This is a genomic window from Candidatus Planktophila sp., assembly GCF_044348745.1.
In the GTDB taxonomy this organism is placed as follows: Bacteria; Actinomycetota; Actinomycetes; order Nanopelagicales; family Nanopelagicaceae; genus Planktophila.
In genome coordinates this window covers 1-45520 of sequence record NZ_JBIKSG010000008.1, presented here as the reverse complement: position 1 = coordinate 45520, position 45520 = coordinate 1, and the positions used below count along the sequence as shown (strand labels likewise).

The following is a 45520-nucleotide window of genomic DNA, read 5'->3' as shown; positions in this document are numbered from 1 at the left end:
GGCTGATGGCTGATGCTTGTGAAATCACATCCCTTGATAACGCCCACCTGAACAACTGCCAAGTACTAGTAGCAGCAACAGGTGATGACAAGGCAAACCTTGTGACATCACTACTTGGTAAGACTGAATATGGCGTGCCTCGAGTTGTTGCCAGAATTAATCATCCAAAGAATGAATGGCTCTTTGATTCATCATGGGGCGTAGATGTTGCAGTGTCCACACCACGCATCATTTCCGCACTTGTTGAAGAGGCAGTAAGTGTGGGCGATGTTGTTCGCTTGTTCTCATTTAGAAAAGGCCAAGCAAACCTTGTCGAACTCACATTGCCAGATGGCTCAGCATGTATTGGAAAGACTGTGGAAGAGATTGAGCTGCCTGAAAACGCAGCAATTGCAGCCATAGTCAGAGATGGTCGTGTGATTACTGCAAAGGCACATGATGTTTTTGCTGCAGGAGATGAATTGCTCTTTGTTGCATCTGCTGACGCCGAGGCTCAGATTAAAGCCTGCTTTATCTCTTAATATACCTTTTGTGCAGGTGGTCCAGCCTTGATGACTAACCACGTTGCATATGCAGTTGCAAAGAATAATGGATATCCCATCGCTAAGTTAACCGTTCCCAGCAGATTGACGTTTCCGCTCCTGTAAATTGGATATTGAACCGCAATTCGCAGAAAGAACATCGCAACCCAAATCCAACTTGCTTTTATATACATTTTCTTCCGAGCAGGATTGTTGCGCCATGTGAGGTTTTCGCCCAACAAAGGACCAAGAACCAGACCAAGGATTGGCCAACCAACAAGATTTGCAATCAAATAAACTGTTCCGTAGCCCAGATTTGTAAGAAGTTTTGGGATGTAAAAATCTGATGCGTTTCCACTGCGATTCGCAAAATATGCGCAGATCAAGACTCCGATAACTCCAGAAACAGAATGCTGGATCGTATCTTTCATGATCAATCTGACTATTGCTAATGTAATCGAGAGTGAAAGAGCTGCCCAGATGGCGGTGTTGACTTCCTTTGTTAAGTTGAAAACAACCAAGAAAACAACCGCTGGCACACCCGAATCAATCAGGCCTTTTTTTCCGCCTAAAGCGTTAACAACTTTGTCACGGTCTTCAGCATGTTGACTCATGATTTACCCGTCGAACCAAAACCACCAGTCCCGCGTCCTGAACCTGGCAATTCTTGCACCTCAACAAACTCTGCACGTTCTACTTTTTGAATTACCAGCTGAGCGATTCGATCACCTTTGTGAAAAGTTATAGCTTCCTTAGAGTCATGGTTAATCATGATGCATTGCAGTTCGCCGCGATATCCAGCATCTACTGTTCCAGGGGCATTGACCATAGTTACACCGTGCTTGATTGCTAATCCAGATCTCGGGTGCACTAATGCAACATAACCATCTGGTAAGGCAATTGCGATACCTGTAGGAACCAAGGCCCGCTCCCCCGGCTGCAGGGTCACATCAACTCGAGTAACAAGGTCTGCGCCAGCATCGCCGCCCTTTGCATAGTTAGGCAGCGGAACTGAAGGGTCCAAACGGGTGATCAGTACCTGCACGTGGCTCATTGCTATGGATTTATCTCAAAAGTTGGGTCAACAAAAGCCATCAATTCTGGAGTCTTCGCCATTTGCTCTAAATACTCTTTAGGTGCGTTATTCATGAAGTGATCCATGGGAACAATTATATAAAGCGCTGCAGCCCTCACCGCTATTTCTCCATCTGGCGAATTAAGTCGACCAATAGCAGAGGTATAAACCTTGCGGTTTACCTGGCCAGTGATCTCTGCAGTGATGTGAAGGGTGCTACCCATTGGCACTGGCTTGATGAAATCTGTTTCTAAACGTCCAGTTACCGCAGGTGCCCGAAGCAACCACATTAATTTTCCAAGCGCTTCATCAAAGGCAAGAGACAAAAGTCCGCCATGAGCTAATCCCGGTGCGCCTTGATGATTTTCTGTGACTGTAAATTCGGCAGAGATATCCAAACCTTCACCTGAATATGCAACTAGGTGTAATCCAGTGGGATGCAATTCACCACAACCAAAGCAATGCCCAAAATGAGAAGGAATTTTTGAACCAGCAGCGGGTGCTTGCGGATGACGTTCTGGAAGAGGTGATCCCTCCGGAGCGGTTGTGCTTGGAATCCTAGCCATATCGCAAGGTTACAGCCTTCATATCCGATACGGTAACTCCCATGCGTTACCGCGAAGTGATACGTGCACCACTCTGGCTTTTGGCCATCATTTACTTCTTCATGCTCACTCTAGTAATTTCCATCTGGTCTGCCCTTGGAGACAACGCTGGGTTAATCGCACTTGCCGCAGTATCTGCCGCAATCGTTTGGCTCTACATTGCGACATCTTTGACTATCGAAGTTGATGAGCAAGAGCTTCGTGTTGGCAAGGCGCATATTCATTTAAGTTTTATAGACCAGTGCGTTGATTTAGATGCTCAAGCAATCCGATTAGCAAGAACCCGCGATGCAGATCCACAAGCTTTCCTTGCGATTAGATTTTGGGCATCTAAGGGAGTCAAGGTTGCAATTAATGACACCCGAGATAAAACGCCATACTGGCTCATTAGTAGTAATCGCGGAGCAGAGTTAATCAAAGCTTTAAAAAACTAAAGACCTAGATTTAGTTGCACTCTTTACAAACAGCTTTAGCACCTTCGCCTTTTGCTAGTTGAGTAATGTGATGGACCAAGAAGCAGCGTGAGCATGTGAACTCATCAACTTGCTTAGGAACAACACGGACAGCTAGCTCTTCGCCTGATAAATCTGCACCAGGTAACTCAAGATTTTCCGCAGCCTCTGCCTCATCAACATCGATCTGACCGGATTGAGCATCAACACGCTTGGCCTTGAGTTCTTCTAGAGACTCCTCATGAAGTTCCTCATCAGTTTTTCTGGGTGTGTCGTAATCTGTTGCCATTGCTCTCACCGCCTTTCAATATGTGCACGTAACTGCTTTCGGGCGCATCATGGCGCATTTAACTGGGTTATGTAGGTTATAACGCGCGGCGTGTCGGTGTTATTCCCCACTTATGCGGGATTTCTCGATTCTTTGAGCCAATCCCCCATTTACTCGGGCGTGAATTGCAGTTCCCCCTGGCAAATACTGCTCCGAAAAGATTTCACCACTTTCGTGAATTGCATGGACGAGATCTCCTCGATCATATGGAATCACAACATTAATCTCTACCGAGGGCCTAGGCAGGGAACTCTCGATTGCATGGAGTAGCCCCTCGATTCCAAATCCTGTGCGGACCGAGAATGCGTAACTATTCGGCTCTTTTCGCAATATCTCCATAATGACTTCAGGATCTGCAATATCAACCTTATTGATTGCGATGATTTCGGGAATATCTTTGCCACCGATTTCATCAATTACTAATCTAACCGCTCGAATTTGTTCAAATGGATCAGGATGTGAACCATCGACGACATGCACAATCAAATCAGATTCAGATACTTCTTCTAGCGTGGACTTGAAGGCATCAATCAACTGATGTGGAAGATGGCGAACAAAGCCAACGGTGTCACTTAAAGTGTAGACACGCCCATCGGCAGTTTCAGATTTACGCACAGTTGGATCTAAAGTGGCAAACAAAGCGTTCTCAACTAATACACCTGCATTTGTTAATTTGTTGAGTAATGAGGATTTGCCTGCATTTGTATATCCAGCAATTGCAACAGAGGGAATATTAAAGCGACGGCGCTCTTGTCGCTTTGTATCTCTGGAAACTTTCATTTCCGCAATCTCGCGTCGAAGTTTTGCCATCTTGTCACGGATGCGACGTCTATCTGTTTCAATCTTGGTTTCACCTGGTCCACGTCCACCAATACCCGCACCACCTGCTGCGCGACCACCCACCTGTCGGGACAGTGAATCTCCCCAACCACGAAGACGTGGCAACAAATATGCGATCTGAGCAAGTTCAACTTGCGCCTTACCTTCTTTGCTTTTTGCGTGCTGGGCGAAAATATCTAAGATCAAAGCCGTGCGATCAACAACCTTAACCTTCAACTTATCTTCTAGTTGGCGCAGTTGAGAAGGAGAAAGCTCTCCATCACAAACAACAGTGTCAGCACCTGTTGACTGAACAACTTGCTTTAGTTCTATGACTTTTCCTGAACCGATATAAGTGGCGGGATCTGGTTTATCTCGACGCTGAATGAGTCCTTCTAAAACTTCAGATCCAGCTGTCTCTGCTAATGCTTTTAGCTCTGCCAGTGAATTTTCAGCATCTTTGATCGTTCCTTCAGTCCACACGCCAACTAACACCACACGTTCTAGTTGTAGTTGACGATATTCAGCCTCAGAAATATCTTGGAGCTCTGTTGAGAAACCCTTAACTCGGCGAAGCGCATGGCGCTCTTCTAACTCTTGAGATTGATCGCCTAGATCATCTTCTTCGCTGGCATCATATTCGGCAGCGACTCGGGCGCTTTCGCGTAGTAATGACTCGAATTCGTCATCAAAATCCTTACTCAACCAAGAACCTCGAGATATCAACATCACGAATCAACACAGCTGGTCCAGTGAGGGTGGCATTTGAATGACCATCGATTGAAACTTCTAATCTGCCGCCAGGTGGTGTGATAATCCAGGTTGCGGGCAGCTTGGCATTTGTATGCAGTGTTGCAGCAAGTGCAACGGCGCAGGTGCCCGTTCCACATGATCGAGTTTCACCTGAACCACGTTCAAACACTCTCATTGCAATTGTGTTGCCTTCAAGAATCTTCACAAATTCAACGTTCACACCTTCTGGATATGAATCCAGGGGACGCACTACCGGTGCAATATCAAGAGCGCCCACCTCAGACATATCATCGACAAATACCACGGCGTGAGGATTGCCAACACTGATGTTATAGCCATTCCAAATGCGCCCATTTGTAGCTGCCGTAATTGCTTCGCCTTCATCGGTTACTTGCCCCATGTTGACTGAAATGTCATCTTTCAGTGGAACGCGCAAATGCTTGATCCCATCACGTGTGTTGATGGCAAAAATTCCTTCAGGCTGATGGCCTCTTTCAACGAGATATCTAGCCATTACCCGAATCCCATTACCGCACATTTCAGCGAGTGATCCATCGGAATTTCTATAATCCATGAACCATTTAGCATCCCGTTTAACAATGCGGATTAATCCATCCGCACCGATGCCGGTTTCGCGATTACATATCGCCGCAGTTTGAGCAGTCGTTATCGAATTCTCATCCGTTGGATCAAATACAAGGACGAAATCATTCTCTGTACCGTGGCCATATGTTGCAATCATTGTTGTTAGTTTATCGATTCGAGAATGCACTGGAGAGCATTTTGTGAGGGAGAGATCCAGGTAATGCGCTCATCGCGAGAGAACCACGTCTCTTGTCGCCGCGCGTATTGTCTTGTCGCCCGTTTGGTCTCTTCTTTTGCCTCTTCTTCAGTCACTTTTCCTTCAATCTGAGCAATTACTTGGGCATATCCCAGGGCACGTTGGGCGGTAACACCTTTAGTAATTCCTGCAACCATCAATTTTTCTACTTCAGCAACTAAGCCTTGTTCCCACATTCGATCCACACGATTTGAAATTCGCTCGGAAAGTAAATCCCTGTCCATTACCAGTCCGAATTGTTGAGCATGTGGGTAGCGAGAGCTCTCTTCTCGTGGCAAGTTTGCAGTAAATGGCTTCCCTGTAATCTTGATTACCTCAAGTGCGCGAATCACGCGACGTGAATTCGCCTTATCAATGGCAAGGGCAGCAGCAGGATCTAGTTTCTCTAATCTTTCAAAAAGTGGGCCAATACCTTGTGTGGCAAACTCCAGCTCTAATGCGGCGCGAACAACTGGATCAGTGTCCGGAAAATTGAGCTCATCCAAAATTGCCTTGATATAGAGGCCTGTCCCCCCAACAATGATGACATTCTTGCCACGACCATGTATTTCCGAAATCGCAGCCCTAGCATTTTCTTGATACCAAGCGACATTGGCATCTTGGGTGACATCTAATAGATCCATCAAATGATGGGTAACACCCTTGCGCTCTTCCATTGTGATTTTTGCAGTTCCAATATCCATGCCTTTATACAGTTGCATTGAATCAGCATTAATGATTTCTGCATCTATTTCATGAGCCAGAGTTACCGCTAAATCACTTTTGCCGGTGGCTGTTGCACCACAGATGACAATCAACTTCATCGCTTGACCGTTGGTATTCCCAGCATTGTTGTAGCAGGTCCAGGTTGTGCGATCCGTGCAGCATGAGCTTCTGCCCCTCGTGTCTGACGAACTGAGAGAGGGTCTCCAATTAAGTAGTGAGCTGATGCATCTGTGATTGTTACCGTTACCTCATCACCAGGGCGCGCAACAAACTTATTGTCAAAATGCACTAATCGGAAATCTTCGCTTCGACCCGTTAACCGTGACTGAGCTTCATCACGGCGACCTTCATAATCTCCCACCAAAATTTTATGCTGGCTACCAATAGATTCTTGATTAACTGACAACGAGATCGCCTGCTGGTGATTATGCAAGCGTGTATATCGATCTGCAACGACATCCGCTTCGATCTGGTCGGGCATAGTGGCAGCAGGTGTGCCAGGGCGCTTTGAATATTGATAAGTGTATGCGGCGGTAAATCGCGCAGTGGTGCAAAGATCTAATGTTGCTTGGAAATCCTCTTCCGTCTCACCTGGGAAGCCAACGATAATGTCAGTTGTTATTGCCGCATGCGGAATAGCGTTACGAACTCGATCTAAAATTCCTAAGTAGCGATCAGATCTGTATGAACGGCGCATCTGCTGCAAAACGCGATCTGATCCTGATTGAAGTGGCATATGCAGATGTGGCATCACATTTGGAGTCTGTGCCATTGCATCGATTACATCATCGGTGAAATCTCTAGGATGAGGAGACATGAAGCGAACTCGCTCCAACCCCTCTATCTGGCCGCATTCGCGCAATAAATTGGCAAAGGCGTGGCGGTCTCCAAAATCAACCCCGTATGCATTCACATTTTGTCCAAGCAGAGTTACTTCAATAACCCCTTGATCTACCAAGGTCTTCACTTCAGTCAAGATATCTGCTGCGGTGCGATCCTTTTCAATTCCACGTAGCGTGGGAACGATGCAAAATGTACAAGTGTTATTGCAGCCAACTGAAACTGATACCCATGATGAAAACGCAGAAAGGCGACGTGCTGGCAAGGTTGAAGGGAAATGTTCTAGAGCTTCTAAAATTTCGATCTGGGACTCTTCTTCAATGCGTGCGCGCTCGAGTAAGACTGGCAAAGAACCAACATTGTGAGTACCAAAAACAACATCAACATAAGGAGCTTTCTTGATAATCGTCGCCTGATCCTTTTGTGCAAGGCATCCACCAACAGCGATCTGCATATTGGGATTCAATTTTTTGATTGGAGCTAGGAAACTTAAATTTCCATACAATTTGTTGTCAGCATTTTCTCGCACCGCGCAGGTGTTAAAAACAACAATGTCTGCTTGTTCTCCCTGCACGACAGGTATATAGCCCGCCTCATCCAATAACCCTGCGATTCTCTCGGAGTCATGGACATTCATCTGACAGCCGTAGGTTTCGACTGTGTAGGTGCGGGTCATAGAGAAGAAATTGAATACTCTAAAGTCGAACGATCAACCACGAGCATTTGGTGGTTATCTAAATGATTCCAGTCAGTATTTCCCCAGCCAGTTGAAGCAACAATCATGTCACTGCCGCGCTTTGTAAAACGAAGTTCGTAATGATCCTCAGCGCTCCACTCGGACTTGTTTGCTTCATTGAACTCACAAACAGCAATCAAAGTATCCGGTGTTTGCACCATGATGTTCAGGGCGGTGTAGTCCGCGATGCTACGGATCATATTGACAATCGAACGGACGCCTTCTACTAATCCATGCTCATCAACTTGAGAGAGCAAGGCATAGAAGAAACGCTCACTATCAGTAGTGCCCTGAAGAAATCCTTTGTACTTATCTGCAATGAACTGTTCTGCCGTGTTTCCAGGTCGGATGGTGCCGTTGTGCATGAAAGTTGTAGTCCCATAAGTAAAGGGATGGTTGTTATCAATATTGACAGTTATTCCCTTTGAAGCAAGACGCAAGTGAAGAAGTGCCCCATCAGTTAGTACTTCAGAGCTCGCACGAGAGAGCGCCTCAGATTCACGAGCAGGAATTACATCTTTCAGAATCTCACCATCGTGGGCATAACCCCATCCATCTTTATGCTCTGATGACATAGCGACAAACTTGTCGAACTCAGTACCTACGACGTCGTAAAAACTTTTACGTTCCAGCGATGAAAAGGCTAGCAATCTGCACATGGTGGCAACTCTACTTCAAGCCTAGAGATTCTTCTTGGCACGCTCTTGTGCTTGTGCTGCGCGCCATTTTGCGATCTCACCATGATTGCCGCTGAGCAATATCGCTGGGACTTCTAGATCACGCCAGGTTGAAGGCTTTGTAAAGTTTGGATACTCCAAGTACCCCTCTTGGTTATGTGACTCCTCTACTAAGGATTCTGGGTTTCCAAGCACACCAGGAATCAGACGGGTAATCGCTTCAATCATCACAAGGGAGGCAACTTCACCACCACCTAGTACATAGTCACCGATCGAAACTTCATGCACGCGATAGTTCTTTGATTCATAATGTTGGCGTACTCGATCATCAATTCCTTCATATCGACCACATGCAAAAACTAAATGCTGTGAGTGTGAGAACTTTGTCGCCATAGGCTGATCAAAACGCTTTCCAGCCGGTGTCAGAATAATGAGATCTGTTTCTGGAGTCATTAGTGGATCTAGTGCAGCGCCCCAGATCTCAGGCAACATAACCATTCCTGCTCCCCCACCATAAGGAGTGTCATCAACGGTGTTGTGATTGTCCGTTGAAAAAGCACGCAGGTCATGAATTCCTACTTCAATCAAGCCCTGTTCTTGTGCTTTGCCTAGTAAGGAAAGTTGTAGGGGCGCAAAGTAATCAGGGAAAATTGTTACCGCATCAATTTTCATGCCATCTCCCCCGTAATTGTTGGTGGAATAACCACCACTTTCTTGTTGGAGATATCTACAGTTGGAACTAACTGATGCACAAAGGGAATGAGCTGCTCGCCCTGTACTGTTTTGATCGCAAGTAGATCTTGACCTGGCAAATTGATGACATCGGTAACCTCACCAAATACCTCACCAGATTCTAGAACTGCAGCGCAGCCTATTAACTGCATTACGTGATACTCATCATCCTCATTGGGTTCATTGATATCGACTTCGGCATAGAGCAATGTATTACGCAATTTTTCTATTCCGTTGCGATCAGAAATACCTTCAAAGCCCAACAGTAAAATGCCGTTATGAACACGACCAGAGATGATCTTTAATTCACCATTGGAATCTGTTTGTACAGAGGCACCAATGGCAAAGCGACGATCAGGTTCATCTGTTCGAACCTCTATCGTCGCTTCACCAAGAATTCCGTGAGCGCGACCAATTCGCCCCACGAGTAAGCGCATTGTTATCGAGCTTCGTCGGTCTCGATGAGATCGACGCGCACTGTGCGTCCTGCGAGCGCACTAACAACGGTACGAAGTGCCTTTGCTGTGCGACCATTTCGACCAATGACCTTGCCGATATCTTCAGGGTTAACTCGAACCTCTAAAGTTGTTCCGCGACGACCGCTCTTTTCAGAGACGACAACATCATCAGGATTATCGACGATTCCCTTGACCAAATGCTCTAGGGCTTCATCCATCATGGTTACTCTGCAGCCGCTTCTGCCGCTGGTGTTTCAACAACAGCCTCAGCTGGAGTCTCAACCACTGCTTCAACAGTCTCTTCAACAACCGCTTCAGCTGCTGGGGCTTCTTCAACAACAGGGTTTGCCTTAGCTGCAAGCTTCTCCTGTGCCTTCTTCTTCAATGTTGTTGCACCTTCTGCAGGTTCATTAGCAGCAGCCTTCATCGCTGCTTCGTAAGCAACAACCTTTGATGGCTTAGGTGCTGCAACGCGAAGAGTTCCTTCAGTTCCTGGAAGACCCTTGAACTTCTGCCAATCACCAGTCACCTTTAGCAAAGCCTCTACAGCTTCAGATGGCTGTGCACCAACGCCGAGCCAGTACAGAGCACGCTCTGAGTTGATCTCGATGATTGATGGATCTTGTCCTGGAACGTAGCGACCAATTTCTTCAATTGATAGACCATTACGTGCCTTGCGCGCATCTGTAACAACAACGCGGAAAAATGGTGTGCGGATTTTGCCCATGCGCATTAAACGAATTTTTGTAGCCAAGAAAGTTGTACTCCTGTAAATGTGTGTCATGCGTATCAATCGCAGCGGGGTGCGCGATCAATTCATATGACTATCGAATTGTGGATGTTGCTGGGGGTAGAGGGCCCCTTCAACAGGTTGCTAATTCTGCCATCCAAGGGGCCAGATGCGAAATCGAGGGTTACTAGCCCTGTTCTAACGCTCGCTTAGCTGGATTACCGGATTTGGACTTCTTCTTACTTATTGGCTTGCTTACCTTGGGCAAACCAGGCATCGCCATCCCAGGGGGCATTCCAGCAGGCATTCCACCGTTTCGGACCTGCTTCATCATCTTTTGTGCCGCAGTAAAGCGATCCACCAGATTGTTTACATCAGAGACCTTGCGGCCAGAACCCAGTGCGATGCGCGCACGGCGTGAGCCATTGAGAAGCTTTGGCTCTCGGCGCTCTGCAGGCGTCATGGATTGAACTATTGCTTTAGTCCGAACAATCTCACCCTCATCAAAATTTTCAATCTGCTTTTTCATCTGAGCAGCCCCGGGAAGCATTCCCAATAACTTAGACATGTTGCCCATCTTTGACATTGCCTGCAGTTGATCTAGAAAATCTTCTAAAGTGAAATCCTCACCGCTTGCAAACTTTGCTTCAAGCTTTGCAGATGTGTCTGTATCAAAGGCCTTCTTAGCCTGCTCTGCCAAAGTTGCAACATCACCCAAGCCCAAGATTCGAGAAGCCATGCGTTCTGGATAGAAGATATCGAACTCATGCAATTTCTCACCAGTTGATGCGAACATGATTGGACGCTTTGTCAGAGACGCAATAGATAGCGCTGCGCCGCCTCTGGCATCTCCATCTAGCTTAGTCAGTACAACTCCATCAAAACCAACACCATCTAGGAATGCTTGTGAAGTTCTAACAGCATCTTGACCCATCATGGCATCTACGACAAAAAGGATTTCATCTGGATTAACGGCATCCCGAATCTCAGATGCTTGTTTCATTAAATCTTCATCAACACCAAGTCGTCCTGCAGTATCGACAATAACCATGTTGTATAACTTTGATTTTGCAAACTCAATACCAGCTTTGGCCACTTTGACCGGATCACCTTGTCCGTTGCCAAGTTCAGGGGCAAAGACTGGAACATTGACAGATTCACCAACCACCTGCAACTGTGTAACAGCATTAGGGCGTTGCAGATCTGAAGCAACTAACAACGGTGTATTGCCTTGATCAGCATAAAACTTTGCGAGCTTTCCAGCCAAAGTAGTTTTACCAGCACCTTGTAAACCAGCAAGCATGATGACCGTTGGAGGATTCTTGGCAAAGCGCACTCTTCGCGCCTGTCCCCCAAGAATCTCAATCAGGCTCGCATTTACAATCTCAAAGATCGCATTTGCTTGGTTAGAGCCTGACTGCAATGTTGGCAAAGCATCCAAAGATTTTTGACGAATTTCAGCAATGAAATCATCAACAACAGAGAGTGCTACGTCAGATTCAAGAAGTGCTTGTCGAATCTCTAGACAGGTAGTTTCGATATCTGATGTAGAAATCTTGCCCTTTGAGCGAAGGGACGAGAATGCACCACCAAAGCGCGATGTCAGTGACTCAAACATAAGAACCGAAGAGTACTTCAACCCCTGTTAAATTGCTTCAGAGCCTCGTTCACCCGTGCGCACACGAATCACCTGGTCAATTGGAGATGTCCAAACCTTTCCATCACCAATAGATCCAGTTGAGGCTACCTTCACGATCACATCAACTATTGCCTCAGCATCACTGTCATTAACAAGCACCTCAAGGCGAACCTTTGGGATCAGGTCAACGGTGTATTCAGCTCCCCGATACACCTCTGTGTGCCCGCCTTGGCGACCAAATCCACTTGCTTCTGAAACAGTCATTCCTGTTATCCCTGCACTTTGCAGCGCATTCTTAACATCCTCTAATTTGAACGGCTTTATTATCGCGGTGATGAGTTTCATTCTTATGCCCCTCTCGAGAATTCATAGACACTGCCTTGGCTATTGTCTGATAACTCATATGCAGGCTCGGCATGTATTGCGATGTCGATACCTGTGAGCTCCTGATTTTCTGTGATTCTGAAACCAATTGTCAGATCCACAATTTTTCCAATTATCAAAGTTGCCACAAATGAATAGGCAAGCACCGCTGCTGCGCCCACAATTTGCTTCACAAGTTGCTCTGTTCCGCCCCCATTGAATAGGCCAACGTCCACGCCAACAAAGCCGATCATCACTGTTCCCACAATTCCACCTACAAGGTGCACCGCAACAACATCGAGTGAATCGTCATACCCCAACATGAATTTAAGACCTACTGAAAGTGCACACAGTCCGCCCGCAACTGCGCCTATCAAAAGCGCACCACTTGCACCGACAAAGGCACAAGCCGGAGTAATTGCAACAAGTCCTGCAACTACACCTGATGCCGCACCAAGACTTGTCGCATGTCCATCTCGAAGTTTTTCGACTAGCAGCCAGGCTAGGACAGCAGCTGTGGTAGCGCCAATCGTATTGAGCAGAGCTAAGCCAGCGGTTCCATTTGATGCAATCGCAGATCCAGCATTGAAACCAAACCAGCCAAACCATAGAAGCGCAGCGCCAAGCATTACCAAAGGCAAACTGTGTGGTCGCATTGGAACTTTTCCGAAGCCAACGCGTTTTCCAAGAATGAAAGCCAGTGCTAATCCGGCAGCACCTGCGTTGATGTGAACAGCAGTTCCGCCAGCAAAGTCGAGTGCTCCAAGATCGTTTGCAATCCAGCCACCAGTCTTTGCTACAAAGTCATCAAAAGCGAAAACCCAGTGTGCGACTGGGAAGTAAACAAGGGTTGCCCAGATTCCGGCAAAGACCATCCATGCACCAAATTTTGCACGATCTGCAATTGAACCCGAAATTAATGCAACTGTAATTGCGGCAAATATTCCCTGGAATGCGATAAAGACAGCAGCTGGGATAGTTCCTATCAGTGCTGTCGAGTTATCTAAACCTTTCAAGAATGTGAACTGGCCGATATCTCCGATTAGACCTTTATCATCAACAGAGTCTCCAAAGACCATTGAAAACCCAAAGGCAATCCACAGAACAAAAACAATTGCGAGAGCACCAAATGACATCATCATCATATTAAGTACGCTTTTTACGCGAACCATGCCACCGTAAAAGAGCGCAAGCCCCGGAATCATTAAAACAACTAAACCAGTACTAATTAACATCCAGGCTGTGTCGCCAGTATTTAAAACAGTCTCTTCCATAGTCGCATCTGCTTTCATAAAGATTAAAAAAGTTCTCGCCCTTGAGATGGCCAAACCTTCTAGCAGCGCAGTTACGAAATATCGCTCTTACGGTTTCAGGAGCGTGACAAAAACTCCTTTTTTGTTAAATCTGGGTTACGCCAACAGGCCCTTGATGTAGCTGTGAGCGTCAAAGAGGGCAAAATCTGACTCAGACTCGCCCGTACCAACCCACTTGATCGGAATCCCTAATTCAGCCTCAATGGCGAGTGCGACCCCACCTTTAGCGCTGCCATCTAGCTTTGTTAGAACTATGCCTGTGACTTCTACGCATTCAGTAAAAATCTTTGCTTGCTGTAAGCCATTTTGACCTGTCGTTGCATCAATAACTAGCAGAACCTCATTGATCGGTGAGACCTTTTCCACGACACGTTTAACCTTGCTCAGTTCTGCCATCAAATCATTCTTGTTGTGTAACCGGCCAGCCGTATCAATAATAAATATGTCACTTGCAGATTCATGTGCACTTTTTGCGCCATCAAATGCAACAGATGCCGGATCGCCATTATCTTTACCCGAAACAACTAACACTCCGATACGGCTTCCCCAGGTTTTTAACTGATCAACTGCAGCAGCGCGAAAGGTATCCCCCGCTGCAAGCACAACACTCTTTCCTTCATTCTTGTAATGAGAAGCAAGTTTTGCCACAGAGGTTGTCTTTCCTGTTCCATTAACCCCAACAACCATAATTGTCGTAGTGCCTGCAACTAACACAGGTTCATGGGAGTTTTTCGAAAGACTCCCCATCAATATCTCAGTCAAAGCCAACTCCGCGTTTTCACTCTTAACTTTCTTTGCTGCTTCGAGAAAGTTCTTAGTGAGGGTAGGGCCTAAATCAGAAGCTAAAAGTTCTTGCTCTAGCTCAGCCCAATCGGCAGATGAAAAGTCATTTGTGCCCTTTATCTTGGCGATGAACTTACTGAAAAGACCCATCGAACTAAACCTTAGCTAGCGTCAGATTCACGAAGGCGCTGAGAAATTACCTCGGTAACACCATCGCCACGCATTGTCACGCCATAGAGCGCATCAGCAATTTCCATTGTGCGCTTTTGGTGAGTAATGATGATCAACTGTGAACTCTCTCGAAGCTCTTCCAGAACCACAAGTAAGCGTCCAAGGTTGACATCATCAAGTGCTGCTTCAACTTCATCTAGAACATAGAAGGGGCTTGGACGTGCTTTAAAGATCGCAACTAACATGGCAACAGCCGTTAGAGACTTCTCTCCACCAGAGAGCAAAGAAAGGCGCTTAATACGCTTTCCAGGTGGGCGAGCTTCAACATCAACACCTGTCGTTAATGGATTATCTGGATCTGTAAGGATCAAGCGTCCATCGCCACCTGGGAACAAGCGAGCGAAAATATCTTCAAAGTGCTTTGCTGTTTCTGTATAGGCTTCCATAAAGATTGATTGAACTCGATCATCAACTTCTTTAATGATGTCTAGTAAATCCTTTTTGGTGTTCTTCAAATCTTCAAGTTGTTCAGCCAAGAACTTAAGACGCTCTTCAAGTGAGGTGAACTCCTCAAGTGCTAGCGGATTAATCTTGCCTAACAAGTTCAAAGAGCGCTCAGCTGATGCAAGGCGCTTTTCTTGCTGATCACGACGGTATGGGACTAATTCAGTTGCAACTATCTCACCATCATCAGTTTCGTGGAATGTTGGAACATCTTTGTCTGGGCCGTATTCATTGACCAATGTTGTTGTATCAATTCCAAACTCTTCAACTGTTTTTGTTTCAAGAGTTTCAATACGAAGTCTTTGTTCCGCGCGTGCGATCTCATCTTTATGAACACTAGTTGTCAACGCTTCAAGTTCAGAGGTCAATTGGCGTCCGCGAGTACGAACAGTCAATGTTTCACCTTCGCGCGCTGCACGAGACTCTTCTAGTCGTCCACGTTCTGCACCAGCTTTTGCAATTGAACGCTCGATATGAATGAGAACTTCATATGCCGCTTCTGCAACTGCCTGTGAGATAACAGCAGCACGTGCACGTGCACTGCGGCGAACTATCGCGCGCTCTGATGCATCACGCTCTGCTTGGGCTGATTGCTCAAGTGCTAATGCTCGAGCTCCTACTGAATTGACTCGTTCTTCAATAGTTCGAACAGCCAATCGTGCTTCAACTTCGGTGGTTCGAGATACTGATACTTGATTACGCAAATCTTCTGCATGTGAGTGATCCGGCTCTGCTACTTCACCACGCTGTTGCAATTGATTCTGTGCGATGACAATTTCGCCCTCATCGCGAGATTTAGCTGCAGAGGCCTGATTAATTGATGTATTGAGGCGCTCAACCTCTGCCATCGCAGATTTCATGTTTTGACCTGAAACCGCTAATTGTTCAGTCAGAGCTGCGATGCGAGCATCTGATTCATTGAGCTTAGAAAGTGCAAGATCAAAATCACTTTGACGTGAGGCAAGTTCAGTTGTTGCTGTTGAAATCTCAAACTTTAGTCGATCGCAGTTGTGGGTGACTTCCTGCAACTTGCTCTCAAGTCCATCAATCAGAGCTTTAATTTCTATGAGAGAAGATGAAGATTTTGAACCACCGCGGGCTCGGCTTCGAGAGATTACATCGCCCTCTCGCGTGACAACTGTTACCGATGGGTGTGATCGTAAAATTGCTTCAGCAGCGTTGGCATTATCTGCAACAACTGTTGAGGCAAGTAATGATGAAAGTAGATCGCCAATTGTGTTGGAACGAATATGGGCTGATAGCGCAGTCAATCCTGAAGGAACACCGCCTTGGTTGCTCTGCCCTGGTTCATAGATCAGCACATCTGCTTGCCCGAGATTTTCACTGCGCAAAGTTGTAAGCGCTGTAACAGCTGAAGATAGATCTTGTACTACAACGGCATCTGCAAGTGACCCAAGTGCCGCCGCTGCAGCAGATTCCCATCCGCTGTCTATCTCAATCAAACTAGCGATGCTTCCCAGAATAGAAACTCCACGTGAATCACGAAGCAGTGCCGAGGCCCCGTCGCGATTCTGTGAGGTCAATTTAATTGCTTCGAGCTTTGCCTCAATGGCATTGCGCTCACGATCTGCCCCACGCTCAGCATCTACTAATTCATTTACCTTAGATTTTGCGTTATCGAGTTCAGATTTAGTGCCTTCAAATAATGAGTCGAGCCCAAGTTCGCCAGAATCAGCACTAGCAATTTCTAATTCATATGAAGCATGTTCACGTTGTGCTTTATCGGCACGTTCCTGCGCATCGTCTCGAGATTTAGTGAGGCGTTCAATTTCTTCAGCAATTGCTTCAAGTCGTGCATGCAAAGACTTGATGTGACCCTCTTGTCGGGCAGTTCCCTCTCGAGCATCTGCAATAGCACGCATAGCCGCTGCAATTGTGTCCTCATCACTTTTTAACGCGGCTTCTGCTGCGATTAATTGTGATGATGCCTGCGCTAAGGCTTGCTGGGCAGAAACAACATTTGCACGAAGTTCACTCTCTTCAAGGCGTAATGCCGCTGCCTCTTTATCTAAACTCTCTGGATCCCGGCCAGAAGTTCGTGCCTCTTCTGCTTCTTCATTAAGGAAGCGTGAACGCTCTTGCGCAAGGCTTTGTGTGCCACGGAATTTTTCTCGCAAAGAGTTCAGGTTGTAATAGGTTTCTTGTGCAGCAACCAATAACGGTCCTTCATATGCTGCTTGTGCATCAAGTGCTTCTTCGCGACGTCGAACTGAGTCTAATTCGGTCTCAACTGCAGAACGTTTTTCGCGCAATGCGGTTTCATCAGCAACTTCTAGTTCAAGCGTTTTTGACATAGAGATAAAGTCATCGGCTAACAATCGAAGTTTCGCATCACGCAAATCAGCTTGAATCGTTGCTGCCTTCTTTGCTACTTCAGCCTGTTTGCCAAGTGGACGTAGTTGACGTCGTAGTTCAACTGTTAAATCTTGCACGCGAGCAAGATTTGCTTGCATTGAATCTAATTTGCGGAGCGCTTTCTCTTTACGCTTACGGTGCTTGAGTACACCGGCAGCTTCTTCAATAAATCCACGTCGCTCTTCAGGTGTTGCCATCAAGATTGCATCAAGCTGACCTTGCCCAACGATCACGTGCATTTCGCGACCAATACCTGAATCACTCAAAAGTTCTTGAATGTCTAAAAGACGAGATGCTTCACCATTTATTTGGTATTCACTTTGTCCATTGCGGAAAAGAATTCTGGAAATTGTTACTTCGGTGTAATCGATAGGAAGTGCGCCATCTGAGTTATCAATAGTTAACGAAACTTCGGCACGCCCTAATGGTGCGCGCCCACTTGTGCCAGCGAAGATGACATCTTCCATCTTTCCGCCACGTAAAGACTTTGCGCCTTGCTCACCCATAACCCAGGTAAGGGCATCTACGACATTTGATTTACCGGAACCATTAGGACCAACTACACACGTGATCCCGGGTTCTAGACGAAGGGTGGTCGCCGAAGCAAAGGACTTAAAGCCCTTGAGCGTCATACTCTTCAAATACACGCGGTAAACCTATCGTCTCAGGAGCGCGTTTTTAACGAATTTAGGCTTGTGGAAAGGCGGTTTTTAGCGCTTCGTAGGCCGCACGCGCGGCTACTTGTTCGGCTTCTCGCTTGCTCTTTCCAGTGCCTTCACTCATAACTTGACCGCTCAACATCGCAACTGCGGTGAAATTCTTGTCGTGGTCAGGGCCATCTTCACTAACAATATATTCAGGAGCACCTTTACCAAGCGATGCGGCTAACTCTTGTAGCGCTGTCTTTCCATCGAGTCCAGCACCACGTGCAACAGCTGAGTCCATAGTTGGAGTGATTAATCTGCGAACGATCTGTGTGCAGGTTTCAAAACCGAATTGCAAATAAATAGCGCCAATCAATGCTTCAAGAGCATCGGCAAGTAGTGAGTTTTTATCCCGCCCATTAGTAACCTCTTCGCCTTTTCCGAGACGAATATATTGGCCAAGATTTAATCCACGCGCGATGTCTGCGAGCGCGCGCATATTGACAACACCAGAACGTAATGGCGACAGTCGGCTTTCATCAAAATCTGGATAACGTTTATAGAGTTCTTCGGTAACAATTAAACCAAGAACAGAATCACCAAGAAATTCAAGGCGCTCATTAGTTTCTTTACTTGCAGATTCATAGGCAAATGAACGATGGGTAAAGGCCAACTCAAGCAAAGCTGGATCGAGTGTTACTCCCAGCTGCTCACTGAGCATTGAACTCAGATCAGACCTCTAATACCTGGCGACGGTTGTAAGTACCGCACGTTGGGCATGCTGTGTGCTGCAACTTAGGCTGCTGGCACTGTCCGCAAGTAGATAGTGAGGCTGCAGTAGTTTTCCACTGGCTACGTCGTGAGCGCGTCTTTGAACGCGACATTTTTCGCTTTGGTACTGGCACTGTTCGAACCTCTTCTCAATCCTTGAGCAGCCACTGGGCTGCAGAGGGTAAGTATCCCTTAAAAAGGCTAAATCTTGAAATCGGGGTCTTCGAGAGTAAGGCCCTCAAGGCTGGCCCAGCGGGCATCAATTACTTGGTGCGCGTGGTCTTCAGGCAGGTCAGCCCATTTACCCCCGCATTCAGGGCAGAGGCCGAGGCATTCTTGGCTACACAAGGGGTTTGTCGGCAATGACAGGACAACGGCATCTCGAATCGGGGTCTCTAGATCGAGAATGTTCCCATCCATCATTAACTCATCTGCGACATCAAGATCCTCGGCTGTTAAATCCTCCGAGGAACTCTTTTTCTTTTTTCCACGTTCATTTGTTGGCTCATAGTTATACAACTCCTGGATTTTGCGTTCGATCACAATTTCAAGGGGGTCTAGGCACCGTATGCACTCACCTTGTGCAACTGCGTACACATCAGCGCTCAACAAAACACCCTCAGTGACCGATTCCAGGCGAACATCAACTTCGATTACTTCTCCTGCTGGGACAGAAATGAGCTCAACACCAAATCTTTCACTCATTACGATGTCTAATTCATACTCTTTCATCTCGCCAGCACGACGAGGCAACTCGTAAGTGTTGAGTTTGAAAGTATCTGGGGCTTTACTCATCGGCAAGTTGCGACAAGACATCCTTGTCATTTGCACCGGCAAGACGACCACGTCCACGAGAAACCGCATCCATCGTCTTGTTCAGGATTACTTCAAGGGTTGCCAGGCGTCCATCTATGTACTCTTCAACCTCTTGCTTTTCTTGTTCCGCCGTTTCACGAGCATCATCCAAAATCTTACGAGCTTCATCACGAGCAATTTGAACAATAGAGGTTTGTTCAACCATTTGAGCAACATCTTCTCGCGCAATAGCGATCATCTGCTCTGCGCTCACTCGTGCTTCCTCAATTATCGCTTCTCGAGTATCAATAATCTTTCGTGCTGACTCAAAATCGGTTGGAAGTGATTCACGGGCTTCATCTAGAATTTCTAACATCTCTGCTCTATGGACAACACAACTTGCAGAAAGTGGAACACCGCGTGCTTCCTCAACTAATGTAATCGCTGCCGTTAACTTCTCTACTGAATCCATTTTCTATTTCCCCGCTACTCGAGCTTTAAGTGCTTCATTTACTGATGGTGGAACCATGGTTGAAACATCGCCGTTGTAATGGGCTAGTTCCTTCACAAGAGATGATGACAAGAATGAATGTGTGGGTGAAGTTGCCATAAACATTGTTTCAACCCCAGAGCCCTGCAAATTGACCTGGGCCATCTGCAACTCATAATCAAAGTCAGTAACAGCTCTTAAACCTTTAACTATGGCCTGAATTGAATTGCTTTTGCAATATTCAACGAGCAGTCCACTCCAAGAATCCACAGAAACGTTGGAAAACTTAGCTGTCACTTCTGTAATCATTGCGATGCGTTCTGGGACTGTGAAAAGACTTGATTTAGTGCGATTTTCAAGAACAGCCACCACCACATGATCAAACTGCTGGGCAGCGCGCTCAATAATGTCGAGGTGACCATATGTGATGGGATCAAAGGATCCCGGGCAAACTGCGCGCTTCATGTGCCAAACGCTAGCAATACTGAGCCCAGTTATCCATTCTTAAGGCTGGTAATTGGCGTAATAAATGGTCGCCTGCCCATATTTCCGCTCCCGCGCAGGCACATATGCATCTGGCCAGATAAATTGCGCCCCTCGTGTTGTGCGCTCCACTGCGACAAAAGCATCACTACTGAGAAATTCATAATCATGGAGTGCGCTCAATACATCTTCTACTGCTTGATTAGAAAAATCATAGGGAGGATCAATATAGACAAGATGGTATTTGTCTTTAGGCGCATCCTTGAGGAATCGCTCTGCACTCATTCCGAATAAATTAAACTTACCGCTGGGATTGGACTTTTTAACAATTTCAAAATTATTGTCGATGGTTTTTTGAGCTTCTTCATCTTTCTCAACAATATGAACTGAAGTTGCGCCTCGAGAAAGTGATTCCAGTCCAATTGCCCCAGATCCACCAAAGAGATCTAGAACATGTAGCCCCTCAAAAGTTCCAAACTCAGAAGTTAGCGAGGAGAAAAGTCCTTCACGAGCGCGATCAGATGTGGGTCTAGTTGCACCGGCCACAGCCCCAAGAATTCTTCCCTTTGCAACACCAGCAATAATTCTCAACGTCTTAACCCTTATCTAAATAGTCAACAGCTTGATCACGCTGTAATTGCGCTAGCTCTGCTTTTAGCAAAGGATAGTCCGATAGATCGTTATCAGTGGCAATTAAAGATTCCGCATCATCACGAGCCTGCTCAATTAATCCTTCATCACGCAGCACACGTAGAAGTCTCAAATGAGATTGTGTCCCAGATTGACTAGCACCAAGGACATCTCCTTCACGGCGTTGCTCTAGATCTATTCGTGATAACTCGAATCCATCGACAGTGCCTGCCACAGCATTTAATCGTTCACGGGCCGGAGTTGCCTCTTCGCATTGAGTAACTAATAGACAGAGCCCAGGTGAGGTTCCACGGCCAACACGACCTCGTAACTGATGAAGTTGTGAAACTCCAAAACGATCTGCATCCATAATCACCATGATCGTTGCGTTCGGCACATCCACGCCAACTTCGATAACAGTGGTTGAAACTAAAACATCGATATCTCCCTTGGTGAAAGCCTGCATCGTGGCATCTTTCTCATCAGCAGCTAAGCGACCATGAAGTACTGCGACTCTTAACCCTTTTAATGGACCTGCATGCAATCTTGGAGCGAGCTCTTCAACCGATGAGATCTCAGATGACTCTTCCCCAAATAAGAAATCGATATCGGCATTTGCATCAGAATCAGCACTAATTCGAGGCGCGACAACATAAGCCTGATGGCCTTGAGCAACTTCTTCGTTGATTCTTTGCCATGCCCTCTCCAAAAAGCTTGGCTTTTCTTTTACTGGAACGACATGGGTAGTAATCGGCTGGCGACCTAAAGGCAGCTCTCTCAAAGTTGAAACATCTAAATCACCAAAGACCGTCATTGCAACAGTTCGCGGAATCGGAGTAGCGGTCATGACGAGTAAGTGCGGTGGAAGAACCGCCTTTTCTTTCAAAGCATCTCGCTGTTCAACTCCAAAACGATGTTGCTCATCAACAACAATCAATCCCAAATCCTTAAACTCAACTTTTTCACCTAGTAAAGCATGCGTACCAATTACGATGCCAGCATTTCCATTTGCCGCCAAAGCTAAGGCTTCTTTGCGAGCAGCTGCGCTTTGAGAGCCTGTAATTAAAGTTACTTGCGTGGCCTTTTCCGAACCACCAAGCATGCCGCCTTGACCAAGTTCGCCTAACAATTTTTGAATAGTTCGCAGGTGTTGAGCGGCTAGTACTTCAGTCGGAGCAAGAAGTGCTGCCTGTCCCCCGCTGTCAACAACAGCTAACATGGCTCGCAGTGCAACTATCGTTTTACCTGAACCTACTTCACCTTGTAGTAAGCGGTGCATTGGATGCGATTGTGCAAGATCTAACTCAATCTCCTTACACACTGCAACCTGTCCGGCAGTTAATTGAAATGGCAAAGTAGCATCAAAGGCATCGAGCAAGCCGCCGCTGATACGCTTTCTTGAAGTTGAATTGAGTTTCTTTAATTGGATTCTGCGCATCACCAAAAGTGATTGCAGCAAGAAAGCTTCATCGAAAGTCAGTCGCTCTCGTGCAAGATCTGCGTGATCTAGATCTGCCGGCTGATGCAACTGCACGAGCGCCTGATGCAAAGTTGGGTATTTGTGTTTTTCGCGAATAGAAGAAGGCAAAAAATCTTTTACTTCTTCAAGTGAACCAATTGCTAACTGAGCGCATTGGGAAATTTTCCAAGAAGGCATTTTGGCAGAAGCTGGATAAACGGGAAGGTACTTACCTGCGAATCCTTCGACAGCGCTATCCACATCAGAGCCATCAGGAATCATTTCGTAATCTGGGTGGGCAAGCTGCTTCTTGTTATTGAAAACTCCCACTTTTCCTGCAAATAATCCTTGTCGTCCTACCTTGAGATCTTTTTCGCGCCATGCTTGATTGAAAAATGTGAGGGATAACTTGTCAGTTCCATCTGTGACGACTACTTCGAGCATGCTTCCTTTGCGTCCACGCATCGGTCTTGTTGATGCCGAATACACCTGAGCCAAAATTGTTGTTTCATCGCCCTCATGAAGTTCAGAAATATCTGAAAGTTCGCCGCGGACCATATAGCGACGCGGATAGTGCCGCATGAGATCGCCAATACTCTTGATCCCAAAGGTGGTTTCAAGAACCTTGGCGGTGCGGTCACCAACGACCCCTGAAACCTTGTTCTCTAGTTGCGCCATATGGGCATTCTCTCCCTAAATCCATTGAAATTCGGGTAACAGGCGTGAATTGGCATTGAACCCTGCCAAAGGGGTATCCTTGCAACCTGTTCCCATTGGAACGAGATCAATAGAAAAGTTAAAGGGAGTACCGCTGTGGCATCAACATGCGATATCTGTGGCAAAGGGCCCAGCTTCGGAAACAATGTTTCTCACTCACAGGTTAAGACACGTCGTCGTTGGAATCCAAACATCCAGCGCGTTCGCACCCTTGTTGGTGGAACACCAAAGCGTCAAAATGTTTGCACCTCATGCCTTAAGGCAGGAAAAGTAACTCGTTAAACCTTTTTAATTGAAATGGCGCCAGGTCTCTGGCGCTTTTTTCATTTCTACCCCTAAAACTCCAGCACCCTCAACAACTGCCCCGATACAAAACCCAGGTAGCTCGTTACCTGTTGCAAGAAATACATGATCTTCCCCGCCGGCAAAAATCCATTGCCATACATCTACATCTTGACTCTCGGCCAACTCTTTCAAAGTCGAAAACTCTGGATGTTGAGCAATTAATGCTTGATCAAACTTCAAAGCGACTCCAGAGGCATGTGCCATTTGATTCGCCTGAATAATGAGTGCATCACTCACATCACACATCGAATGTGCTCTCTTATTTGAAAACTGAATTGCAGATGCATAGTCAACTGTTGGGGCGCAGTATTCAGAAATGGCGTGCACAGCTAAATCGTCCTCTAGATCTTTTTCAATAATTGCAAGACCCGCCGCCGACCATCCAGGCAAAGATGAGAGATAAATAGAATCACCAACTTGTGCAGCAGAACGTGTAATTGGATGATCAACCTCTCCAATTGCGGTAATCGCAATGACGATGCAGGGTCCTTTCGCAAGATCGCCCCCTACAACATATGCACCACAACTACGCGCCTCATGTGCGATGCCTTCTGCCAGATCCTCTATCCATTCCATGCTTTCTGAGCCAGTCAGAGTTACTGCAGCTACTAGGTACTTTGGTGTGCCACCCATCGCATAAACATCCGCCAAATTTGCCGCCGCTATCTTGCGGCCAATATCAAAAGCACTGCTCCAATTACTCTTAAAGTGAGTACCTTCGACCGCCATGTCAGTTGTAATCACGGTGCGCTCAGTTGTTTTTACAACTGCAGCATCATCACCGATGCCGATCTCGACTCCTCTTTGGGTACCGCCAAAAATGCGCGCTAAGGCAGAAATAACGCTCGCCTCATCGAAGTTCATAGCACCTAGCCTAATCGACTAGTGAGCATGGTTTTTCTGCGGTAGCGTTTGAGCCTCAACCGGAAAGGACCTCACATGTCAGTACAAGCTTTCATTCTTATCCAAACTGAAGTTGGTAAAGCATCAGGAGTTGCAGATGCAGTTGCAAAGATTCCTGGAGTAACTCTGGCAGAGGGTGTAACTGGTCCTTATGATGTAATCATGCGTGCTGAAGCGCCAAGCATGGAAGATTTTGGCCGGCTTGTCCTATCAAAGGTTCAGGGCGTTCCTGGCATAACTCGCACTCTAACCTGCCCAGTAACACACCTCGGTTAAGAAGACAGCGCTGTATCAATAAGCGCTGAAATCAATTCTGTATAAGAAACTCCTGAGGCCTGCCATAATTTTGGGTATACCGAAGTCCCTGTAAATCCAGGCATGGTATTTACTTCATTAATAATGATTTCACCGTCATTGGTATAGAAAAAATCACACCGTGCTAGGCCAGAACATCCCAGTACGTGAAATGCTGAAACCGCTAAACGTCGAATCTCATCAGCAGCAGCGTCTGGGATATCCGCCGGAATCTTTACCGTAGTGGCATCATCTAGGTACTTAGCTTCGAAGTCATAGAATTCAAATTTAGAATCAACAATTATCTCACCAACAATGGACGCATCGACTTTGCCATCGCGCTCAAGAACTGCGCACTCAATTTCACGACCATTTATTGCCTTTTCAATCAAGACTTTTGTGTCATATAACAACGCGTCACTAATCGCTGACTCTAATTCATTACCACTCTTTACTTTATGTGTGCCTCGACTAGATCCACCACTGGAAGGTTTGACAAACACTGGGTAACTCAAAGCATCTGTCTTGGTGCGCCAATCCTGAGCATTTACATCGACTCCATCGGCAACCTTCATTCCAGATGATTCGAACAACATCTTTGCAACCGCTTTGTCCATAGCCTGTGCTGATGCGCTAACGCCACTGCCGACATAGGCAAGCTCTGCTTCATCTAACATGTGTTGAATTTTGCCGTCTTCACCAAATTCACCATGCAACACAGGAAAAACGCAATCTACATCTAACAACTGCCCTTCGATTGCAAAACCAGAAGTGCTTAATTCAACATGACGGCCATTATCCTCAATGACTGGCATTTCTTTGTTGACAATTTCTAACTGATAATCAAGGGGTAGTAAAACCCAAGTGCCTAACTTAGTGATGCCAATTAAGACTGGGTCAAAGCGGTTTCTATCCAAGCCCTTAAGTACTCCCCCAGCTGAAACACAAGAGACTTCATGCTCGCTGCTTGGGCCACCGCAAATAATTGCGATTACTTGTTTGCTCACCGAATAAAGTTTTCTGCTTTAGTTGTTATCTCCATCAAACGATCTAGCGCCTGGGTAGGTGTAATCAGGCCGGATACAACATCTGCAACCGCTTCGATTACCGGTACTTCAACTCCAACTCGATGCGCAATCTCAAGGATCGCACTTGATGAAGCGACGCCTTCCACCGTCTTTGCCACTTGTTGACGTGCAACATCCATAGAACCGCTTCTTCCCAATACTTCACCGAAAGTACGATTGCGAGACAATGGCGAGCCACAACTTGCTACTAAATCACCCATGCCAGCAAGACCTGCAGCGCTCAATGGATCTGCGTTATGCGCAGCGCAAAGCCTTGCCACTTCGTTGAGGCCACGTGTAATCAACATTGCTTGCGTATTCTCACCAAAACCTAAACCGATAGAAATTCCAACAGCAAGTGCGATAACACTCTTAATCGCACCAGCTAATTCACAGCCCAGAACGTCGACGGAGGTGTAAACACGGTAGTAGGGAGTAGCAAAGAGTTGCTGAACTTTTTCAGCTAAAACTAATGTTGGAGCGGCCGCTACAGCCCCAGCCGGTTGCCGCAAGATTAATTCATTTGCAAGGTTAGGACCCGTAATAATTGCAATATTGTCAGACTCCATGACCTCTTGAATAATCTCAGTCATTCGTGACATTGTGCTGAGCTCTATACCCTTTAGCGAGCTGACAAAAATTGCACCAGGCTGTACGTATGGCTTCCAAATCTTTAAATTCTCGCGCAAAGTTTGTGCTGGTACGGCCAAAATAATGATATTTGAGTAGTCAAAAGCTTCTTTGAGATCAGTTGTCGCCTTGAGTCCTACGGGTAGTGCATTGTTTTCTAGGTAATAAGTATTGGTGTGTTTTTCGTTGATCTCATCAACAACACTTTGGTTGCGACCCCAGATCAGAACATGGTTTCCGGCATCGCATAAAACTTGAGCCAAAGTACTACCCCATTGCCCCGCACCTAATACAACTACCTTGCTCACTTTTTCTTTTCCTTCTTAAAATTGCCGGTGCGTGGAAGGGTTGATGTATGTGGATCGAAAATTACAGGGGGTCTTTTCTCTCCTCGAATTTCCTCAAGGGTTGTCGTTAGCTCTCTCATCGCATAAGCCGTTGCCTCAATTAATGCCTGAGGGTCATTCTCTTTCCCAAACCATGGAGAAAAATCTAGTGGTTGGCCACAGATCAAAGTAACTTTTGAACGTGGGAATAATCTTATTTTCTTGCCATAGGTAGGCATGGCAATCTGAGTTCCCCATTGCACAATGGGAATAACTGGCGCTTTGGTAGTAATTGCAAGGCGAGCAAGACCTGTCTTTGCAACCATAGGCCAATGATTGGCATCTCGCGTCAAAGTTCCTTCGGGATAGACGCCAACGCAATGACCAAGCTCTAAAAGTCGCACTGCATGATCTAACGCTTTGGAGGCATCCTTGCTTTCGCGGGCCACTGGAACCATGCCAGCTGCAAGAACTATCTTTCCTATAACCGGTACTTTGAAAACGCCTTCTTTTCCCAGATATCTTGGAGCTCGACCATTTTTATATAAAAAGAATGAGAGCAATAAAACATCAATGTATGAGACGTGATTACTGATCACGATTACTGGACCGCTTTTAGGTAAGTTCGCGGAACCAATCCAGGTGCGCTTTGTGATTGCACGTAAAAGCGGAATCAAAACAGTTGCGCCAATTCGGAACATAGGATTTACGCCAAGAGGCTTACCGGTCGGAGGAGCAAATGAAATCTTGTACTCCGTCATGTACTTAATAATAGTCCGTTACATGCAAAAGCGGGGCTAGCGTTTGCCAGCCCCGCTCTTTCAGGTAGAAGAATTACTTCTTCTTAGCCTTCTTTACAACCTTCTTCGCTGCTGGCTTCTTCTTTGCAGGAGCCTTCTTTGCAGGAGCCTTCTTAGCAGCCTTCTTTGGTGCTGCCTTCTTAGCTGCCTTCTTTGGTGCCGCCTTCTTGGCAGCTGGCTTAGCAACTACCTTTGGCTCTGGCTTTGGTGCTGGAGCAAGCTTGCGATCTCCAGCAATAACTTCCTTGAGTGCCTTTGCAGGTAGGAAGCGTGCCTTCTTTGAAGCCTTGATCTTGATTGTTTCGCCAGTAAATGGGTTGCGTCCCATACGTGCCTTGCGATCAACCTTCTTGAACTTACCGAAATCGTTGATCATTACATCTTCACCCTTTGAAAGGTTACGGATGATTGTGTCAAAAACGATATCTACAGCGTGAGCTGCTTCCTTCTTGCTGTCGTTGAAGTGTGGTGCCAACGCCGCAATGAATTGGGCCTTATTCATTGAAATCCCCTTATTTACGCGTAAATGTTAGGCAACTGCTTAACATGTTCATAAACTTACGCGCATAAATGGGGTGATGCGGTTATTGAATTGCGCGTGTCGCATTTTTTATTTTATTGAAAATATCTAAAAAGCATTGTTTTTATGCGTAGAAAACTCTAAATGAGAGATTGAGGGTTGAGCGCTCATTCGCTCACCCATGCGCAAAAGCAGGGTTTTACGCTTGTTTTCAACCCCTACGAGCGAATAGGAAGTGTTGTGGGCTTGTAATCAGGTCGATTTTTCTCGAAAGAATCAATGGAATCAGTCTGTTTCAAGGTTAAACCGATGTCATCTAGCCCTTCCATTAAGCGCCAACGGGTGTAGTCATCGATTTCAAAAGGCAGACTCTTTGAGCCATATGCAACTGTGCGAGTTTCAAGATCAACGGTAATTGAAGTTGATGGATCTGCTTCAACGGCAGCCCACATTAACTCAACCTCATCTTGCTCCAGAATGATTGTCAGTAAGCCGCCCTTGAGGGAATTGCCCCGGAAGATGTCTGCAAAGCGGCTGGAGATGACAACCCTAAATCCATAATTTTGCAGCGCCCACACCGCGTGCTCGCGGGAAGAACCAGTTCCAAAATCTGCTCCTGCAATAAGAACTGTGCCTTTTTTGAATGCATCCTTGTTTAATACAAACTCTGGGTCATTACGCCAAGCAGCAAACAAACCATCTTCAAATCCGCTTCGGGTTACACGCTTCAAATAAACAGCAGGAATAATCTGATCTGTATCAACATTGCTTCTACGCAGTGGCACACCAGTGCCTGTGTGCTTGATAAATTTTTCCATGAACTTTGCTCCTTACAGATCCGCAGGTGAAGAAAGCGTTCCACGCAGCGCTGTAGCAGCTGCGACAAGTGGACTTACTAAGTGTGTGCGGCCGCCCTTACCTTGACGACCTTCAAAGTTACGGTTAGATGTTGAAGCAGAACGCTCTCCAACGGCTAATTGATCTGGGTTCATTCCAAGACACATTGAACATCCAGCATTACGCCATTCAGCACCTGCCTCAAGAAACACCTTATCCAAGCCCTCTGCTTCTGCTTCTAAGCGAACGCGTGCAGAACCAGGAACAACCAACATTCGCAATGTTGATGCAATCTTCTTTCCCTTTAGCACCTCTGCTGCTGCTCGTAAATCTTCAATGCGACCATTTGTGCAAGAGCCCAAGAAAACAGTGTCAATGGCTATCTTTTTGAGCGGCATTCCAGCCTCAAGTCCCATGTAAACAAGTGCACGTTCTGCCGCGGTGCGCTGTTCTGTGTCAGCGATATCAGCAGGATTAGGAACAACTGAATTTAGTGGCAAACCTTGTCCTGGGTTAGTTCCCCAAGTTACAAATGGCTCTAACTCATCTGCATTCAGATTTACTTCAACATCAAATTTTGCATCGCTGTCGGTAAATAAGGTGGACCAGTAACCAACTGCTGCATCAAAATCTTCAGGGGCATGTGGCTTGCCCTTGATGTAATCAAAAGTTGTTTGATCAGGTGCAATAAGTCCTGCGCGAGCTCCTGCTTCAATAGACATGTTGCACACGGTCATGCGTGATTCCATTGATAGGGCGCGGATAGCACTGCCGCGATATTCGATGACATAACCTTGGCCACCGCCTGTACCGATCTTGGCAATGATCGCAAGAATGATGTCTTTTGAGGTAACACCTGGCTTAAGTGATCCTTCAACATTAATCGCCATCGTCTTTGGACGTTGCAGTGGCAAGGTCTGAGTAGCCAAAACATGCTCAACTTCAGAGGTACCAATACCAAAAGCTAACGCGCCAAAAGCACCGTGGGTGGATGTGTGCGAATCTCCACACACAATCGTCATGCCAGGTTGCGTAACTCCGAGCTGGGGTCCCACAACGTGTACGACACCCTGATCTTTATCTCCCAATGAATGGATGCGAAGACCAAACTCTGCGCAATTTGCACGCAAGGTATCTACCTGCAGCTTTGAAACTGGGTCCGCAATAGGTTTATCAATGTTTAGAGTCGGAACATTGTGATCTTCAGTTGCGATAGTTAAATCTGGGCGACGAACTGTGCGCCCTGTAAGACGAAGGCCATCAAATGCTTGTGGGCTAGTAACTTCGTGGATTAAGTGAAGATCAATGTAAATCAGATCTGGTTCACCTTGAGCTGCACGAACAACATGCTCTGCCCAAATTTTTTCGGCTAGGGTTTTTCCCACGATTGCCTTCTCCTTACATTCAAGTTTGTGGTATCAGATACTGAGATGCTAATATCACTCTATGAACAAGAATAATAGCGGAGTCGGTGTATTAGACAAAGCGGTAGCAATTTTGAGCACTTTAGAGGCAGGCCCACATTCACTTGCTGAATTAGTTGCTGCAACCGGAATTGCGCGCCCAACAGCCCACCGTTTGGCTGTGGCACTTGAGTTCCATCGATTAGTAACCCGTGATTTAACAGGACGTTTTGTTTTGGGTCCGCGTTCAGGTGAGTTAGGAGCCGCTGCGGGCGAGGATCGCCTATTGGCAGCTGCAGCACCAGCTCTGGCCGCGTTGCGCGATGCAACTGGGGAAAGTGCCCAGCTCTATCGTCGCCAAGGTGATTTACGCATCTGTGTTGCCGTGGCTGAACGCTTATCCGGCTTACGTGATTCCGTTCCAGTAGGTGCGGCTCTAACCATGCAGGCTGGATCTGCTGCACAAATTCTTTTGGCGTGGGAAGAGTCAGAAAAGATTCACCGTGGATTAACTAACGCCAGATTCACAGCAGCGCAACTATCTGCAGATCGCCGCCGAGGTTGGGCACAATCTGTCGGAGAACGAGAAGCCGGTGTGGCATCTGTTTCAGCCCCTGTTCGTGCACCTAATGGCAAAGTAATTGCTGCTGTAAGCATAAGCGGCCCGATCGAACGTCTGGGACGTCAACCTGGCCGCATTCATGCCGCTGCTGTAGTTGCTACTGCAGCTCGTCTGACTGAACATCTAGCTCGCGAATAACGCGAGATATCGTAGAAAAAGAAAAACCTTTTCTTTGCAAGAGAGATTGAATTCTACGAATCTGAACCTCTGGCTCTAAGCGATTCATGGTGTTGTACTTTTTCATTCCGAGTGAAAAAGCGGTCCGATACTCAGATTCATCATCAATCTCATCTATGGCTTCATCAATGCTTTGCTGATCTACTCCCCTAGTACGAAGTTCTCCAGCAATGATTCGCTTCGATAATTTCTTAGAGGTGTGACGAGATTGAGTCCACGCCTTTGCAAACTCTGAATCGTTGATCAAGCCATTTTCTTGAAGACGAAAAATCGTTGCTTGAGCAACATCATCCTCAACCCCACGTTTTTTTAGGTGAGCCAGTAGCTCACCCTTACTCTTTGCGCGGGCTACCAAGGCATTGAGTGCGATGGTGTTTGCGATTGAGTAAGGGTCAGCCTCCTGGTCAACCTTTAAGTACTCCAGCATTAGAGCTTAGAAATCCACCTCTGCAGCAGCCTCATCAATCGCAGCAACGAGTGCTGGATCGACCTCAACTGGAACAAAGTGTGCGCGGATCTTGTTCTCAATCTCATTGGCTAGATCTGGGTTATCAAGCAGGAATGCGCGTGCATTCTCTTTGCCCTGACCCAGTTGATCTGCCTCGTAGGTGTACCAAGCGCCTGACTTCTTAACAACACCGATCTCAACACCCATGTCAATGAGTGAGCCTTCACGAGAAATTCCTGTGCCGTAAATAATGTCGAACTCCGCCTGCTTGAAAGGTGGAGCCATCTTGTTCTTGACTACCTTTACGCGAGTACGGTTACCAACTGATTCTTGGCCATCCTTAAGCGTTTCAATACGACGGATATCTAGGCGAACAGAAGCGTAGAACTTGAGTGCCTTTCCACCTGTTGTTGTCTCTGGTGAACCAAAGAAAACACCGATCTTGTCACGCAGCTGGTTAATAAAGATTGCAGTTGTTTTAGATTGGTGCAGTGCGCCAGTGATCTTTCGAAGTGCTTGTGACATCAAACGAGCCTGAAGACCCATGTGTGAATCACCCATCTCGCCTTCGATTTCTGCGCGAGGAACAAGTGCTGCAACTGAGTCAACTACAACAAGGTCAAGTGCACCTGAGCGAATAAGCATGTCCATGATTTCTAGTGCTTGCTCACCCGTATCTGGTTGTGAAACCAAAAGCGCATCAATATCAACGCCGAGCTTCTTTGCATACTCTGAATCAAATGCATGCTCTGCATCGATGAAGGCACATATTCCGCCAGCCTTTTGAGCATTAGCGATTGCATGCAATGTCAGAGTTGTCTTACCTGAAGATTCTGGTCCATAAATTTCAACAACGCGACCGCGTGGAAGTCCACCAATACCAAGTGCGATGTCCAATGCGATGGAACCAGTTGGAATTACCTCGATCACTGCGTTCTGTCGCTCAGACATCTTCATTACTGCGCCTTTACCAAATTGACGTTCGATCTGGGCTAGGGCTGTGTCTAACGCCTTATGGCGTTCAACGTTGGCTTTGTCTTGTGCTGCATCGTTTGCTTTATTGCTTTTTTCAGTAGCCACGTACATTCCTTTCGATAGAACGTCCTGCAATATGCAGTTCGTTTGGTGTGCGGCCCAGAAGGTACGGAGACCCAACGACGGTCTGCAGAAGCTCCACAACTTGTGTGGAGAAGTAGCTGCAGGCGGAGGTTGGAACCGCTCTGGTTGTACTCGAATAGTTTATCCGAACATCTGTTCGAAAGATAACAAGCGCCACTGTCAGATTTAGGCGTGTCGCCCCACCATACTGAGCCGGTGTTAATCCTCCTGCCGCCCTCTGAGAAGAAATCTGAGCGCCCAGGGCCAGCAATCCAGGTCTACACAGGAGTTCTCTATGCAGCCTTGGGTTGGGAGCAGCTCACCGCAGGCCAACGCAGGAAGGGCGCGGAATCTATCGCCATCATCTCGGCCAAATACGGGGTGGTCCGCCCACTGGATCCAATCGAGCCGTATAAAGAGAAAATAGATAACAGAAAAATGGCTGCCCTAGTTGCACAGGTACTCGACGGGACTGAATCAGAGTTAATTATTGATTGTCGCTCATCTACGTATCAAACAGTATGGCAATCCCCCGCTGACATAACTGTTGAGATCAAGGTCTTCACCAAAATCGAAGGCGTCAAAAAAGTTATTACGCACATGTCCAAAAAAACTCGTGGTGAGGTCACCCATCACATCCTAAAGAGTGGAAAGGTGCCTGCAAATCCGCGTGAACTACAAGCAATTGTTTCTCAGAAATTTGAATGCGACTTACTGGAAGGGAGTAAGAAAGAACCTTGGGTCCTAGAGGTGTACTGCTAAAGAATTTCTAGGAAGCGAACAATGCAGTTTTCTTGATCAGTTCAACAGTTAATCTCGGATAATTCCACATAATCACATGTGCACAGTTATCAACAACGATCCACCGCGAATGTGCAGGTGCAACACTTTTTTCTTGAGCAATCTCTTTTGGCAATGTTAAATCTTCATCTCCAAAAACTACTGAGAGCTTAACCTTTTCAGGAACGACAGACTCAAACCTGCGCCCATTTGCACCATGCCACATCGGCATATAACCCTTAGATCTGGCCATTGCAATAACTGAATCCCGACAAGATTCAAAACTTAACTCACGCCACAAGTGTGTGATCTTTTTGTATCCAATCGCCTTTAACAATGGAATGCGATAAGCCGTCTTCATGAAGTATTGAGAAATCTTCGCCAGTATTCTTGCATCAAGACTTGGTGGGAACTTGCGAGGCGGTTGCTCATGCCATAAGCCCGCTGGGGCTAATGCAGTAACGCTCAGCACATTATCCGGAGCAACGGCTGCCATTTCTAACGCGATCCATCCTCCAAGAGAGTTTCCGGCAACATGCATGGTTTCAACATGCATCTGAGAAACCATGTAATCAACTATCGATTGAGCAAGAGAACGCGGATCTAGCTCTTCATCCTCCCCAAGTGGCGCTTCACCATGACCTGGGAGGTCTATGGCATAGACCGTAAAGTTTTCAAGTAACTCTGGAATCAAACTGTTCCAGATATTTCCCGCCGAGCCCAAACCATGAACAAGAACAAGTGCTGGGTTTTTTGGGTCCTGTGTATAGCGATGAGAGCTCACTGGCATTTTAGTACTTGTACTTTTCTGTCTCGGTTGGATGCGCTTTACAGACCGCTTTCCAAATCGCATCCGGTTCAAACCCAGCAGCAAGTGCTTCGTTGACGCTTTTACTGCCTAATTCAGATAAAGCAATATCTGCTGAAAATGAAGGAGCCCAGGCATCACCGAAAGAAAGGGTGATGCGTTCGCGCAGGTCAGAGATTCGCAATTGCGGTTATAGCTTCTGCTTGCGCACGAGATTGTGCAGGATTAATCGGATGTAAAGCTTGCCCAATCAACCACCGTGTGGCTAATTCGCCTTTCTCACTACCCAACAAGTGACCCATGGCTATGGCAAATGCTTTCCACAACACATCCTCTTGAGTGGCAAGGGCAATAGTTAATGATTCTGGATCTTGTGTTCGCATGGCAGCCAAAGCTTTGTCGTGAGATATTTCAATTGAAATCTGCTCTAGTGCTGATGTTGCATCCGGTGCCATCTGAGCAATCTGAACTAAACGTTGCATCTCTGCTTCACAAAGACTACGAATAACACTCTCTTTGTCACGATAATGATTGTATAAAGTTGCTCTAGAAACTTCAGATAGATCTGCAATTTCAATCATGGACATTTTCTTTAAACCAGTGGTTGAAATTAATTGTTTAGTAGCCTCAAGAATTGCGTTTTGTGTACGGCGGTGAGTTGCTACTTGTGGCGCGTACTTACTAAGCGGCATCGACAACAGTGAGAGTTACGCCCTCACGGCTCTTAAGCTCTGCAGACACATCACTGAAAACACCAGAAAGTGAAAGACCGAGTGCAGAACAAATCGCATTTAGTAATTCAGAGGATGCTTCTTTCTGTCCTCGCTCAACCTCAGAGAGATATCCAAGAGAGACTCGTGCATCGCGGGCGACATCGCGCAATGTTCGGCCTTGCGCGGTGCGCGCAGAACGAAGGGTTTGGCCAATAGCTTCACGAACTAGAACCATTGTCATACTCCCTTCAATTGTCGATCTTTAAACGCGATGTCTAAGGATACGCGCAAAGGTGGCTATCGCGCTTGAGGTAGCAGCGTTTCGGACCGATTCACGGTCCCCCGATAGCGCTAATTCGATTGTGTGGCTGATGGGGCCCTCGATTGCTACCCACACAACCCCAACAGGAACGCCATCTAACGGATTGGGGCCAGCAACCCCAGTTGTTCCAATAGCCCAGGTGGTACCAAAGGATGTAATAGCACCCTTGGCCATTGCAACGGCAACCTCTTCGCTGATCACAGTGTGCTGTTCAATAACTTCTGGATCCACACTTAAATGTGAAATCTTGATTTCATCTCTATAGGCCGTGGTTCCACCAACAAAAACATCCGATGCACCCGAAATAGTGACAAGAGCCGAGCTAACAGATCCAGCAGTTAGAGATTCTGCTGTACTGATGGTTTCTCCACGTTGACGCAGATGATCAACGATCTCGGCTGCAAAGCCAAGGATCTCATTTGATAACGCCATCTGCGTAACCCTTCTCAAATCACGCTTTCTGCGTGAAGACTGATTTTACATAATACGCACCGGTAACGATAGTGAGTATCACAGCAATATACATAAATCCATCGCGGAACCAATACAAGCTCTCACTTAAGGGCAGGACATAGAACCCTGCTCCAAAATTTTGCATCGTCGCTTTGATCTTTCCACCCTTATTGGCTGGAATCACTCCCCGCTTTATCACCGCAAGTCGGAAAATAGTGATTCCTATTTCGCGGAACAAAATCACACACGTGATCCACCATGGCAACCGTCCTAAAATGGACAAGGAAATCATGGCCGTTCCGATCATGAATTTATCGGCTACAGGATCTAAGAACTCGCCAAGTTTGGTTACTGCGCCTCTGCTTCGGGCTAACTTGCCATCCAATACATCTGACATGCCAAGAAGAAAGAAAACGCACCATGAAATGTATTGCCAGGTTGGATCATCCCCACCGTTTTTAAAGAGTGTGTATGCACCAACTGGAACAAATAACAACCGCATGATTGTGATGAAATTTGGAGTTATAAATGCTGGCAATTTCATATCGGCTTAGCCACCAAATCTGCGCCCATAGAATCAATAACCACTGCATCAACGTACTGACCAACCGTGAAATTTGTGCCGATAAAGGATGTTGTTCCATCCACCTCAGGCCCTTGATGAGCTGCTCTGCCCTCTTGTAACTCTGCATCCTCGATTAGAACGCGCACATTTTCACCAATTCGCGCCTGTGCTCGTAATGAAACCATCTCATCAGCCAAAGAAGAAAGTGTTTCAACGCGCTGGGCAATCACATCTGCATCTACCTTATCTGACAGATCCAAGGCTTCAGTGTTGTCTTCATCTGAATATCCAAACACCCCAACAGCATCTAACTTTGCTTTGGTAATGAAATCAGCAAGATCATCAAAATCTTCTTGAGTCTCGCCGGGAAAACCAACAATAAAGTTTGAACGAATTCCAGCTTCTGGCGACAATGCTCGAACTTGGTTTATCAGATGTAAGAACTTTTCACTATCGCCAAAACGACGCATCCTGCGAAGCACCGTTGGACTGGTGTGTTGGAAAGACAAATCGAAATAGGGAGCAGTCTTATCTGTTGCAATCATTGCTTGCATCAGTGTTGGACGCATTTCTGCAGGTTGTAAATAGGAGAGGCGAACTCTCTCCACTCCAGGCAATGCTGCTATATCAGGCAAGATTTTTTCCATCAGTTGTAAATCGCCTAAATCTTTTCCATATGATGTTGTATTTTCACTCACCAGGAATAGCTCAGTCACTCCATTTTCGGCAAGCCAACGAGCCTCTTTGATAATCTCTGTCGGACGTCTAGAAATAAAGGAGCCACGAAAGTAAGGAATTGCACAAAATGAACATCTGCGGTCACAGCCAGATGCAATTTTAAGTGGCGCCCATGGAGCATTACCTAAACGTTTTCTAGAAAACTCTTCGCTCTCTCGTGCATCTGCGCGGTCAACTGGCGCGATCGGCAGCAACGCTCGACGATCTCGAGGCACATGTGGTGTGTGAGATTCGCCGGCCACAATTGACTGCAGACGAGCAGAAATATCTTTGTAATCATCAAATCCCAAAATTGCATCTGCTTCAGGCAACGCTTCTGCCAGTTCATTTCCGTAGCGCTCTGCCATGCAACCAACAGCAACAACTGCGCGTGTAACCCCATGACCTTTGAGCGAATTAGCCTCTAGAAGCGCATCTACTGAATCTTTTTTGGCTGATTCAATAAAACCACATGTATTGACCAGTGCAACTTCAGCTGATTCGACATCATCAACAAGAGTCCAACCATCAGCTGCTAAGCGACCAGCGAGTTCTTCAGAATCAACTTCATTGCGCGCGCATCCAAGAGTTACTACTGCAACGGTGCGCTTCATTTGCACGATCTTACCCTGTTTAAGCCTATTAAGAATCTACTCCGTACGACACGCTAACAACTTCCCCGTCAACACCTATTGAATCGACTTTTTTGCCATTAACTGTTAAATCCACGCCACCGGCATTGCCGATTTTTACATTCAAAGATACATCAGTCGTAAAAGTTTTAGTTGTGCCTTGTGCCATTTGGCCACTAAACAATGTTCTACCTACTTCATCTGAGACAAAGAGCCAGCTCTTTCCTCGTGAGGCAAAAATGACAAGTTCAACACCAGTGCCAGTAGACACTGTGGCTTGCTCTGTTGGGGTGGCTTCACTTGTCATCATTGGATCAGGAGAAGAAGATGGAGTTGCACTTTCACTTTGCAAAACCGATGATATTGGATCGGGAATCTCAGTAGACGAACTATTTGAGACAATAATTTGCGCTAACCCAACTACAAACAGAGATGCAACCGAAATCGTTGCCAATACTTTCCACGAAACTTTTCGAGTCTCTTGTGGTTCTCTCATGACACTATTCTCAACCAACAAATTCTGCAAAGAATGATCGGGGCGAACGTGTTCCTCTTCAAATGCGGTGATAAACACTTGTGGATCAACTTCTAGCTTTATTGCAATATTACGAATGTGCCCGCGTGCATAAGTTTCTCCACCGCAACCTGTGAAATTATTTGACTCAATCTCACGCAATAATGCCGAACGAATACTGGTAAGTGCAGAGAGATCTTCAATGCTCAGGCCAGCACTCTTACGTGCTTGAGCAATCAAAGATCCTAGAGACATGAACTTATCCTCAAAATGACTGTGGGGTGATTGCTAATTCTAAAGCAGAACAGGTGAGGGTGAATAGGTCCAAGCGTGAGAATTAGGGGTGAAAGAGGGACACCCCTAACCTTGTTTACCTTGTGTTAATAATCGCGAAGGGTTGCCAGCACAGAATCGAGTTCATCAGGCTTGACCATAACGGTGCGAGCCTTAGAACCCTCTGATGGTCCAACGATTCCACGAGATTCCATCAAATCCATGAGGCGTCCGGCCTTTGCAAAACCAATGCGTAGCTTTCTTTGCAACATAGATGTGGAACCAAACTGAGTCCCCACAACTAGTTCAACAGCCTGGCACAGTTCATCTAGATCATCACCGATTTCTTTGTCAACCATTTTCATCTGATTAACAGGAGCAGTTACATCATCGCGATATCGCGGTTTTAACTGCTTTTTCACATGAGTAGTGACAGCTTCAATCTCTCGCTCTGAAACGTATGCCCCTTGAATTCTTATTGCGCGGCTTGAGCCCATAGGGATAAACAAAGCATCACCTTGACCAACTAGCTTTTCGGCACCAGGTGTATCCAAAATAACTCGACTATCAGCTAACGAACTAGTAGCAAAGGAGAGACGTGAAGGAACATTTGCTTTAATCAAACCTGTCACAACATCTACTGATGGTCTTTGAGTTGCAAGCACTAAGTGAATACCAGCAGATCGAGCTAGCTGCGTTATTCGCACAACAGATTCTTCAACCTCTTTCGCAGCAACCATCATCAGATCTGCAAGCTCATCAATAATCACAAGCAGATAGGGATAAGGCTCAACTGTGCGATCGCTACCAGGAGGTGGTACTACCTTTCCAGCACGTACCGCCTTATTGAAATCATCAATGTGCCTGAATCCAAATGTTGAGAGATCTTCATATCGAAGGTCCATTTCTCGGACCACCCAAGTCAAAGCATCTGCAGCTTTTTTCGGGTTAGTAATAATTGGCGTAATCAGGTGCGGAATTCCCTCATATGCCGTTAGCTCCACTCGCTTTGGATCAATCAAAACCAGTCGAACATCATCAGGTGTGGCGCGCATCAAGATCGATGTAATCATCGCATTAATCATTGAAGATTTACCCGCACCAGTTGCACCTGCAACTAGAAGATGGGGCATCTTTGCCAGGTTAGCGCAGACAAAATTACCTTCCACATCTTTTCCTAAAGCAACAAGCATTGGATGTAGGTCCTGACCTGCAACAGTTGAGCGCAAAACATCACCTAAAGCCACGATTTCACGATCAGCATTTGGTATTTCAATCCCAACGGCAGACTTACCTGGAATAGGCGAAAGAATTCGAACATCACTACTAGCAACCGCATAAGAAATATTCTTAGCAAGTGCGGTGATCCGCTCCACCTTCACTGCATTTCCAAGTTCTACTTCATAGCGAGTTACCGTTGGGCCCCGCATAAAGCCAGTCACTTGGGCATCAATTTCAAACTGCAAGAACACCTCAGTCAGTGCGGCTACAACAGAATCATTTGCTTTGCTCTTCGCCTTTGCGGCAGGACCAGCACGCAAAATATCTGGAGCCGGGAGCTCATACACAACATCTGCAGTCAGTAACAACTGCTCTGGGCGTTTTGCCTCACCTGTCTCTACATCAGTGTGAATTATCGGAGAAACTGGCACTGGAACTGTGAACTCTTCATCAAAACTTTCCTCGTCCAATTCCTCTTCTTCAGGTTCATTCCACACCGCTACAACCGGAGAATCAAAAGGAGGAGTATCTGTAATCTCAAATTCTTCTTCTATCTTTTCAGCACGCTCTGGACGCTTAGACCACAGCCACTTGCCTGCATCTGTGATGCGTGTGAACACTTCAGAGACGGGAGTTGCAGTAATTACCAATAAACCAAATATGAAGACAATGTAGAGAATTGGTTCTGCAAGTACTGTCGTAAGTCCGACTAACGGCTTTGTCACTGCGTAACCGAGCCATCCACCACCCTCTCGCATATCAGTTGCACCCGTTCCAGTTGAACCATTGAAGCGATGTGCCAAGCCAGTAGATGAGAGAAGTAAAGCTAGAGTTCCAATAATTATGCGCCCTGTTGCTTTGGAATCCTCAGGCACACGAAATAATCTAAATGCAAAGTAAAGAAGTACTAATGGTGCAATAAATCCAATGCGACCGAATCCTCCATACAGAACTGAATAAACTGCGCGCCCAAGAAGGTTGTCCGAATGAAACCAAGTGCCAGCAGATGCAATTAGGGCTGCAATCAAAATTAGAAAGGCAATTCCATCTCGTTGATGTGCTGGATCTAAATCTCTTGCACCACGAGCTACAAATCTAACGCCCTTACCAAGTGACTTGGCGAAAAAACGCCAGGAGGCAGAAACGCCCCGACCAAATGCTCGAGTTACAGCACCTGACTTAGATTTAGGTTTTTTTCTTTTAGCCACACTACCGATCTTAAAGGGTGGACAATTTAGCGCCCGCTAGGCGCGCCGCGTTCTAAACTTCAATAACGACAGGGACAATCATCGGCTTTCGACGATGCTCTCCCCCAACCCAACCACCGATTGTTTTACGCACTATTTGAGACAACTGATGGGTTCCGTTAACTCCATCTACCACAGCGGCTGCAAGGGCTTTTTCAATACGCATCTTTACCTCATCAAACATTGCAACATCTTCATTAAATCCCCGAGCATGAATATCTGGACCGGCGACAATTTTTCCACTTTGAGAATCAATGACGACAATGCAGGAGATAAAGCCTTCTTCTCCTAATATCCGTCGATCCTTCAATGAGCTTTCAGTTATGTCACCAATGCTTTGTCCATCTACAAAGACAAAACCGACAGGTATAGCACCAACAACTTCGGCAACACGGTCCACCATGTCAATCACCACACCATTATCAATAATGAATGTATTTTCCCTAGGAACCCCAGATTGAATCGCAAGCTCGGCATTAGCCTTCAGGTGTCGCCATTCTCCGTGAATAGGTAATACATATTTTGGTTTAACAATGTTGTAGCAATACAGCAATTCACCAGCAGCTGCGTGGCCTGAAACGTGCACCATGGCATTAGCCTTATGAACTACCTTTGCACCAAAGCGTGTTAACTCATTAATAATTCGAAACACTGAATTTTCATTGCCCGGAATTAGCGAGGAAGCCAAAATAACGGTATCGCCCTCGCCCACTCGTATCTGGTGATCACCATTTGCCATGCGTGACAAGGCAGCCATTGGCTCACCTTGCGAGCCTGTGCAGATTAAAACAACATTGTCATCATATTGATCCAGATCTTTAGCATCGATAACTAAATTGGCTGGAACGTTCAGGTATCCCATATCTTCCGCGATCTTCATGTTGCGAACCATAGATCTACCAATGAATACAACTTTGCGACCATGTTGAGCGGCAACGTCAATAATTTGTTGCACTCGATGAACATGTGACGAGAATGAGGCAACTATGACGCGACGTTTGGTTGAAGCGACTACTCTATTAAGAGCAGGCATAATTTCGCGTTCAGAAGGTGTAAAACCCGGAACATCAGCATTAGTGGAATCAACCATAAAGAGGTCAACACCTTGCTCGCCCAGACGAGCAAAAGTTCTTAAATCTGTAATGCGACCATCTAATGGAAGTTGATCCATTTTGAAATCACCAGTAGCTAAGACTCGACCAGCACCTGTATTGATCACTACAGCTAATGCATCAGGTATTGAATGGTTAACTGCAACGAACTCCAAGGTGAAGGGGCCAATATCTTCAATTCCACCCTCTCTGACCTCACGAGTAAGCGGAGTAATCCGGTGCTCCTTAAGCTTTGCTGTAATGAGAGCAAGAGTTAATGCAGAACCATAAATCGCAATATCACCACGTTCGCGCAGCAGATATGGCACCGCTCCAATATGGTCTTCATGTCCATGAGTCAAAAAGATGCCGATGACATCATCTAGGCGATCTCGAATATAAGAAAAATCAGGAAGGATTAAATCAATTCCTGGTTGATTGTCTTCAGGAAAAAGCACACCGCAATCCACGATTAAAAGCTTTGATTTGTACTCAAAGACGGTCATATTGCGACCAATCTCAGTCAGACCACCGAGTGCGACAATGCGCAAACCGCCATCTACTAGTTTAGGCGGAGTACTTAAATTGGGATGTGGATGATTCATTAGTTAACTGCAACGCCACCAGCACGCAGATCTTCACGCAGTTGCGCGATCTGAGCGTCTGTAGCATCAACTAGAGGAAGACGAGTGTGACCACCAGGTAAGCCCATTAATGTCAAAGCAGCTTTTGTGAGAATTGCGCCCTGTGTGCGGAAGGTTCCGGTATAGACAGGCAATAGCTTCTGATGGATTTCTAATGCCCGTGCTGCATTACCAGCAAACCATGAATCTAATAACTCTCGAAGATCTTTTCCAACTGTATGTCCGCAAACAGATACAAATCCAACTGCGCCCACAGAAAGTAGTGGCAGATTGAGAATGTCATCACCTGAATAAACTGGAATTCCACATCGCTTAATCACCCATGAGGTTGATGCAACATCTCCCTTTGCATCCTTTAGAGCAACAATGCGTGGGTGTTCGGCTAACCGAACAATTGTGTCTGGTTCAATTGGCACACCAGTGCGACCAGGAATGTCATACATCATCATCGGAAGATCAGTTGCATCTGCAACTGCGCGGAAGTGAGCTTCAATTCCAGTCTGTGGCGGCTTGTTGTAATAGGGAGTAACTACAAGCAAACCATCTGCGCCTGCTTTTTCAGTGCGCTTGGCTTGATTGATCGAGTATTCAGTTTCATTATCGCCAGCACCAGATAAAACTTTAATCGAAGAGCCCACAGTGCTTCTAACAACTCGAATGATCTCTTCTTTTTCTGAGGATTTAGTTGTTGGGGCTTCTCCTGTTGTTCCATTGACCACGATGCCGTCATGGCCATTTGCAACAAGGTGAGCTGCAAGAGTTTCCACTCCCGCCCAATCGATTGCACCATCTTTGGTGAAGGGCGTGACCATTGCGGTCAGAAGCCGTCCGAAAGGAGGTGTGATTGTCATGCGGTGAACTCTACCCGCTTTAAGGGGCGATTCGTCCAGACTTTTCGAAGGCTCCGTATGTAAGTGGCATTAATTTTGCAAATTCCGCTTCCATTTTCTCTGCAACCATCTCAATTTCACGTTGCGGATAGCTTGGGAAATGTGATCCCTCGCGGGCCGTGCGCAAAGACAAAAAGTTCATTAGTGCGCGAGCATTCATTGATACATACATAGATGAATATGTGGCAACCGGTAGTACTGCACGTGCCACTTCGCGAGCAACGCCAGCTTCTAACATCTTTTGATAACTCTCATATGCAACAACGTATGCATCCTTCATGGCTGAAACAGTCACATCAAATTGCTCTTTAGTGCCGTCAACGAATGTGTATGCACCGGTCTTTCCAACTTGAATGAGTTTGCGTTCAGCAGATGGAATATAGAAGACAGGCTTTAGTTCACGATAACGACCACTCTCTTCATTGTATGAAGCGATGCGGTGGCGCATGAACTCACGAAACACAAAGATCGGAGCTGAGACAAAAAAGGTCATAGATGTGTGCTCGAATGGAGAGCCGTGACGTTCGCGCGCAAGGTAGTTAATCAAGCCCGCAGATCGTGCTGGATCCTCGCCAATTTCATCCATTGATTGCTCGCCAGCAGTTGACACACGAGCAGCCCAGATAACATCTGCATCACTGGCACTTGCCTTGACCAATTCAACTGTCACATCATCGCGGTAAATTATTTCTTCACTCATGGTGGCACCCTATCTAGTAGCCCCTATCGGCTCTCGGATTTATACGGCACAATGTCCGCGTGTCCAAGGTTGCCTCCACCACATTGCGAGATTCGCTCAGTGTTTCTCTGACAGTGGGTGCATATGGAGTGGCATTTGGCGCTGCAGCGGTGGCTAATGGCTTTAGCGTTTTACAGAGCTGCTTACTGTCTCTACTGACTTTTTCTGGTGCTTCACAATTTGCAGTTGTCGGAGTCCTGGGAGGAGGTGGCTCTGCCATCAGTGGAATTGCAACTGCCTCACTTCTCGGTGTTCGAAACGCACTCTATGGCGTCATCATGGCTCCTCGACTTAAAGTAAAAGGATTAACCCGAGTAGTTGCGGCCCAGATAACAATCGATGAATCAACAGCTGTTGCACTTGGTCAAGAAACTCAAGGCGATGAAGCCATGCGCAAAGGTTTTTGGTACACAGGCATTGGTGTATTTGTTTTTTGGAACCTTTTCACATTAGCAGGTGCCTTAGGTGCTCAAGCTATGGGCGACATTCGCGCATTTGGTCTTGATTCCGCGGTGCCAGCCGCCTTCTTGGGATTGGCGTGGCCTCGCTTAACCGGAAACTTTGAGCGTTCTTTAGCAGTCGGTTGCGCACTATTTGCAATCGTAATGACCCCGATACTGCCAGCCGGTCTTCCAATCATTGCAACAGCCTTTATTGCAATTGTGATCGGATTGAAACGATGAGTGCATTCTGGATTGCAACGATCGGAACCAGCATCATTGCTTTTGCACTGAAATACTCAGGTCACTCTGTGCCAGAACGCTGGCTTTCACATCCCAAGATTCAACGTATCAATCTATTGATTCCTATTGCATTGCTCAGTGCATTAGTTGCTGTACAAACTTTCTCTGAGAAATCACAACTCATGATTGATCAGAGAATCGTGGGTCTCTATGTTGCAATCGTTGCACTAGTTTACAAAGCACCGTTTCCGGTCGTTGTAATCTCTTCAGCTGTATCTTCTGCGGTGGTATACCGCTTGCTTAAATAATTCCCAAAGCTTGAAGTTTCGCCTTAAGGTCATTATCTGA

54 protein-coding genes are annotated in these 45520 nt (G+C 46.4%); 8 read left to right on the top strand and 46 right to left on the bottom strand.

Going from position 1 to position 45520, the window contains the following annotated elements; all coding sequences use genetic code 11:
- A partial coding sequence (locus tag AC9UH7_RS02920) for a potassium channel family protein (protein WP_509594817.1) occupies nt 1–521 on the top strand: 521 nt, incomplete at its 5' end.
- Here the strand turns inward: AC9UH7_RS02920 and AC9UH7_RS02915 are convergent.
- The 3 genes from AC9UH7_RS02915 to AC9UH7_RS02905 are packed head-to-tail and all read right to left on the bottom strand — an operon-like array spanning nt 518 to nt 2162.
- Nucleotides 518–1135: a DUF3159 domain-containing protein gene (locus tag AC9UH7_RS02915; RefSeq protein WP_509594814.1), complete on the bottom strand. Its 618-nt coding sequence runs from the start codon at nt 1133–1135 to the stop codon at nt 518–520. The two genes, AC9UH7_RS02920 and AC9UH7_RS02915, sit on opposite strands and share 4 nt — an antisense overlap.
- Nucleotides 1132–1575 carry a dUTP diphosphatase gene (dut, locus tag AC9UH7_RS02910; protein WP_509594811.1) on the bottom strand — a complete coding sequence of 148 codons (444 nt, stop codon included), beginning with the start codon at nt 1573–1575 and terminating at the stop codon, nt 1132–1134. Before dut ends, AC9UH7_RS02915 begins: the two co-directional genes overlap by 4 nt.
- A 2-nt stretch (nt 1576–1577) precedes the next feature.
- Entirely contained in the window at nt 1578–2162 is a 585-nt protein-coding gene (locus AC9UH7_RS02905) for a PaaI family thioesterase (protein ID WP_509594808.1), read from the bottom strand.
- A gap of 41 nt (nt 2163–2203) precedes the next feature.
- On the opposite strand from AC9UH7_RS02905, the gene AC9UH7_RS02900 reads away from it, so the two are divergent.
- Nucleotides 2204–2635: a DUF3093 domain-containing protein gene (locus tag AC9UH7_RS02900; protein ID WP_509594805.1), complete on the top strand. Its 432-nt coding sequence runs from the start codon at nt 2204–2206 to the stop codon at nt 2633–2635.
- Nucleotides 2636–2645: 10 nt separating this feature from the next.
- Here AC9UH7_RS02900 and AC9UH7_RS02895 read toward each other — a convergent pair whose 3' ends face one another.
- The 22 genes from AC9UH7_RS02895 to recG all read right to left on the bottom strand — a co-directional run bounded on the left by AC9UH7_RS02895 (nt 2646) and on the right by recG (nt 23371).
- Nucleotides 2646–2942 (bottom strand): DUF4193 domain-containing protein, encoded by a 297-nt coding sequence (locus AC9UH7_RS02895; protein WP_029168537.1) that lies wholly within the window; start codon nt 2940–2942, stop codon nt 2646–2648.
- 99 nt (nt 2943–3041) lie between these two features.
- Nucleotides 3042–4505, bottom strand: coding sequence for a GTPase HflX (hflX, locus tag AC9UH7_RS02890; RefSeq protein ID WP_509594801.1), 1464 nt, complete (start codon nt 4503–4505; stop codon nt 3042–3044).
- A complete protein-coding gene (gene dapF, locus AC9UH7_RS02885; protein WP_509594798.1) occupies nt 4498–5295 on the bottom strand; it encodes a diaminopimelate epimerase in 798 nt (265 codons plus the stop codon). The genes hflX and dapF overlap by 8 nt, the downstream gene beginning before the upstream one ends.
- Nucleotides 5296–5300: 5 nt before the next feature.
- Nucleotides 5301–6197, bottom strand: a complete 897-nt coding sequence (miaA, locus tag AC9UH7_RS02880) for a tRNA (adenosine(37)-N6)-dimethylallyltransferase MiaA (RefSeq protein WP_509594796.1) — start codon at nt 6195–6197, stop codon at nt 5301–5303.
- Complete coding sequence (gene miaB / locus AC9UH7_RS02875; RefSeq protein ID WP_509594793.1) at nt 6194–7615, bottom strand: tRNA (N6-isopentenyl adenosine(37)-C2)-methylthiotransferase MiaB; 1422 nt, start codon at nt 7613–7615, stop codon at nt 6194–6196. The genes miaA and miaB overlap by 4 nt, the downstream gene beginning before the upstream one ends.
- Nucleotides 7612–8334 (bottom strand): class II glutamine amidotransferase, encoded by a 723-nt coding sequence (locus AC9UH7_RS02870; RefSeq protein ID WP_509594791.1) that lies wholly within the window; start codon nt 8332–8334, stop codon nt 7612–7614. The genes miaB and AC9UH7_RS02870 overlap by 4 nt, the downstream gene beginning before the upstream one ends.
- Nucleotides 8335–8355: 21 nt before the next feature.
- Complete coding sequence (gene trmD / locus AC9UH7_RS02865) at nt 8356–9024, bottom strand: tRNA (guanosine(37)-N1)-methyltransferase TrmD (RefSeq protein ID WP_509594788.1); 669 nt, start codon at nt 9022–9024, stop codon at nt 8356–8358.
- Nucleotides 9021–9521, bottom strand: coding sequence for a ribosome maturation factor RimM (rimM, locus tag AC9UH7_RS02860; protein ID WP_509594785.1), 501 nt, complete (start codon nt 9519–9521; stop codon nt 9021–9023). The genes trmD and rimM overlap by 4 nt, the downstream gene beginning before the upstream one ends.
- Nucleotides 9522–9523: 2 nt before the next feature.
- The gene (locus AC9UH7_RS02855) at nt 9524–9763 is read right to left on the bottom strand and encodes an RNA-binding protein (protein WP_029018952.1); all 240 of its coding nucleotides are present in this window, start codon (nt 9761–9763) and stop codon (nt 9524–9526) included.
- 2 nt (nt 9764–9765) lie between these two features.
- Nucleotides 9766–10296 carry a 30S ribosomal protein S16 gene (gene rpsP, locus AC9UH7_RS02850; RefSeq protein WP_509594782.1) on the bottom strand — a complete coding sequence of 177 codons (531 nt, stop codon included), beginning with the start codon at nt 10294–10296 and terminating at the stop codon, nt 9766–9768.
- Between the two features lie 163 nt (nt 10297–10459).
- On the bottom strand, nt 10460–11890 hold the full coding sequence (ffh, locus tag AC9UH7_RS02845) for a signal recognition particle protein (RefSeq protein WP_509594780.1): 1431 nt from the start codon (nt 11888–11890) through the stop codon (nt 10460–10462).
- Nucleotides 11891–11917: 27 nt separating this feature from the next.
- Nucleotides 11918–12256: a P-II family nitrogen regulator gene (locus tag AC9UH7_RS02840; RefSeq protein ID WP_509594777.1), complete on the bottom strand. Its 339-nt coding sequence runs from the start codon at nt 12254–12256 to the stop codon at nt 11918–11920.
- 2 nt (nt 12257–12258) lie between these two features.
- Nucleotides 12259–13566, bottom strand: a complete 1308-nt coding sequence (locus tag AC9UH7_RS02835; protein ID WP_509594775.1) for an ammonium transporter — start codon at nt 13564–13566, stop codon at nt 12259–12261.
- A 117-nt stretch (nt 13567–13683) separates the two neighbouring features.
- Complete coding sequence (gene ftsY, locus AC9UH7_RS02830) at nt 13684–14520, bottom strand: signal recognition particle-docking protein FtsY (protein ID WP_509594772.1); 837 nt, start codon at nt 14518–14520, stop codon at nt 13684–13686.
- 11 nt (nt 14521–14531) lie between these two features.
- A complete protein-coding gene (gene smc / locus AC9UH7_RS02825; protein WP_509594769.1) occupies nt 14532–18068 on the bottom strand; it encodes a chromosome segregation protein SMC in 3537 nt (1178 codons plus the stop codon).
- Between the two features lie 40 nt (nt 18069–18108).
- Complete coding sequence (gene rnc, locus AC9UH7_RS02820; RefSeq protein WP_509594766.1) at nt 18109–18786, bottom strand: ribonuclease III; 678 nt, start codon at nt 18784–18786, stop codon at nt 18109–18111.
- Nucleotides 18787–18796: 10 nt separating this feature from the next.
- On the bottom strand, nt 18797–18970 hold the full coding sequence (rpmF, locus tag AC9UH7_RS02815; RefSeq protein ID WP_509536443.1) for a 50S ribosomal protein L32: 174 nt from the start codon (nt 18968–18970) through the stop codon (nt 18797–18799).
- Between the two features lie 67 nt (nt 18971–19037).
- The gene (locus AC9UH7_RS02810) at nt 19038–19631 is read right to left on the bottom strand and encodes a YceD family protein (protein WP_509594764.1); all 594 of its coding nucleotides are present in this window, start codon (nt 19629–19631) and stop codon (nt 19038–19040) included.
- A complete protein-coding gene (locus tag AC9UH7_RS02805; RefSeq protein ID WP_509594762.1) occupies nt 19624–20103 on the bottom strand; it encodes an ATP synthase subunit B family protein in 480 nt (159 codons plus the stop codon). The genes AC9UH7_RS02810 and AC9UH7_RS02805 overlap by 8 nt, the downstream gene beginning before the upstream one ends.
- A 3-nt stretch (nt 20104–20106) precedes the next feature.
- Nucleotides 20107–20586 (bottom strand): pantetheine-phosphate adenylyltransferase, encoded by a 480-nt coding sequence (gene coaD, locus AC9UH7_RS02800; protein ID WP_509594759.1) that lies wholly within the window; start codon nt 20584–20586, stop codon nt 20107–20109.
- A 39-nt stretch (nt 20587–20625) separates the two neighbouring features.
- Nucleotides 20626–21195 (bottom strand): 16S rRNA (guanine(966)-N(2))-methyltransferase RsmD, encoded by a 570-nt coding sequence (gene rsmD, locus AC9UH7_RS02795; RefSeq protein ID WP_509594757.1) that lies wholly within the window; start codon nt 21193–21195, stop codon nt 20626–20628.
- A gap of 4 nt (nt 21196–21199) precedes the next feature.
- Nucleotides 21200–23371: an ATP-dependent DNA helicase RecG gene (gene recG, locus AC9UH7_RS02790; protein ID WP_509594754.1), complete on the bottom strand. Its 2172-nt coding sequence runs from the start codon at nt 23369–23371 to the stop codon at nt 21200–21202.
- A gap of 135 nt (nt 23372–23506) precedes the next feature.
- Here recG and rpmB point away from each other — a divergent pair, with 135 nt between their 5' ends.
- Entirely contained in the window at nt 23507–23692 is a 186-nt protein-coding gene (gene rpmB, locus AC9UH7_RS02785; RefSeq protein ID WP_506625949.1) for a 50S ribosomal protein L28, read from the top strand.
- 6 nt (nt 23693–23698) lie between these two features.
- On the opposite strand, the gene thiL is transcribed toward rpmB, so the two are convergent.
- On the bottom strand, nt 23699–24619 hold the full coding sequence (thiL, locus tag AC9UH7_RS02780) for a thiamine-phosphate kinase (RefSeq protein ID WP_509594751.1): 921 nt from the start codon (nt 24617–24619) through the stop codon (nt 23699–23701).
- A 75-nt stretch (nt 24620–24694) separates the two neighbouring features.
- Here thiL and AC9UH7_RS02775 point away from each other — a divergent pair, with 75 nt between their 5' ends.
- Entirely contained in the window at nt 24695–24934 is a 240-nt protein-coding gene (locus AC9UH7_RS02775) for an Lrp/AsnC family transcriptional regulator (RefSeq protein WP_509594748.1), read from the top strand.
- On the opposite strand, the gene AC9UH7_RS02770 is transcribed toward AC9UH7_RS02775, so the two are convergent.
- The 6 genes from AC9UH7_RS02770 to leuC all read right to left on the bottom strand — a co-directional run bounded on the left by AC9UH7_RS02770 (nt 24931) and on the right by leuC (nt 30517).
- Nucleotides 24931–25959: a D-alanine--D-alanine ligase family protein gene (locus AC9UH7_RS02770; RefSeq protein WP_509594745.1), complete on the bottom strand. Its 1029-nt coding sequence runs from the start codon at nt 25957–25959 to the stop codon at nt 24931–24933. The genes AC9UH7_RS02775 and AC9UH7_RS02770 overlap by 4 nt on opposite strands.
- The gene (locus AC9UH7_RS02765) at nt 25956–26957 is read right to left on the bottom strand and encodes an NAD(P)H-dependent glycerol-3-phosphate dehydrogenase (RefSeq protein ID WP_509594742.1); all 1002 of its coding nucleotides are present in this window, start codon (nt 26955–26957) and stop codon (nt 25956–25958) included. The genes AC9UH7_RS02770 and AC9UH7_RS02765 overlap by 4 nt, the downstream gene beginning before the upstream one ends.
- Complete coding sequence (locus AC9UH7_RS02760; RefSeq protein WP_509594739.1) at nt 26954–27736, bottom strand: lysophospholipid acyltransferase family protein; 783 nt, start codon at nt 27734–27736, stop codon at nt 26954–26956. Before AC9UH7_RS02760 ends, AC9UH7_RS02765 begins: the two co-directional genes overlap by 4 nt.
- A 73-nt stretch (nt 27737–27809) precedes the next feature.
- Nucleotides 27810–28277, bottom strand: coding sequence for an HU family DNA-binding protein (locus AC9UH7_RS02755; protein WP_509594736.1), 468 nt, complete (start codon nt 28275–28277; stop codon nt 27810–27812).
- 236 nt (nt 28278–28513) lie between these two features.
- Nucleotides 28514–29113, bottom strand: a complete 600-nt coding sequence (gene leuD / locus AC9UH7_RS02750; protein WP_509594733.1) for a 3-isopropylmalate dehydratase small subunit — start codon at nt 29111–29113, stop codon at nt 28514–28516.
- 12 nt (nt 29114–29125) lie between these two features.
- Nucleotides 29126–30517 carry a 3-isopropylmalate dehydratase large subunit gene (leuC, locus tag AC9UH7_RS02745; protein ID WP_509594730.1) on the bottom strand — a complete coding sequence of 464 codons (1392 nt, stop codon included), beginning with the start codon at nt 30515–30517 and terminating at the stop codon, nt 29126–29128.
- A gap of 61 nt (nt 30518–30578) precedes the next feature.
- Between leuC and AC9UH7_RS02740 the strand changes: the two genes are divergently transcribed.
- On the top strand, nt 30579–31295 hold the full coding sequence (locus AC9UH7_RS02740) for an IclR family transcriptional regulator (protein WP_509594727.1): 717 nt from the start codon (nt 30579–30581) through the stop codon (nt 31293–31295).
- On the opposite strand, the gene AC9UH7_RS02735 is transcribed toward AC9UH7_RS02740, so the two are convergent.
- Together AC9UH7_RS02735 and recA are read right to left on the bottom strand one after the other, a co-directional pair.
- Nucleotides 31255–31761, bottom strand: a complete 507-nt coding sequence (locus AC9UH7_RS02735) for a regulatory protein RecX (RefSeq protein ID WP_509594724.1) — start codon at nt 31759–31761, stop codon at nt 31255–31257. The genes AC9UH7_RS02740 and AC9UH7_RS02735 overlap by 41 nt on opposite strands.
- A gap of 6 nt (nt 31762–31767) precedes the next feature.
- Entirely contained in the window at nt 31768–32868 is a 1101-nt protein-coding gene (gene recA, locus AC9UH7_RS02730) for a recombinase RecA (RefSeq protein WP_509594822.1), read from the bottom strand.
- Nucleotides 32869–33096: 228 nt separating this feature from the next.
- Between recA and yaaA the strand changes: the two genes are divergently transcribed.
- Nucleotides 33097–33642, top strand: a complete 546-nt coding sequence (yaaA, locus tag AC9UH7_RS02725; RefSeq protein WP_509594721.1) for a peroxide stress protein YaaA — start codon at nt 33097–33099, stop codon at nt 33640–33642.
- Nucleotides 33643–33649: 7 nt separating this feature from the next.
- Here the strand turns inward: yaaA and AC9UH7_RS02720 are convergent, their stop codons facing one another.
- The 12 genes from AC9UH7_RS02720 to thyX all read right to left on the bottom strand — a co-directional run bounded on the left by AC9UH7_RS02720 (nt 33650) and on the right by thyX (nt 44450).
- On the bottom strand, nt 33650–34444 hold the full coding sequence (locus AC9UH7_RS02720) for an alpha/beta fold hydrolase (RefSeq protein WP_509594718.1): 795 nt from the start codon (nt 34442–34444) through the stop codon (nt 33650–33652).
- A gap of 7 nt (nt 34445–34451) precedes the next feature.
- A complete protein-coding gene (locus AC9UH7_RS02715; protein ID WP_509594715.1) occupies nt 34452–34652 on the bottom strand; it encodes a DUF3046 domain-containing protein in 201 nt (66 codons plus the stop codon).
- The gene (locus AC9UH7_RS02710) at nt 34639–35160 is read right to left on the bottom strand and encodes a TetR/AcrR family transcriptional regulator (protein WP_509594713.1); all 522 of its coding nucleotides are present in this window, start codon (nt 35158–35160) and stop codon (nt 34639–34641) included. Before AC9UH7_RS02710 ends, AC9UH7_RS02715 begins: the two co-directional genes overlap by 14 nt.
- On the bottom strand, nt 35150–35416 hold the full coding sequence (locus tag AC9UH7_RS02705) for a helix-turn-helix domain-containing protein (protein WP_509594819.1): 267 nt from the start codon (nt 35414–35416) through the stop codon (nt 35150–35152). Before AC9UH7_RS02705 ends, AC9UH7_RS02710 begins: the two co-directional genes overlap by 11 nt.
- A gap of 27 nt (nt 35417–35443) precedes the next feature.
- Nucleotides 35444–35935 (bottom strand): CinA family protein, encoded by a 492-nt coding sequence (locus AC9UH7_RS02700; RefSeq protein WP_509594710.1) that lies wholly within the window; start codon nt 35933–35935, stop codon nt 35444–35446.
- Between the two features lie 19 nt (nt 35936–35954).
- On the bottom strand, nt 35955–36500 hold the full coding sequence (gene pgsA, locus AC9UH7_RS02695; protein ID WP_509594708.1) for a CDP-diacylglycerol--glycerol-3-phosphate 3-phosphatidyltransferase: 546 nt from the start codon (nt 36498–36500) through the stop codon (nt 35955–35957).
- Nucleotides 36497–37852, bottom strand: coding sequence for a 30S ribosomal protein S12 methylthiotransferase RimO (gene rimO / locus AC9UH7_RS02690; protein ID WP_509594706.1), 1356 nt, complete (start codon nt 37850–37852; stop codon nt 36497–36499). Before rimO ends, pgsA begins: the two co-directional genes overlap by 4 nt.
- Nucleotides 37853–37880: 28 nt before the next feature.
- Nucleotides 37881–38639, bottom strand: coding sequence for a helix-turn-helix domain-containing protein (locus AC9UH7_RS02685; RefSeq protein ID WP_509594704.1), 759 nt, complete (start codon nt 38637–38639; stop codon nt 37881–37883).
- A 125-nt stretch (nt 38640–38764) separates the two neighbouring features.
- Nucleotides 38765–41086, bottom strand: a complete 2322-nt coding sequence (locus AC9UH7_RS02680; protein WP_509594702.1) for an FtsK/SpoIIIE family DNA translocase — start codon at nt 41084–41086, stop codon at nt 38765–38767.
- 52 nt (nt 41087–41138) lie between these two features.
- A complete protein-coding gene (locus AC9UH7_RS02675) occupies nt 41139–42821 on the bottom strand; it encodes a ribonuclease J (RefSeq protein ID WP_509594699.1) in 1683 nt (560 codons plus the stop codon).
- Entirely contained in the window at nt 42821–43711 is an 891-nt protein-coding gene (dapA, locus tag AC9UH7_RS02670) for a 4-hydroxy-tetrahydrodipicolinate synthase (protein ID WP_509594697.1), read from the bottom strand. The genes AC9UH7_RS02675 and dapA overlap by 1 nt, the downstream gene beginning before the upstream one ends.
- 19 nt (nt 43712–43730) lie before the next feature.
- Nucleotides 43731–44450: an FAD-dependent thymidylate synthase gene (gene thyX, locus AC9UH7_RS02665; RefSeq protein WP_509594694.1), complete on the bottom strand. Its 720-nt coding sequence runs from the start codon at nt 44448–44450 to the stop codon at nt 43731–43733.
- Between the two features lie 59 nt (nt 44451–44509).
- Here thyX and AC9UH7_RS02660 point away from each other — a divergent pair, with 59 nt between their 5' ends.
- Together AC9UH7_RS02660 and AC9UH7_RS02655 are read left to right on the top strand one after the other, a co-directional pair.
- Nucleotides 44510–45172, top strand: coding sequence for an AzlC family ABC transporter permease (locus tag AC9UH7_RS02660; protein ID WP_509594691.1), 663 nt, complete (start codon nt 44510–44512; stop codon nt 45170–45172).
- Nucleotides 45169–45480: an AzlD domain-containing protein gene (locus AC9UH7_RS02655; RefSeq protein ID WP_509594688.1), complete on the top strand. Its 312-nt coding sequence runs from the start codon at nt 45169–45171 to the stop codon at nt 45478–45480. Before AC9UH7_RS02660 ends, AC9UH7_RS02655 begins: the two co-directional genes overlap by 4 nt.
- The last annotated feature ends 40 nt before the right edge of the window (nt 45481–45520 follow it).

Coding starts and splice junctions, on each gene's coding strand:
- AC9UH7_RS02915 (WP_509594814.1), bottom strand. CDS start 1,135: ATGAGTCAACATGCTGAAGACCGTGACAAAGTTGTTAACGCTTTAGGC.
- dut (WP_509594811.1), bottom strand. CDS start 1,575: ATGAGCCACGTGCAGGTACTGATCACCCGTTTGGACCCTTCAGTTCCG.
- AC9UH7_RS02905 (WP_509594808.1), bottom strand. CDS start 2,162: ATGGCTAGGATTCCAAGCACAACCGCTCCGGAGGGATCACCTCTTCCA.
- AC9UH7_RS02900 (WP_509594805.1), top strand. CDS start 2,204: ATGCGTTACCGCGAAGTGATACGTGCACCACTCTGGCTTTTGGCCATC.
- AC9UH7_RS02895 (WP_029168537.1), bottom strand. CDS start 2,942: ATGGCAACAGATTACGACACACCCAGAAAAACTGATGAGGAACTTCAT.
- dapF (WP_509594798.1), bottom strand. CDS start 5,295: ATGATTGCAACATATGGCCACGGTACAGAGAATGATTTCGTCCTTGTA.
- miaA (WP_509594796.1), bottom strand. CDS start 6,197: ATGAAGTTGATTGTCATCTGTGGTGCAACAGCCACCGGCAAAAGTGAT.
- miaB (WP_509594793.1), bottom strand. CDS start 7,615: ATGACCCGCACCTACACAGTCGAAACCTACGGCTGTCAGATGAATGTC.
- AC9UH7_RS02870 (WP_509594791.1), bottom strand. CDS start 8,334: ATGTGCAGATTGCTAGCCTTTTCATCGCTGGAACGTAAAAGTTTTTAC.
- trmD (WP_509594788.1), bottom strand. CDS start 9,024: ATGAAAATTGATGCGGTAACAATTTTCCCTGATTACTTTGCGCCCCTA.
- rimM (WP_509594785.1), bottom strand. CDS start 9,521: ATGCGCTTACTCGTGGGGCGAATTGGTCGCGCTCACGGAATTCTTGGT.
- AC9UH7_RS02855 (WP_029018952.1), bottom strand. CDS start 9,763: ATGATGGATGAAGCCCTAGAGCATTTGGTCAAGGGAATCGTCGATAAT.
- ffh (WP_509594780.1), bottom strand. CDS start 11,890: ATGTTTGAGTCACTGACATCGCGCTTTGGTGGTGCATTCTCGTCCCTT.
- AC9UH7_RS02840 (WP_509594777.1), bottom strand. CDS start 12,256: ATGAAACTCATCACCGCGATAATAAAGCCGTTCAAATTAGAGGATGTT.
- AC9UH7_RS02835 (WP_509594775.1), bottom strand. CDS start 13,566: ATGAAAGCAGATGCGACTATGGAAGAGACTGTTTTAAATACTGGCGAC.
- ftsY (WP_509594772.1), bottom strand. CDS start 14,520: ATGGGTCTTTTCAGTAAGTTCATCGCCAAGATAAAGGGCACAAATGAC.
- rnc (WP_509594766.1), bottom strand. CDS start 18,786: ATGCTCAGTGAGCAGCTGGGAGTAACACTCGATCCAGCTTTGCTTGAG.
- AC9UH7_RS02810 (WP_509594764.1), bottom strand. CDS start 19,631: ATGAGTAAAGCCCCAGATACTTTCAAACTCAACACTTACGAGTTGCCT.
- AC9UH7_RS02805 (WP_509594762.1), bottom strand. CDS start 20,103: ATGGATTCAGTAGAGAAGTTAACGGCAGCGATTACATTAGTTGAGGAA.
- coaD (WP_509594759.1), bottom strand. CDS start 20,586: ATGAAGCGCGCAGTTTGCCCGGGATCCTTTGATCCCATCACATATGGT.
- recG (WP_509594754.1), bottom strand. CDS start 23,371: ATGGCGCAACTAGAGAACAAGGTTTCAGGGGTCGTTGGTGACCGCACC.
- thiL (WP_509594751.1), bottom strand. CDS start 24,619: ATGAACTTCGATGAGGCGAGCGTTATTTCTGCCTTAGCGCGCATTTTT.
- AC9UH7_RS02775 (WP_509594748.1), top strand. CDS start 24,695: ATGTCAGTACAAGCTTTCATTCTTATCCAAACTGAAGTTGGTAAAGCA.
- AC9UH7_RS02760 (WP_509594739.1), bottom strand. CDS start 27,736: ATGACGGAGTACAAGATTTCATTTGCTCCTCCGACCGGTAAGCCTCTT.
- AC9UH7_RS02755 (WP_509594736.1), bottom strand. CDS start 28,277: ATGAATAAGGCCCAATTCATTGCGGCGTTGGCACCACACTTCAACGAC.
- leuD (WP_509594733.1), bottom strand. CDS start 29,113: ATGGAAAAATTTATCAAGCACACAGGCACTGGTGTGCCACTGCGTAGA.
- AC9UH7_RS02740 (WP_509594727.1), top strand. CDS start 30,579: ATGAACAAGAATAATAGCGGAGTCGGTGTATTAGACAAAGCGGTAGCA.
- AC9UH7_RS02735 (WP_509594724.1), bottom strand. CDS start 31,761: ATGCTGGAGTACTTAAAGGTTGACCAGGAGGCTGACCCTTACTCAATC.
- recA (WP_509594822.1), bottom strand. CDS start 32,868: ATGTACGTGGCTACTGAAAAAAGCAATAAAGCAAACGATGCAGCACAA.
- AC9UH7_RS02710 (WP_509594713.1), bottom strand. CDS start 35,160: ATGCCGCTTAGTAAGTACGCGCCACAAGTAGCAACTCACCGCCGTACA.
- AC9UH7_RS02705 (WP_509594819.1), bottom strand. CDS start 35,416: ATGGTTCTAGTTCGTGAAGCTATTGGCCAAACCCTTCGTTCTGCGCGC.
- AC9UH7_RS02700 (WP_509594710.1), bottom strand. CDS start 35,935: ATGGCGTTATCAAATGAGATCCTTGGCTTTGCAGCCGAGATCGTTGAT.
- pgsA (WP_509594708.1), bottom strand. CDS start 36,500: ATGAAATTGCCAGCATTTATAACTCCAAATTTCATCACAATCATGCGG.
- rimO (WP_509594706.1), bottom strand. CDS start 37,852: ATGAAGCGCACCGTTGCAGTAGTAACTCTTGGATGCGCGCGCAATGAA.
- AC9UH7_RS02685 (WP_509594704.1), bottom strand. CDS start 38,639: ATGTCTCTAGGATCTTTGATTGCTCAAGCACGTAAGAGTGCTGGCCTG.
- AC9UH7_RS02675 (WP_509594699.1), bottom strand. CDS start 42,821: ATGAATCATCCACATCCCAATTTAAGTACTCCGCCTAAACTAGTAGAT.
- dapA (WP_509594697.1), bottom strand. CDS start 43,711: ATGACAATCACACCTCCTTTCGGACGGCTTCTGACCGCAATGGTCACG.
- thyX (WP_509594694.1), bottom strand. CDS start 44,450: ATGAGTGAAGAAATAATTTACCGCGATGATGTGACAGTTGAATTGGTC.
- AC9UH7_RS02655 (WP_509594688.1), top strand. CDS start 45,169: ATGAGTGCATTCTGGATTGCAACGATCGGAACCAGCATCATTGCTTTT.